Genomic DNA, 57,671 nt, shown 5'->3' on the forward strand with positions numbered 1-57,671 from the left:
GCGCGCCAATCGACCAGTCCATCCATTTTTCTGCTTGGGCGCGTTGGGCGGGTTCCTCAATCCAGAACTTATCCTCGCCGTACTGGGCCGCTAGGTAACGGATGATGGTGTTGGATTCCCACAGCAGGCTGTCGGTGGCATCGTCACGAAATAACGGCACTAGCCCATTTGGGTTCATGGCTAGGTATTCCGGTGTGTTATTTACCCCGTGATGCAGCCCGGCCTGTATCTGCTCGTAGGGCAATGCCAGCTCATCCAGCACCCAGCGGACTTTCTTGACGTTGGTGGAAGTATCGCGCCCCCAGAGTGTGATCATGGCCGTTCCTTTAAGCGTTAGTCTCGTTGTCCTGATAAAACCGCATCAAGCTTGAAAAGTCGAGTTTGCCGTTACCGCCTGCTTTATGGAAGGTAAATAGCGAACGAGCGGCGGACCCCATGGGCACGGGCGAGGCGCTTAGCTGGCTGACATCCATGGCAAGCCCCAAATCTTTGATCATCAAATCGACCTGGAAACCGCCTTGATAGTCTTTCGACGCAGGCGCATTTTCCATTACCCCTGGGTAGGGGTTATACACATTCAGCGCCCAGTTGCCGCCGGAGCTTTGTTTCATAATTTCTGACAGCACCGCCGGGTCTAGGCCGTTCTTGACACCCATGTTGATGGCTTCACAGGTGCCCGCCATCAGTATCGACAGCAGCATGTTGTTGCACACCTTGGCGATTTGCCCGGCGCCGTGGTCGCCGGCGTGGAAGATGTTTTTGCCCATAGCGTCCAGTACCGGTTTGGCCTGTTCGAACTGGGCTTCACTGCCGCCGACGATAAACGTCAGTGTACCTGCCTGGGCGCCACCTACGCCGCCAGATACCGGCGCATCGACAAAGCCGATGCCCTTTTCCGCCCCGATGGCGGCTACGCTTCGGGCCGTATCGGCATCGATGGTGGAGCAGTCGATTACGATGGCGCTTGATTTAATAACGTCAAACAGCGGTGCGTCGCCTTCGGCGTAAAGGCCCATCACATGCTTGCCTGCAGGCAGCATGGAGATCACAACGTCGGCATCTGCCACGGCGTCCTGGGCGGAGTTTGCCACTTCGCAGCCCTGGGATTTTGCGGTGGCAAGCGCGCTGGCTGAAAGGTCAAAAGCACGTACCTTAAAGCCTCCCTTGACCAGGTTAGCGGCCATCGGGCCACCCATATTGCCTAGACCGATAAATGCGACAGTTTTCATGGCGATTGTCCTTGTTATAAGTAAGCTAAAGGTCAGTAAAAATTAGTGAAGATCGTCGAGCGGGTTATTCGCCCACGGCGGTGTTAGCAGTTCATCAATGAAAGATGCCTCCACCATGGCCACATCGGGGTAGGTCCAGTTCGGCTTGCCATCTTTATCCACCAGCAGGGCACGCACGCCTTCGGGGAATTCTCGGTGGCGACAACACTGCACCGAAAGTGCCAGCTCAGCCTGGAACACTTCGGCCAATGACATGTACTTAGCGCGCTTGAGCTGTTCGTCAATCAGCTTGATGGACACCGGGCTACCGTGGGCCAGTGTTTTTTGCGCTTTGCCAAACCACTTGTCGTCGCTTTTAACACCGGCTATGGCGGCAACAATTTGCTCGACGGTGTCGTGGTCCATCAGCTCGCGGATCAGCGGCGAGAATTTATACACCGGCGCTTCCAACTCTTCGAAAACAGGTCGTGAGGCGTGCTCAAGCTCGCGCAGAATACGATTAACCACCCCATGGGTATCGGTCTGCTCACCTTCGCCCCAAGCGGCGTCGGTTAACTTTTGCGCCAGCGCATCGCGCTGGTGGCTGGCAATGGCTCGGTCAGCAAGGCCCAGATGAACAGCATCCGGTGCGTTGATTTGGCTGCCGGTCATGGCAAGAAACCGGCCGGTGCCGTTGGGCAAACGGTTCAGAAACCAGCTGGCGCCCACATCCGGGTAAAGCCCAATGGTGACCTCGGGCATCGCCAGGCGCGAGGTTTCGGTCACCACCCGGTGGCTGCTTGCGCTAAGCAGGCCCATGCCGCCGCCCATGACAATACCGTTACCCCAGCAAATCACCGGCTTTGGGTAGGTGTGCAGGGCGTAATCCAAACGGTACTCGTGGTTAAAAAAACGCTCCGGAAAGTCGGGGTCGCCCTCACCTTTTATGGCTTTATATAGGTTGACCACATCGCCACCGGCGCAAAAGGCTTTTTCCCCTACGCTATCGAGCAGCACGGCAACCACGCGCTCATCGTCCTGCCAGTCAGCTAAGCGGGGCAGCATTTCGTCGATCATTTCCAGGGTCAGGGCATTCAGCGAACGCTCAGCATTGAGGGTTATTTCTGCAATGACGTGACCGTCCTGGGTGGGGTGTTCGGTAAACAGTACGCTACTCATCTAACCATCCTTATTTCGGGCAATCACCATAACGATAAGATCCACACGGCAGCGCTACAGCTCGGCAGCCCCCTCCGCCAGCACTCGGCGTGAAATGATCAGGCGCATGATCTCATTGGTGCCTTCAAGAATACGATGCACGCGGGTATCGCGTACAAAGCGTTCCATCGGGTATTCCTTGATATAGCCGTTACCGCCATATAACTGTAGCGCTTCGTCGCACACCTTAAAGCCTACATCGGTGGCGAAACGCTTGGCCATGGCGCAATAGGTGATCGCATCGGCATCGCCCGCATCCAGCTTAGTGGCCGCTAAGCGCACTAGCTGACGCGCAGCGACCAGCTCGGTGACCATATCGGCCAGGCGGAACTGGAGCGCCTGAAAGTCCGCCAGGCGCTTGCCAAACTGCTTGCGCTCCAACATATAGGCCCGCGCCTCGTTGATGGCCTGCTGAGCCGTACCAATCGAGCAGGTGGCAATGTTGATTCGTCCACCGTCCAGGCCTTTCATAGCGATTTTAAAACCATCGCCTTCCTTACCCAGCAGTTGGCTCGCTGGCACGCGTACGTCTTCGAAGGTGATCATGCGGGTTGGTTGGCTATTCCAGCCCATTTTGGCTTCTTTGCGCCCGTAACTTATGCCGTCAGCATTGGCCTCCACCACAAAGGCGGAAACGCCACCTGCACCCTCTCCCCCGGTGCGCGCCATTACGATCAACACATCGGTGCTGCCCGCGCCGGAAATGAACATTTTGCTGCCGGTCAGCAGGTAGTCATTTCCATCGCGCTTGGCGGTGGTTTTTAACGAAGCCGCGTCGGAGCCAGAGTTGGGCTCGGTGAGGCAGTAAGAGCCAAGCAGCTCGCCGCTGGCGAGCTTTTCACCCCACTGCCCAACGGCGTCAGGCGTGCCAAAGTCTGCAAGCATCCAAGTGACCATATTATGGATGGTTAGGTACGCAGTGGTTGAGGTGCAGCCCATGGAGAGCTGCTCGAAGATGATGCTGGCATCCAACCTGGAAAGGCCAAGCCCGCCGACGCTTTCCGGCGCGTAAAGCGAGCAAAAGCCTAACTCGCCCGCTTTGCGTATCACATCAACGGGGAAAATAGCCTCCTGGTCCCACTCGGCGGCATGGGGGGCCAACTCGTTTTGGGCAAAGGCGCGCGCCATATCGGCAAACGCAACCTGGTCTTCACTTAACTCAAAATTCATAGCGTGTCTCCGCTGAAAGCCGCCCACTTAATCCCAATCGTTTTAAGCGCGCGCTTTCGTTGTTGTGATTGTGTGCTCGAAGCGTGTTGGCCGGTGAAGCCAAAGGGGTTAATTGACGTTTACGTTAACTTATATTTTAAGCCTATCGCAAGCAACTATCTTGCTTCCTCGACCTTTGGCGTAGGCAGATGCTTGGCATAAAAAAAGGGTGCCAAACGGCACCCAACAATGGACAGACTCGGTACGGCTGTATCGATAACACAGCAGAATTTACTTAAAGTTTTTGCGGTACATTTTGCCAAGCTCTCCCACAATACCGCTGCGAAAACTCAGTACGCAGACTACGAAAATAATCCCCAGGATGACGCTCACCCAGTTGCCCAACGGCGACTGAGCAAGGAGATGCTGGAGACTAACTACCAGGCTTGCCCCCATTACCGGGCCTAGCAAGGTACCAACACCGCCCAGCAGCGTCATCAGAATCACTTCGCCCGACATATGCCAATGGGCATCCGTTAGCGAGGCTAGCTGGAACACGACGGTTTTAGTAGAGCCTGCCAATCCCGCAAGCGCCGCCGAGATAACGAAGGCCACCAACTTGTAAGCGTCCACGTTATAGCCAAGCGATACCGCACGCGGCTCGTTTTCGCGAATGGCCTTGAGCACCTGCCCGAAGGGCGAATGCACCGTGCGCTGAATCAACGCAAAGCCAAACACAAAGATCGCCAGCACGAAATAATACATCGCCACGTTATTACGCAGACTAATAAAGCCAAATAGCTCTCCGCGCGGTACGCCGTGAAGGCCATCTTCGCCCCCAGTAAAGGGTGCCTGAACGTAAACAAAGAACATCAGTTGCGCCAGCGCTAACGTCACCATGGCAAAGTAGATACCCTGACGGCGAATCGATAGCACGCCAAACACCAGCCCCAACAGGGTTGCCATTAACGTTCCGGCGAGAATACCCAACTCCGGCGTAAGGCCGGGGTAACTGGCCAGCAAATAGCCGGTCACGTAACCGCCACTGGCTAGAAAGGCCGCATGGCCAAACGATAGCAAGCCCGCATAGCCCAGCAATAAGTTGAACGCGCAGGCAAACAGCGCAAAGCAGAGAATTTTCATCAAAAAGACAGGGTAGGCCACAAAGGGGGCTACCAGCGCTATCGCCACCAGCGCGACAAGGAACAGCGTACGCCGCTGCTTGGCCCGCCGCTGCCGCTCGATGATGACCGAAGGGGCCGTTGCGTGTTGAGATTGCGTCATGGTTTACGCCTCCTTACCGAACAGCCCTGAGGGGCGTAACAGCAGCACTAAGATCATCACCAGGAAGATCACCGTATTGGCCGCCTCGGGGTAATATACTTTGGTTAACCCCTCAATAATGCCCATCGACAACCCCGTAATGATGGCCCCTAAAATCGACCCCATACCGCCAATGACGACGACGGCAAACACCACAATCAAAAGGCTTGAGCCCATGGTGGGCGAAACCGGATAAAGCGGCGCCGCCAAGACGCCAGCAAAAGCCGCCAAGCCGACCCCAAAACCATAGGTCAGCGTAATTAGCAGCGGCACATTAACGCCGAAGGCCTGCATTAACTGGGAGTTTTCAGTCCCGGCCCGCAGGTACGCACCCAATCGAGTGCGCTCGATCATGAACCAGGTGAACAGGCACATAGCCAACGCGGCGACCAGCACCCAGCCGCGATAAACGGGTAAAAACATAAAGCCTAGATTCACCCCGCCTTGTAGCGACTCAGGCATCACATAGCGCGCGCCAGAGACGCCGAAAATATTGACCAGCGTGCCCTCGAATATAAGCGCCAGACCAAAGGTCAACAGCAAACCGTAGAGGTGATCCAGATGGGCAATGCGACGAAGCAGAAAGCGCTCCATCAGCATACCGAAAGCCCCTACCACCAGCGGCACCAAGATAAGTGCCAGCCAATAATTAATACCCAAATAGCGAAAGCCCAGCAGCGCGGCAAACGCACCCAGCATGTATTGCGCTCCGTGGGCAAAGTTGACGATCTTCAATAGGCCGAAGATGACCGCCAGGCCCAGGCTGAGCAGCGCATAGAAGGCCCCATTCACCAGGCCCAGCGTCAACTGCCCCATGAACACGGCCATTGGCACACCGAATATCATCGTCATGGTACGACTCTCCCCGCCATCAACCGGGTAGCAGCCGGTGGCCGCTACCCGAGGGTGGTTGCTTAGTTATTGCGAAGCTTGGCTTTAGTTCTGCACCAGCTTGCACTGGCTCTCAGACAGCGGACGGTAAGCTTCTTCGGCGGGAATGGTGCTGAGGATTTCGTAAAGATCCCACTCACCGGTGGATTCCTCGGGCGTTTTCACCTGAGCGAGGTACATATCGTGAATCATGCGGCCGTCTTCACGAATTTGACCGTTGCGAGCGAAGAAGTCGTTGATCGGTTCCTCGGCCATTTTGGCGCGAATAGTTTCAGGGTCATCAGTCCCTGCCGCTTCAACGGCTTTGAGGTAGTGCATGGTGCTTGAGTAGATACCTGCCTGCACCATGGTCGGCATGCGCTCTTCTTCTTCATAGTAACGCTCTGCCCACTCGCGGGACTCTTCGTCCATATCCCAGTACCAACCGGTGGTCAGTAGCAGGTTTTGGGTGGCTTCAAGCCCCAGTGCATGAACATCGTTGAGGAAGATCAGCAGCCCGGCAAGCTGTTGGCCCGAATCGGTCAAGCCAAACTCGCTAGCGGTGGTAATCGCGTTGACGGTGTCGGAACCGGCATTCGCCAGTCCCACAATCTTGGCACCAGAGCCCTGGGCCTGGAGGATGTAAGAAGAGAAATCATTGGTGGGGAACGGATGGCGCACGCTATCAACAATTTCGCCGCCGCTTTCTTCGACCACCTTGGTAACATCGGCTTCCAGGGCATGGCCAAAGGCGTAGTCCGCGGTTAGCATAAACCAGCTATCGCCGCCCTGCTCGACCACCGCTTTCGCCGTGCCGTTAGCCAGCGGGTAAGTATCGTACACCCAGTGAATATGGTTAGGAGTGCAATGCTCGTTGGTGATGCTGGAAGCGGCAGACCCCGAGACAATACCCAGGCCGTCGTTTTCCTCCAGTACTTTGGTGACGGCAATGGATACCGACGAGGCTACCAGCCCGGCAACCATATCGACGTTATCCTCGTCAACCCACTCACGCACTGCGTTGGCCCCAACGTCGGCACTATTGCGGTCGTCGGCACTAAATATTTCAATGGGGGTACCATTAACACTGCCACCGAAGTCTTCAACCGCCATTTCCAGCGCGGTTAAGCCACCCGGCCCGGCTAGGTCGCGGTAGGTACCCGACATATCAGCCAAGTAGCCAATGCGAATTTCGTCATCGCTCATTTCTGCCTGAGCAGCGGAAGCCATTAGGCTCAAGGCTGCCGCAGCGGCAATACAGGTAGCTAGCGTTTTTTTGTTAAAGGTCATGCTGTTCTCCTGGCTCTTGGGAGCCTTTGTTGTTGTGGTGCAGGCGAAGCATTAAATGCGCTTGGTCAAGCGTTAGCTTGGGCATTAGAGCAAAAAGGTCGTGTCGGTGAGTTATACCCCCAGCATTGAATTTAAATGGTCGCGGCGTGACGGCAGCTCGGCTGCGCTAATTTCCTCTACGATTTGCCCGTGCTCCATAACGAAGTGGCGATCCGCCAGCGGGGCGGCAAAGCGAAAATTTTGCTCCACCAGCACAATGGTCATGCCGCGCGACTTAAGCTGCTTCAATACTTCACCAAGCTTTTGCACTATCACCGGTGCCAAACCTTCGGTAATTTCATCCAGTAACAGCATGCGCGCCCCGGTACGAAGAATGCGCGCCATCGCCAGCATCTGCTGCTCGCCGCCCGACAGTCGCGTGCCTTGGCTTTTGCGACGCTCGTACAAATTGGGGAACATGGCGTAAATGTCATCCAGGCTCATCCCGCCTGAACGCACGGTGGGCGGCAGCAGTAGGTTTTCGTGTACATCAAGGCTGGCAAAGATGCCCCGCTCTTCAGGGCAATAGCCAATACCTAAACGCGGAATATGGTGCGGTTTCATGTGCAGGGTTTCGTTGCCATTGATCACGATGGACCCGGTACGCCGCCCCACCATGTTCATAATTGCTTTTAGCGTCGTGCTACGCCCTGCCCCATTGCGGCCAAGCAAGGTCACCAACTCACCGCGCTTTACGTCAAAATTAACCCCGTGAAGGATGTGCGACTCGCCGTAGAAAGCGTGCATGTCTTGAACACGCAACATTTCCAGAGATTGAGCATCCGGCGAGGCAGTATCGGTATGTGGTGCTTGGGTTTCGGCAGTGTTCATACGGCGACGCCCTCTTTTCCAGGACCCTCTTCTTCTGCGGCATCGCTGCCCATATAGGCTTCGCGGACCAACGGATTGCGGGACACATTATCGTAGTCGCCTTCAGCCAGCACCGCGCCTCGCGCCAGAACGGTAATACGGTCACACAAACGGCTCACCACGCTTAGATTATGCTCGACCATCAATACGGTTCGCCCTTTTGAGACGCGTTTAATCAGCGCCACAATGCGGTCAACATCTTCTGCGCCCATGCCCTGTGTAGGTTCATCCAGCAGCATCATAGTGGGATCAAGCGCCAACGTGGTGGCAATCTCTAGTGCTCGCTTGCGGCCGTAAGGCATCTCTACCGTTAACGTATCGGCATACTCAACAAGCCCGACTTCATCCAACAGCGCCAGCGCCCTTTCATTTAAATGGTCAAGTGATTTGCCCGACTTCCAAAAATGAAAGGACGTGCCCAGCGGCCGCTGAAGCGCTACCCGCACATTCTCAAGCGCTGTCATATGGGCGAACACAGCGGAAATTTGAAACGAGCGCACGAGCCCCAGGCGAGCTATTTCATTGGATTTCATCGAGGTAATCGATTTACCACGGTAGAGAATTTCACCCCGCGTGGGCGGCAAAAATTTGGTCAGCAGGTTGAACACCGTGGTTTTTCCGGCGCCATTAGGGCCAATCAAGGCATGAATGTGCCCCTCTTGTACCTGCAGATTGACATCATCCACCGCCGTAAAACCACGAAACTCCTTGGTCAGCCCTCGTGTTTCGAGGACATGTGCTTTTTGAACATCGTCTGCACACATGAAGTGGTAAGCCTCTTGTTGTTCTTGTGCTGACTCAGAAGGCCCTGACTTACGTTAACGCCGTATTGATCAGTAGCCTCCATACACCAGCCTCTACACTCGGGAGTGGAAATCGTTAGCTGGCAACGCATCCTTACCTGAACGTAAGGTGTAAGTGCAAACTAGCAACCTCTTGCAGGTGATTACAATTACAACTTTGGTCTACGAAAATATACAAAGCTGACAGAAACCTCCAATAATTACTTCAAATTCAGTTAATTACACAAAGTTAATAGCAAACATCGCATTGCAATAATTGCTTTACGTTAACGTAAACTTGTTTTAGCCTCATGGTCAGTGTTCCATAGGGGCATATACTTATTTAAGAGAAAGTCATCATGAGCAAAACCTACTCGATCAGTGAACTAGCCAACGAGTTTGATTTAACCACCCGCAGCATCCGCTTCTATGAAGATCAAGAGTTATTGCACCCGACACGACGCGGACAAACCCGCGTGTACAGCAGTAAAGACCGGGTGCGCCTTAAATTGACCATTCGCGGTAAGCGTCTTGGGTTTTCACTCGCCGAAATCCGCGAGCTATTCGAGCTATGGGATGAAACACGCAGCGGCAGTAAAAAACAGCTGCATTTAATGCTCAGCAAAATAGCCGAACGTCGAGCGGCGCTCGATCAGCAAATGAAAGACATCACCATGGTGCAGCTTGAGCTTGAAAGTGCCGAGATTCGCTGCCGCCAAGCGCTCGAAGAGCTACATCAGAAACAGAGAGAAGAAGAGCAGACGGAATCGTCTGATCAAGCATCGCCCTCTTCGTCCGCGACCACGCACTGACTCAGCCCCATACCGCCAGCACTCTTATCAACACAATGAACAACAGGTGATTGACCATGTTTTCACACTACTCAGAACTGAACTTCGGTCTTGATGACGAACTGAATATGCTGCGCGAGCAGGTCAACGCCTTTGCCTCCAGCGAAATTGCCCCGCGTGCCGCTGAGATCGATCAGTCCAATGAGTTTCCTAATGATTTATGGAAGAAGTTTGGCGATATGGGACTGTTGGGAATTACCGTATCTGAAGAAGACGGCGGCAGCGGCATGGGCTATCTCGCCCACTGTATAGCCATGGAAGAAATTTCCCGGGCCAGCGCATCGGTGGCGCTATCTTATGGCGCGCACTCCAACCTGTGCGTCAACCAAATCAAAATTAACGCTTCTGCCGAGCAAAAAGCCAAATACCTGCCCAAGTTAATCAGTGGCGACCACGTGGGGGCACTTGCCATGTCCGAACCCGGTGCAGGCTCGGATGTGGTCTCTATGCAGCTGCGCGCCAAGCGAGATGGCGATCATTACATTCTCAACGGCAACAAGATGTGGATCACCAACGGCCCGGATGCGGACGTACTGGTGGTGTATGCCAAAACCGATCCAGACGCCGGCTCCAAGGGCATCACTGCCTTTATTATCGAAAAAGGCATGCCCGGCTTCTCTACCGCCCAGAAGCTCGACAAACTCGGCATGCGCGGCTCCAATACCTGCGAGTTGGTGTTCCAGGACTGCGCCGTTCCCGCTGAAAACATACTCGGCGATGAAGGCAAGGGCGTTCGGGTATTGATGAGCGGATTGGATTTTGAGCGCACCGTGCTGGCCGCTGGCCCCATCGGCATTATGCAGGCCGCCATGGACGTGGTGTTGCCCTATATCCATGAGCGCAAACAATTCAATCAGTCGATAGGTGAGTTCCAACTGGTACAGGGCAAAGTGGCCGATATGTACACCACTCTGAACGCCTGCCGCGCCTATTTATACGCGGTCGCGGGCGCCTGTGATCGGGGCCAGACCTCCCGTAAAGACGCAGCCGGCGTAATCCTCTACTGCGCTGAAAAAGCCACCCAGGTGGCACTGGACTCCATTCAGCTACTCGGCGGCAACGGCTATATCAACGAATACCCCACCGGACGCCTGCTGCGCGATGCCAAGCTATATGAAATTGGCGCGGGCACCAGCGAGATTCGGCGCATGCTGATTGGCCGCGAACTGTTTACTGAAAGCAAATAAAGGTCGCGCCATGAGCACTGTGAATAGCCAAGTCAATCCGCGTAGCGATGTGTTTCAAGCCAACGAAGCCTCTATGCTGGGTGAAGTCAACAAACTACGTGCGCTGACCGCCGCCGTCGCCCAGGGCGGCGGTGCCAAAGCCCGCGAGCGTCACGAAAGCCGGGGTAAGCTGTTTGTGCGTGACCGAATCGATCACTTGATCGATGAAGGCTCGCCGTTTCTCGAATTTTCAGCGCTTGCCGCCCACCACGTTTATGAAAGCGAGATACCGGCGGCAGGTGTGGTGACCGGCATTGGCCGCGTTTCCGGCGTCGAGTGCGTGATTGTCGCCAACGATGCCACGGTGAAAGGCGGCACCTACTTCCCACTCACGGTGAAAAAACATATTCGCGCCCAGGAGATCGCCCGTAAACATCGCCTGCCGTGTATCTATTTAGTCGACTCCGGCGGCGCTTTTCTGCCCCGCCAGGATGAAGTCTTCCCCGACCGCGACCACTTCGGGCGCATCTTCTACAACCAGGCGACCATGTCCGCCGAAGGCATTCCGCAAATTGCCGTGGTGATGGGCTCCTGTACCGCGGGCGGCGCTTATGTACCCGCCATGGCGGATGAGTCGATCATCGTTAAGGAGCAGGGCACGATTTTCCTCGGCGGCCCACCCTTGGTAAAAGCCGCCACCGGCGAGAGCATCAGCGCTGAAGACCTGGGGGGCGCCGATGTCCACGCCAAGGTCAGCGGCGTGGCCGACCACTATGCAGAAAACGACGCCCATGCACTTCAACTTGCCCGCGCCTGTGTATCACGGCTGAACTGGCAAAAGCGCGGCAAGCTTGCCATGCAGGCGCCCAAGCCGCCCAAACTCGACCCGTCTGAACTGTATGGCATTGTCGGCACCGACCTTAAAAAGCCTTTTGATGTACGCGAAGTGATTGGCCGCATCGTCGATGACTCCGACTTTGACGAGTTCAAGCGCTACTACGGCGAAACCCTGGTCACCGGCTTTGCCCATATTCACGGCTACCCGGTGGGCATTGTGGCCAACAACGGCGTGCTGTTTTCCGAAAGCGCCGTGAAAGGTGCGCACTTTATCGAGCTATGCGCCCAGCGCAAGATTCCGCTGGTGTTCCTGCAGAACATCACCGGTTTTATGGTCGGTTCCAAGTACGAGCACGAAGGCATTGCCAAGCACGGCGCCAAACTGGTGACTGCCGTGGCCTGCGCCAAGGTGCCCAAATACACCGTGCTAATTGGTGGCAGCTTTGGCGCCGGCAACTACGGCATGTGTGGTCGCGCCTATGACCCCAACCTGCTGTTTATGTGGCCTAACGCGCGCATTTCAGTGATGGGTGGCGAGCAGGCAGCAGGCGTACTTGCGCAGGTAAAACGCGAACAGTACGAGCGCGATGGCAACGAGTGGACGAAAGCCGATGAAGAAGCCTTTAAGCAACCCACCCGCGACCAGTACGAGCACCAGGGCCACCCCTACTACGCCAGCGCCCGACTATGGGACGACGGCGTCATCGACCCGCTGCAAACCCGCGATGTGCTGGGGCTTTCACTAGCCGCCGCGATGAACGCAGACATCGAAGACACACGTTTCGGCGTGTTCCGCATGTAGAGGTTGGACATCATGGCTTATTCAACACTAAGTATCGAAGACAACGTGGCGCGCCTTACGTTAAACCGCCCCGAGGTGCATAACGCCTTTGACGATAGTTTGATCGCTGAGCTAAACGCGCACCTTGACCAGTTGCATACGTTGGCCGAAGCAGGCGATGTGCGCGCGGTAGTGCTGGGGTCAGAAGGCAAAAGCTTCTCAGCGGGTGCCGACCTGAACTGGATGAAGCGCATGGTCGATTACGGCCTGGAAGATAACCTCGCCGACTCCCGCAAGCTTGCCGCCCTCATGCACGGGCTCGATACACTGCCCTGCCCCACGGTTTGCCGCGTTCAAGGGGCTGCCTTTGGCGGCGCGGTGGGCTTGGCTGCCTGCTGCGATATCGTGATCGCCTCAGGAAAAGCCAAATTCTGCCTATCGGAAGTCAACATCGGCCTATCGCCTGCGGTCATCAGCCCCTATGTGCAGCGAGCCCTGGGCGAACGACAGATGCGCCGCTATGCGTTAACCGCCGAAGTCATGGACGCCGAAATAGCCCTCGCGCTGGGCTTAGTCCATATGGTGGTGGAGCACGATAAGCTAGACGACGAAGTGGACATCATGCTGGCAACACTACTAAAAGGCTCCCCTCAGGCCCAGCGCGCCACCAAAGCCTTAATGGCCACGGTGGCTCAAGCGCCTGACAGTGACGACACCCGCGAGCATACCTGCCAGGTGATCGCCAAGCTGCGGGTAAGCCAGGAAGGTCAAGAAGGCTTATCCAGCTTTCTTGAAAAGCGCCGCCCCGCCTGGACAGCGCCGTCCAGTCCTCAACAACATAACAACGCTGCGGAGCCACGCTTATGACGTCTAATCCCACGAAATTCGATACGCTGCTAGTGGCCAACCGAGGCGAAATCGCCTGCCGTGTAATGCGTACCGCGCGCCGCATGGGCTTAAAAACCGTGGCTGTTTACTCTGACGCCGATGCCAGTGCTCGTCACGTGCGCGAAGCCGACGAAGCGATACGCTTAGGCCCCGCCGCCGCGCGGGAAAGCTATCTGAATATCGAGGCGGTCATCGACGCCGCTAAACGTACCGGTAGCGGCGCGATACACCCCGGCTACGGCTTTCTTTCCGAGAATGGCAGCTTTGTAAAGGCGCTTGAACAAGCAGGTATTACCTTTGTGGGCCCGCCCATGGCGGCAATTGCCGCCATGGGCGATAAATCTGCCGCCAAGGTGCGCATGGCCAATGCTGGTGTCCCGCTGGTGCCTGGCTACCACGGTGATGACCAAGGCGACGCTCTGCTTCGTGATGAAGCCGACAAGATCGGCTACCCGGTAATGCTCAAAGCCAGCGCAGGCGGTGGCGGCAAAGGCATGCGCGTGGTCGAATCCACTGACGCCTTCCAAGCCGCGCTAGACGGCTGCCGACGCGAGTCCAAGGCCGCCTTCGGCGACGATCGCATGCTGATAGAGAAGTACCTTGTGCAGCCGCGCCACGTGGAAGTGCAGGTATTCTGCGACCATCAAGGCAACGGCGTCTACTTGTTCGAGCGCGACTGCAGCGTTCAGCGCCGCCATCAAAAAGTCATCGAAGAAGCACCCGCACCGGGTATGACAGCGGACCTGCGCCGCGCCATGGGTGATGCCGCAGTGCGCGCTGCCCAAGAGATCGGCTATGTAGGCGCGGGCACCGTCGAATTTTTGCTAGACGCGGATGGGTCTTTCTACTTTATGGAGATGAACACCCGCCTTCAGGTTGAGCACCCGGTCACCGAGATGATCACCGGGCAGGATCTTGTCGAGTGGCAGCTGCGCGTGGCGATGGGCGAACCGCTACCCTGCACCCAAGACGAACTGACCATTACCGGGCACAGCTTTGAAGCACGTATTTATGCCGAAGACCCGGATCAGGACTTTCTGCCCGCCACTGGACTGCTGACGCGCTTCGCGCTGGATCTAGAGGGTGCCGATTTAAACGCCGATCAGGTTCGATTGGATAGCGGCGTGGAAAGCGGTGATGCCGTGTCGATGCACTACGACCCTATGCTCGCCAAACTGATCGTTCACGGCGTTGACCGCGACGCGGCGCTCGCAACGCTTAATCGTGCCCTGGCGGCGCTGGACGTCCAAGGCGTGGTCACCAACCGCGCCTTCTTAATGCGTTTAGCAACGCATCCCAGCTTTAAAAATGTGGAGTTGGATACGCGCTTTATTGAACGCAATGAAGCCACGCTGTTCGCGCCGAAAACCTATAGCCGGGAAGCCTACGCCAGCGCCGCGCTGATTGGCCTGAACCAACTAGCGCAAGAATGCGAGAGCGACTCGCCCTGGGACCGCCATGATGGCTTCCGCCTGAATGCACCCCACACTATTCGCATTGCACTCTGCGATCCGGCAAGTGCTCAGGCACCGGATAACGACGAGGCCGTGGTGATTGTTGAGGGCAAGCGCAGCAGTGGCGAGTCGCTGTGGAATCTCACCATCGGCGATGAAACGCTTACCGCCAGCCTGCAGCCGCTCACAGGCGATGCCGTCGCGGTCACGCTGAACGGCCACCGCCATCGCCTTCAAGCACGCCGTGATGGTCATATTGTGGTAATGGCCGACCCCAGCGGCGAAACCCGCCTGTTCTGGCGGCGTATCGACGCCATCGATCACGGCCACCACGAAGCAGAATCCACGCTGACGGCACCCATGAACGGCACCGTCGTTGCACTACTCGTTGAGCCCAGCGTGGCCGTTGAGAAAGGCATGCCGCTGATGGTCATGGAAGCCATGAAAATGGAACACACCATGACCGCTCCGGCCGATGGCAGCGTGGCGTCGTTCCACTTCCGGGCCGGTGATACGGTCAGCCAGGGCGATGTCCTGCTCGACTTTGCCCCCAGCGAATAGGAGCTCACCATGGCGCTGCCTACGTCCGTCAAACTGTTTGAAATGGCCCCTCGCGACGGCTTGCAAAATGAGCCGGGTGACCCAGTGCCCACCGCTATTAAAATCGAATTGATTGAGCGGCTTGCCAAGACGGGTATAGCGCACATCGAAGCCGCCAGTTTTGTCTCCCCCAAGTGGGTGCCGCAAATGGGCGATGCCGCTGAGGTAATGGCCGGCATTCAGCGCCATCCAGGAGTGGTTTACTCCGCGCTGACACCTAATATGAAAGGGCTGGAAAACGCTTTAGCGGTTGGTGTTGAAGAAGTCGCGGTGTTCGGCGCGGCCTCCGAAGCGTTTTCGCAGAAGAACATCAACTGCTCCATTGCCGAATCCCTAGCGCGCTTTGCACCAGTACTTGAACGCGCCAAGTCGGCGGGCGTGCCGGTGCGCGGCTATGTGTCTTGCGTGCTGGGCTGCCCCTACGAAGGCGATATTGTGCCGCGCAAGGTGGCCGAGGTGGCCAAAGCACTTTATGACATGGGTTGTTACGAAATCTCGCTGGGCGACACCATTGGCGTTGGCACCCCGCTCGCCGCCAAGCGCATGATCGAGGCGACCCGCCAGCATGTGCCTGTTGAGCATCTCGCTGCCCACTTTCACGACACCTATGGCATGGCGCTGGCAAACCTCTACGCCGTGTTGGAAGAAGGCGTCAGCGTGATTGATGCGGCTACCGCCGGGCTCGGCGGCTGCCCGTACGCCAAGGGCGCGTCAGGCAATGTGGCCACCGAAGACGTGCTCTATCTATTAGCAGGACTCGGCATCGATACCGGCACTGACCTGCAAGCAGTGATTGATACCGGCTATTGGATTACCGGCGAACTGGGGCGCAAACCCAGCTCTAAAGTCGCCCTGGCAAAAGGCCGCGCCAGCTTATAACACACAACAAATAGTCGCTGCCTATCCGCTCGGACAAGACAATAATATTTGGAGAGATACCATGGCATCACCTGCACTTACCCTCCCAAGCTACACCAGCAGCACCGCCGATAGGCCACTGCTGGGCATGACTATTGGCGATAAATTTGATCAGGTCGCTGCGCAGTATCCCGACAACGACGCGTTAATTTCGCTACACCAGAACATCCACTGGAGCTACCGGAAACTTCAGGAAGAGGTTAACCGCTGCGCCCGCGCGCTACTCGCCATCGGCGTTAAAAAAGGCGACCGGGTAGGTATTTGGGCACCCAACTGTAGCGAGTGGACGATCACCCAATTCGCCACCGCTAAAATTGGCGCGATTCTGGTCAATATTAATCCCTCGTACCGTACCCATGAGCTTGAATACGCGCTCAACCAGTCCGGCGCGCGCTTTCTGATAACGGCCGATAGCTTCAAAACGTCGGACTACCGCGGCATGCTGTATGAGCTGGCCCCCGAACTAACAGCCAGCGCCGAGGGCAAGCTTAAGTCACAAAAACTACCCGACCTTGAGTGCGTGATTAACCTAAGCGCCGACAAGCACAACGGCATGTGGCGCTGGGCCGACCTGATGGACGAGGCACACCACGTCAGCCAAACCGACGTTAACGATCTGCAGGCCACGCTGCAGTTTGATGATCCGATCAACATTCAGTACACCTCGGGCACCACGGGCTTTCCCAAGGGCGCCACGCTGTCCCACCACAACATTCTCAATAACGGCTTTTTTGTCGCCGAAAGCATGGGCTTTACCAGCGACGACCGCCTGGTGATTCCCGTACCGCTCTACCACTGCTTCGGCATGGTGATGGGCAACCTGGGCTGTATGACCCATGGCGCAGCGATGATCTACCCAGACGAAGGCTTTGATCCTGGCAAAGTACTTAAGGCGGTACACGAACAAAAAGCCACGGCGCTTTATGGCGTGCCGACCATGTTTATCGCCGAGCTGGATCATCCGGACTTCCCCGGCACTGATCTCTCTTCGCTACGCACCGGTATTATGGCGGGGTCGATCTGCCCGGCGGAAATCATGAAGCAGGTCATCAATAAGATGAACATGAAAGGCGTACAGATCGCCTACGGCATGACGGAAACCAGCCCTGTATCTACCCAAACCGGCGCCGACGACAGCATAGAAAAGCGTGTGTCGACTGTCGGCCGTACCCAGCCGCACCTGGAAACCAAAATTGTCGACCCAGGCAACGGTGGGGTTCTGCCCCGCGGTGAAATTGGCGAATTGTGCACCCGCGGCTACAGCGTGATGCTCAAATACTGGAACAACGATCAAGCCACCGCCGAGGCCATTGACGAGGCGGGCTGGATGCATACTGGTGACTTGGCCACCATGGATGAAGAAGGCTACGTTCAGATCGTCGGGCGTATCAAGGACATGGTGATTCGCGGCGGTGAAAACGTTTACCCCAAAGAGATCGAGGAGTTTCTCTACGCTCACCCGGCCATTTCAGAGGTGCAGGTCACTGGCGTGCCGGACAAAAAATACGGTGAAGAGTTAATTGCCTGGGTCAAACTCAACGCTACTGCCGACGACATCACAGGCGAAGAACTGCGCGAATACTGCAAAGGCAAGATCACCCACTTCAAGATTCCGCGCTACTTCAAATTCGTCGATGAATTCCCAATGACCGTCACTGGCAAAATCCAGAAATTTAAAATGCGTGAAATTTCCATTCAGGAGCTGGGGCTGGACGACTAGCCACAAGAGCACCCAGCACGCTGGCCCCGTCGGCGTGCTTGGGCTAGCGGAGGAGCATCAACCATGGCTTTCCACTCGCCCCTCGTGGCGCATTATCAGCAGGCGCTGCGTGATCGCGAGGTGTTGGACCAAATCCGTGCTCACTATCCTGACGGCCCAACGCTGCGCCAGCTTGCTCCCCTCGACCAGTTGCATATTGGCGGTATGGCGGCTTCCGCCAAACTGCTCAACCTGATCGACCCCAGTGAGCCGACCCGTGTGCTGGATATAGGCGCGGGGCTAGGCGGGTTAATGCGCCAGGGTGCGGCCCTTGGCTATCACATGGTGGGTCTTGATCTTACCCATCGTTTTAACGTCCTCAACCAATCGCTGAGCGCCCTGGTAGAAAACCCAGACACCCCGCCACTTGCTTGGATCACCGCTGACGCCTGCGCGCTCCCCTTTACAGCGGGGTGTTTCGATGCCGTGGTGTTTCAACACAGCTTGCTCAACATGCCCGACGCGGCCAGGGTGATTGGCGAGTGTCACCGCGTGCTAAGCTCTCAAGGCCAATTAGTGATGCATGAAGTGGTTAGTGGTCCTAACGTGGCGGATCTTATCTACCCCGTGCCATGGGCAACCTCGGCCGCGCATTCTCATCTACTTACCCAAGAGACATTAGTCCAACTGCTCACGTCGAAAGGCTTTCACATTCAACACCTCGACGACTGGAGCGATACCGCCCTTGAGTGGCGCCAGCGCCAGCGCCAAAAAGAGCAGACCCCACGCCAGGCAGTGCTTTCCCCTCAGTGGGTCTTTGGCGAGCGTTTCATGGCAATGGGCCAGCATCTGGTCGAGAATCTGGTCAGCGGCGCAATTAAATTGGTAGAAATCAAGGCCAGTTGCTATTCTCAATAGATCTGCCTTTACTGGACGCCTCCAGGTATACAAAAATGCCAATAAAACGCTTGGCAAGCACCCTACTCTGTTGCGTCGTGCCCTACGCTAGCGCCTATGCTGACGAATATTCGGCTGCGTTGGCGTACACGTCACCGCAAAGCGAGCTGATGCAACTTGATAACGGCGTTATCCTCGAAGGCAGCGACCTCACCAGTATCGATAGTTATACCAGCGGTTTTCGCTTAACGGCGGGATTTAGTCCTTGGCAGCTCCCCCAGGTCGATATTGGCGCTGAACTGGCCTACCGCGAGAGTGAAGAAGTCTCCATTTCATCCAGTATTAGCCCATTGATTATGGATACCCTCAGTTTGGGCGGCGCCGTGGTAGCCGGTTTGCGCATGGGGGCATTCAGCGTGTACGCCAAATCAGGGCTAACTGAGTGGCGTGGCGAAAGTTACCGTCCATTGCAAGATATCGATGAGAGTGGCACCGCGCTCTTACAGGGGTTTGGTGCCACCGTCACCATTGATCGTCTTGTCAGCCGTCTTGAATACGAACGCATCGACGCCCCCACCCTCGACCACCTCAGCATGCTCAGCGCTTCGCTACATCTGCCGTTTTAACGACTCTCACTACAGCCTACTTCACGTTCTCGTGATTACCAATTGCTCTGTAAGCGATCTCTTACGCGTGTAAGAGATCGCTGTGACTTGCCCTAAATGGGTTGTGCTTCGCTTCTGGCTCGCTATTCTGACCGTTTCTCATTAGCAGTTGACGATCCAGGGAGCGGCATTATGTCTGACAGGATGGGGGCGGATAAGACAGGCCTGCAATTCACCCTGACGCTACCTGGCGTTGACGACATCGCGGTGATCGACTTCACCCACCGCGAAGCGCTCTCCCAACCTTTCGAGCTGGCGCTTAACCTGGCCAGCCGCGACGGCAGCTTGGACGCGGCTGAGCTGCTGGATCGTGAATCGTCATTAACCATCTGGCAGGACGGCGAACCGCTGCGCCGGGTACACGGCATTGTTAGCGAGTTTGGCCGCGGCGACCGCGGCCACCGGCGTACCTTCTACTCATTGGTGTTACGCCCGGCACTGTGGCGGCTTTCCCTGCGCCACAACTCTCGCATCTTCCAGAAGGTCGACCCGCTCACCATCATCAACACCCTCTGCGATGAGCGCGGCATCCGCGACGTGGCCTTTGCGATCACCCGCGAGCTTGCCGAGCGCGAATACTGCGTGCAGTACCGCGAGACGGATCTCGCCTTTATCGAGCGCCTGGCCGCCGAAGAGGGGCTGTTTTATTTTCATGAGTTCGAGGATAGTGACGGCGGCGCCCATCGGCTGATCTTCGCCGACGACCCGCAGCTACTCACTAGCCTAGGCGAGCTCAGCTATCACAGCCGTGCCGGTGGCACCGCTCCCATGCGCCATGTGCGCAAACTCAGCCATACCGCCCGGGTGGCGAGTTCGTCCGCCACGCTCAAGGATTACAGCTTCAAGAACCCCGCCTATGCGCAACTCCACGACCACCTGGGCCGCGACGTTGAGCAGCACGGCCAGCAAGTGGACTACGAACACTACGACTACCCCGGCCGCTACAAGCAGGACGCCTCCGGCGAGCCCTTTACCCGCATCCGCCTGGAACAACTGCGCCGCGAGGCGATTACTGCCAGCGCGGAAAGCGACCTGCCAGAACTGGCCCCCGGCCTGCGCTTTAGCCTGACCGACCACGACACCGACAGCCTCAACCGCGATTGGCAGGCGATTGAAGTACGTCATGTCGGCGAGCAGCCCCAGGCGCTGGAAGAAGACGGCATCACTCAAAGTGATTCTGCCGGGATGACCCGCTACCACAATCAGGTCACGCTGATCCCCGGTGATGCCCCCTGGCGAGCAACGCCTAATCCCAAACCCCGCGTCGATGGCCCCCAGGTTGCCTTTGTGGTTGGCCCGGAAGGCGAAGAGATTCACTGCGACGAGCACGGCCGGGTCAAGGTCCAGTTCCCCTGGGATCGCTACGCAGAGCCAAATGACACGGCTAGCTGCTGGGTGCGGGTTGCCCAGGGCTGGGCGGGCGGCGGCTATGGCAGCATCGCCATTCCGCGCATTGGCCACGAAGTGATTGTCTCGTTTCTGGAGGGTGACCCAGATCAGCCGCTGGTTACCGGGCGTACCTATCACGCCGTCAACACCGCGCCTTACCCGCTGCCCGAGCACAAAACCCGCACGGTACTACGCACCCAAAGCCACAAGGCCGAAGGCTTCAACGAACTGCGCTTTGAAGACGAAGCGGGCGAAGAACAGATCTGGCTCCACGCCCAGAAAGACCTGGAGCTACTGACGCTTAACGACCGCACCGAAGAGATCCAGCACGACAGCCACCTCAAGGTGCATAACGACCGCATCAGCGAAATCGATAACGACGATCACCACACAGTGCATCACAATCGCCACACGAAGGTAGATGGCGACGACCACCTGATGATCGACGGCACCCGTCATGAAAAAATCGGCCAGGCTCAGCTGCTGGAAGCCGGGCAAGAAATTCATCACAAAGCGGGCATGAAGGTGGTGATCGAAGCAGGCGCGGAAATCACCCTAAAAGCAGGTGGCAGCTTCCTGAAAATCGACCCCAGTGGCGTCACCATTGTTGGCCCGCAGGTCAAGATCAACTCCGGCGGCAGCCCAGCCTCGGGCAGCGGGCAAGCGGCGCAGGCGCCGCAGTTGCCGGAGGAGGTGGAGGCTGAGAGCCATCAAGTCGTTGCACCCATCAACCGCCCTGCTCAGCTTAAAAGCTTACTCAAAGCGCCCGCTAGCTGTGAGATTTGTGAAGATCAGCATCAAGGAACCCGATAAATGGAACATGTTCGGGAGGCGACGCACGCGCTAATAGATGGCGTGCGTTATCCAGAGGCTTTTAAGCGTCTCTATAGCCGAGACGACCTTGATGAGATTGAGCCGGTGTATTTAACGACACGCTGGGCTTCACTGGCCGAGCAGGGGCCCATACTGGTGCGGTTAAGGGGCACTAGTCTTGCCAATGAAGCCAGCGTCTGTGGCGAAGAAGCGCTTTACCGCTCGCTCTCGCTGTTGAGTAGTTCGGCGAGTACGGCATCGCTAGGCGAGCATCTACGCCAATGCGTCACATTTAAAGGTGAAGGTGGTCAGGAGAAACTACTGCGCTTCGCTGACCCACTTGTTACCCGCCACTGGTTAGCGAGTTATGAAAAGGCCCCGTTGAGGGCACTAATGGGCCCCATTGATCGCTGGTGGGTAGCGGACTGGGCGCCTAATTGGGAAGCATCACGCCCGCTAAAATGGCAATCGTTTAGAGCGGATGCCAGCCTTGAAGTGCCTGAGGCAGAGCAAACGCCCGACTTGCCTCCTTTTGGGCGCCATCAGTTTACCGCCCTGGATGCCGTGGTCCGCTGGCAGCTCAAGGAACGACTGACGAATTACCTTAGCGAGCATGCGATCACAGCGTGGGAACATCTTCCTATCAACGAGCGTGGTCAATGGCTTGACGACCGCTTAGACGATGCCATCGCGTGGGGAGTCAGCACGGAACGCCAGGTCGCCATCTGGGTGGAGCTCAGCTTGAACTGGGGCGAAGACTATATGACCGCGAGCGATGGCTTGTATGCCGATTGGGCACGGCATTCGCCTAACGACGCTCGCCTCTCCCGGCAAGATCAGCTTTATGCATTGGATGCTTGGAGCCGCACCCCGGCCGCTAACGCCCCTCAAAGCGCGCAGAGTCACGCATCACTTTCCCAAGAACCACTATTTATAGACGAGGAAGCCGATGGCTAACACGGATGCTCAAGCGCAGGCACGCGATGCCGCCTTTGATGAAACGCCCCTTGGTGGCGGTGTCTGCCCACTGTTTATCGACATCGATATTTTCCCCGTGCGTTACGCCATTGACGAGGCGCCCACCGAGGCAGATGCGCCAGCGCCACACCCGATTGACGATGATTGGCAGGGGCCAGATTACCCTTCACTCGAAACCCGCGACTACACGCTTCGACAACTGCGAGACGGCTGGCTCTATGTCTGGGTGGAGGAAGAGGGAGAGCAACGACTTGACGAATACCGCGTGGAAGGCGCTACGTTCAGCGGTGCCTCCCACCTCACTTACTCGACGTGCACGTCGCTGGCGTTGGCTTACTCATCGGTACAGTGGACCGAGCGTATTCGCGAGCACATGCTGGAAAATGCAGAAGTACGTCAGCGTTTGATGCGCCCCCTTGACCCGATGGCAGCATTGAACGCCACCGCAGACGGAACGTCATTCACTGCCCACGTAGGCCCTTTAACCCAACTCGCCAAGCACGTGGCGGATATCACGCCTAATGGGGCGGCCGATGGTTTTACCACCACCACGGTCTCGACCATTGAGCGGGATAATGATGCCGAAAACAGCTTAGTCGAAGATGACAGCCTCTACGAGCTGCTCAAGGTCAAACCTGAAATCACCCAGGACAGCGTGCTAGCAGACGTTGAGAAACACGACGAAGCACTCTTTATAGCCCTTGATGACGATTTAGGGATCGTTAACGATCTACACATGGCACTGGCCGGGCGCGAAATGGAGCTTGAGGCTTTTCTGGATGAACATGGACATCGATTAGAGATGGCCTCGGTCACGCAACTGTTATGCGGCCCTGACGATAGCGAATTACCCGAAGACGTACGCGATGATCCAGAACGGCATCGGCAGGCCCAGGAACTGCTTCAGCAGCGGTTGGAAGCCCTAGAGGCCCAGGAACTGTCTAGCGCCGTTAACCGCGGCTCTCCCTTTGGGCAGCAGGGCTCCACCCTAGAGCGCCATCATGAAGAACGGCTTGATACGATCGATTCCAATTTAGCCGCCCTGGGGATCGAGCCGCCAAGCCGAGAGGACCTGGAGGCTTGGAGAAGCAAACGTCCATGGCGTGATGATGTATATCATGACGAGGCTGTCGATTTTCTTACCACTTACGAACCCAAGCGAGAACGGTTACGTGGCCATGTGCATGCCAGCCTCAACGATATTATCGTCTGGCTTGAACGGTTACCGGCTCAAGCGGAAGAACTCTTTTATGACAACTGTGATGAGGCGCAAAGCCAGTGTCTGCTGGAGTTAGTCGCTTTGATCGCCGAAGTCATCGGAGCCAGTGAAACGGGCCGTGAATGGCTAACCCGCACCTTGCGTGAGCGCGCTACGCTGGTGGGCACCGGCCCCTACAACTTTTCACCAGTGTTGGCACAAGCTCTGGATCAAGTGGCGGCCCAGTGGCTGGCAGCCGGTGACCCAGATGATCAGGCAATCGCCATCGAACTGAGTGATGCGCTGAACCTTGGTAATGTGGCCGTTAACCTTGACACTGTCCTGGGCTACGAACATGTTCAACAGTCGGCCGTTTTTCAAGCGTTGGCGACGCCTGTCAAAGAGGCTTTCTCTGTACTCAAGCAAGTCGCCGCCGGAGCGGGCAAGGCGAGTTGGCAATCCATTGCTTATCATGCGCTTCCTACCGCTGGGGCGGGTGCCCAAGTCGCCTCGCAGCAGTTAGTCAGAAACCTCTCGATCACCATGGTGGTGGCCTTCGTCCATCCTGATAATGACGGCCTTTATTTAGAACAACACGACGCCGCACGCGCACAGCACCGCCGCTGGCGACGTGACATGCAGCGCTTATCGCAGTCCAAGGCACTTCTCAAGGGCAGGTTAAGCTTGCCTATGTCACCTAGGGGGCGTGCCAATATCCATCGAGAAATCACTCACCTTGAACAGGAGCAGCGTTTGCTAGCGCTAAACGAACCCAAGCGCTTCACCGCAGGGGGTGGTAGCCAAGCAAGCGCAGGCGTGCTGGCTGACCTTGGGTTTGGTGAACTGCGCGAACAACACCAGCAGCGGTTTGGCAGGGCCACGGCGAACGCAGCCGCCGCGCGGCAGCGCATGCAGCGCTGGATAAATGCCCGTGGCATCGGTGGGCTACCGTTATTGATAGCGGCGATTAACCTAGCCAATGTGACCAATACCCTGCTTGATGCGGAAAAAGATGGCGTCGACCGCGAAGAGATGACCACCCTGGCTAGTCAGGCAAGTTACGCCACCTCTGCTGTGATGTCGCTTTGGGTCATGCCCTATTGGCAGCGGCATGCTAATCAAACGGCGTTTTTATCCGAGAGCACAAGAAAGTTGACTAGTGTTGGCATTAAGCGCTGGAAGAATGTGGGTAACACGGGGGCGCAAAAAATTGCTGCGAAACTTGCAAGTCGTGTTGCCGGTTTAGCCGCTTTTGCGGCGATTGGGGCAGGAGTGGAGACTTGGCAGATAGCTCAACAGTATGGCAACGCTTCGGGTGATGATGAGCGAGTAGCCCTTATCGCGAAGGGCTTAACAACTACGGGAATGACTATTGTTGGGGGAGTTCAACTATTTGGTGCAGCCGCTAGCCGCTGGTTTGCCTTTGGCTGGATAATGGCACCCTGGGCAGGGTGGGCGATGCTGATACTCAGCGTCGGCTACTTGGTGTTCTCTGGATTGGCAGAGCATTACCGTCGTGAGGGAGTGCGTCTCTGGCTCTATCAAAGCACCTGGGGTAAAGCCAATAAGTGGACAGGAAGTGATGATGATAACAGTGCAGAACTGCGCGCCTTGAATGAGGCGCTGCTTGAACCTTCACTCAAGTTAACACCCGTTACTACCCTGGGAGCAGAGTTTGACACCTCCCGCACGTCCTCACCGTATTCTCCTGGTAAACGCGTTCCCATCATACAAGGCTACTGGGTGCAGTTGGCCCTGCCTACCAGCCTAGCGGGCGAAACCGTTACTATCTCGGAGCGATTGGTCGCAGGCTCTTGGGCCCCCTCGGATAGCTATCAAACGACACCACCATCGGAAGTGCCCCTGCATCTTCAAGAGTCTGTTTCTTATAACCCAGACGATCCGCTACGGATATGGCAGGCCTGGTTATCGGCGGATCAACTTCCCAAAGGCCAGCCATTCCTGATGGAAGTCATCTATGACAAAGCGATCTACAGCGATAGCCAGGGGGCGTTGCGCTTTCCCTTCTATGAAAAAGAGCTCAGCCATAAGAGTGATGTTGTAGAGATCGATAAGCGTTATCAATACACAGATAGCTCAGCGACCCTACCTTTAACACTACCGACTACCTGATTGATAAAAGAGAGCATTCACCATGTGGTTTATTCAACCTAAGCGGGACTATGTAGCAGAAATGCCCTGGAGACATGCTGATGAACCAGCGGTGATGGCGTGGCAGATACGTACTCGGGACTACTATACGTTTCCAGCCAATATTATTCTGTTAATAATGTCCTGCATCTCTTTGATGCTGGGGCTTTGGTTTGCATTTGGGTGGGGGGTTGAATCTATTGTTAGTAAAATGCTTTTGTGCGGGGGGGTTTTCTCATTTGGTGTACTTATTACTATGAGCATGACCCACCAAACGGCGATCATTGTTTATCGTTTAACCGATAAGCGCATCGAGGTATTTTCCTGGAAACCACAGATCGACTCGGTTAAGCCGGTAATGAAATGGACGGCCATTATTTCCGGGGTGGTGGTGCTGTTTCTGGTATTAGTGAGCCCTAACTTGATAATTGCGGCGATTGGCCCTGTTAGTATTGTCATTATGGCTGCGTTGATGGGGAACTCTAAAGACTATCAGTCGATGGCTAGAAATGAACTTCACTATGAGTTTGATTGGGGGAGTACAAAAAAATTATACTTTTACAAAAAGCGTAATATCATTGGGCTCAATATTCATTGGCATAATCCTGATGTGGATAAATTGGTCACTGAAGATATACGGCCAGTATTCTGCAATAAGGAAAACCTAGAAGACTGCCTAGCATATTTTACCAAACGGCTACCAGATGTGCCTGTTTTAGAAGAGTCCTTTGATGTGCATCACTAATAAATACTATTGAAGCGAGTATGCTGTCTGGCTTGGAAAGCCAGTTGTGATCAATGCCTAATTAATTATCGGTAGCGGGCATTTTGGGCCCCTACGGGTAGTGCTCAAACGTCGTAGTCATCGGAAGTGCCCCTGCAGCTACAAGAGTCTGTTTCTTATGCTGCAGATGACCCGCTACGAGTATGGCAGGCCTGGTTATCGGCGGAACAACTTCCCAAAGGTCAGCCGTTCTTAATGGAAGTCATCTATGACGAAGCGATCTATAGCGATAGCCAAGGGGCGTTGCGCTTTCCCTTCTTCGAAAAAGAGCCCAGCCATAAGAGTGATGTTGTAGAGATCGATAAGCGTTATCAATACTCAGATAGCTCAGCGACCCTATCTCTGACACTACCGACTACCTGATTGATCAAAGAGAGCATTCACCATGTGGTTTATTCAACCCAAGCGGGATTACGTTGCCGAAATGCCCTGGAAGCATGACGATGAACCAGCGGTGATGACGTGGCAGATTCGTGCACGTGATTACAATACGTTTATTGCCAATATTTTATTTTGTATAAATTTTATTATTTCACTCGCAGTAGGGTTTGCAATTTTCTCTTTTAATGAACCTGGTATATCCTCATTTTTATTAGGAGCTGGGGGAGGGGGATTTGTCTTGCTAATTAGCATGAGCATGACCCACCAAACGGCGATCATTGTTTATCGTTTAACCGATAAGCGCATCGAGGTATTTTCCTGGAAACCGCAGATCGATTCGGTCAAACCGGTGATGAAATGGACGGCCATTATTTCCGGTTTGGGGGTGTTGTGTTTGGTGTTTATTAATCCTGATTTCATTATTGCCGCGATTGGCCCTATTGGCATTGGCGTGATGGCGGCGTTGATGGGGAATTCTAAAGACTACCAGTCGATGGTGCGCAATGAAGAATACCATGAGATAGATTGGCCAAATGCAGAAGATATTGCTGTTTGGAGAAAGCGCTGTCTGATTGGCCTGCGTTTTACTTGGTATAATGAAGATGGTTCACATTACTCTGTTTACAGCAAAGTTTATTGTCATAAAAAAGATTTTGAGAAGTGTCTAGATATATTTAAGCAGCGTCTCCCGAATACGCCCTATCGTGAAGGAAAGCTTGTTGTGCATTCGCATTTTGCGACGCTGCCGGAATAAGCACTGATGACGTGGTGAGTTCACCTAAGACCAGAAAGTAAAATAGGACTTGCTATGTCGCTCATGCTTTCACCTTTCCTTTCTATCAGTCAACTCCCAGCCAAGGGTAGATCGAGATCGATAAACGCTACCGTCACACGGACAACTCAGCAAGCTTGCCTCTGACGTTACCGACTGCCTGATTGATAAAAGAGAGTATTCACCATGTGGTTTATTCAACCCAAGCGAGACTATGTAGCAGAAATGCCCTGGAAACATGCCGATGAACCAGCGGTGATGGCGTGGCAGATTCGTGCACGTGATTACAATACGTTCATTGCCAATATCCTTTTTTTTATTATGTTTTTTATAACTTCAGGTGTTGGCTTACTTTTGTTTTTTGTAGAAGCTACACTACTCGCTTCGGTCCTAGGTGGGGGTGGGATATTTATTTTTGGTGTGCTCATTACCATGAGCATGACCCACCAAACGGCCATTATCGTGTATCGTTTAACCGATAAGCGCATCGAGGTATTTTCCTGGAAACCACAGATCGACTCAGTCAAGCCGGTAATGAAATGGACGGCTATTATTTCCGGTGTGGGGGTGTTGTTTTTGGTATTTATTAATCCTGATTTTATTATTGCAGCGATTGGCCCTATTGGCATTGGCGTGATGGCGGCGTTGATGGGGAATTCTAAAGACTACCAGTCGATGGTGCGCAATGAAGAATACCATGAGATAGATTGGCCAAATGCAGAAGATATTGCTGTTTGGAGAAAGCGCTGTCTGATTGGCCTGCGTTTTACTTGGTATAATGAAGATGGTTCACATTACTCTGTTTACAGCAAAGTTTATTGTCATAAAAAAGATTTCGAGAAGTGCCTAGATATATTTAAGCAGCGCCTTCCGAATACGCCCTATCGTGAAGGAAAGCTTGTTGTGCATTCGCATTTTGCGACGCTGCCGGAATAAGCACTGATGGCGTGGTGAGTTCACCTAAGACCAGAAATAAAATAGGACTTGCTATGTCGCTCATGCTTTCACCTTTCCTTTCTGTCAGTCAACTCCCAGCCAAGGAAATATCGAGATCGATAAACGCTACCGTCATACAGAAAACTCAGCAAACTTACCCCTGACGTTACCGACTGCCTGATTGATAAAAGAGAGCATTCACCATGTGGTTTATTCAACCTAAGCGGGACTATGTAGCAGAGATGCCCTGGAAGTATGCCGATGAACCAGCAGTGATGGCATGGCAGATACGTACTCGGGACTACTATACGTTTCCAGCCAATATCATTCTGTTAATAATGTCCTGCATCTCTATGATGTTGGGGCTTTGGTTTGCATTTGGGTGGGGGATTGAATCTACTGTTAGTAAAATGCTTTTGTGCGGAGGAGTTTTCTCATTTGGTGTACTTATCACTATGAGCATGACCCACCAAACGGCGATCATTGTTTACCGTTTAACCGAAAAACACATCGAAGTTTTTTCCTGGAAACCACAGATCGATTCGGTCAAACCGGTAATGAAATGGACGGCCATTATTTCCGGGGTGGGGGTGCTGTTTCTGGTATTAGTGAACCCTAACTTGATAATTGCGGCGATTGGCCCTGTTAGTATTGGCGTGATGGCGGCGCTGATGGGTAATTCTAAAGGCTATCACTCGATGGCTCGCAATCAGATGGAAGATAATGTTGCTTGGCGGGATGCGCAGAATATCTATGCTTACCCAAAGAGAAGTATCATTGGTTTGAACTTATACTGGCAGCATCCTGAGACTGGGAAAGAGATGAAAAATTTCGTTAAAGCCATATTCATCCCTAAAGAAAAATATGGCGATGTTTTGAGCTTTTTTCAAAAAGAGCTTCCCCACACCCCCGTTATCGAAGGAAAATTTGATGTGTACCATGTTTGAACACGAGACACTTGCTTGGCAGAACATGGAGTACCGACAACTAACCCAGACCCAACGATATCAGATTCAAGCTTGTATAAGAGCACATCGTCGACCCCACCCTTGATCATCTCGATATGCTCAGCGCCTCATTGCATTTACCGTTTTAACGACTTTTCGAGCTATCTGGCGGGGTCCAGATCGGTACATCTTCGCGCTTGGGTTCGGGCCAGTCTTGCTGCATGGCGCTGTTCAACGCTTCTTCCAGCTTCATGAACAGCTCCCCATAGCGAGGGCTGAAGTTGATGCCTTCTTCGATCTCTTTCCAGGCGTCAAACAGTTCGTCCTCGTGGGCGTCCTCGTTCTGCACGAACGTCCAGGTCATCTGCTTCGCGCGCATAGGGTGAACTCCCATGGCCGTCAGCGCATGCCCGCCCAGCTCCAGTGCGGAGTGGTAGGTTTCACTGACGACATCATCGGCCCCAGCCTCACGAAGCTGATAGCCGTGGCCGCGATCATATCCCCGTGCTAACACCCATACGTTGGGATAGTACTGCTTTACATGCTTCACCATATGCACGGCGCGATCACGATCATCAATCGCAACAACCAATAGGCGGGCGCTTTTAATACCTGCCATTTCGAGTAGGTCAGAGCGGCTGGCGTCGCCAAAATAGCTTTTAATGCCAATTTTTCGCAGGATCTCGATTTGCTCGATTTCGTGGTCAAGCGCGACGATGGGGATATTATTGGCCCGCAGCAGACGGCAAATAATTTGTCCAAACCGCCCTACTCCAGCCACGATAACCGGCGCCTGCTCTTCGATAGCATCGGCGTCACGTTCATCGTTTTTAACACTGCTATAACGCGGCAGTACTAACCGGTCGTAGGCAATAAATAGCAGCGGCGTTAAGAACATCGATAACGCCACGACAAGCGAGAGGATCTGAGCAATATCAGTGGGAATAACGCTGTTTTGTACGCTGTAGGTGAGTAGTACAAAACCAAACTCACCGGCCTGGGCAAGGCTTAGCGTAAATAGCCAACCATTGCTGCCACGCACCCGAAACAGCAACGCCAAGCCGAGCAGAATGGCCGCCTTGACGGCAATCACCAGAGCGCCAAGGGCCAGCACCGTGCCCCACTGCGAGGCCAGTACCCGAAAGTCGATCCCCGCACCGACGGTGATAAAGAACAGGCCCAGCAGAAGCCCCTTGAACGGCTCGATATTGGCTTCGATTTCATGCTTGAACTCGCTGTTGGCCAGCACGATACCGGCCAGAAACGCGCCCAGCGCCGGGGAAAGATTTACCAGGCTCATGAGGGCGGCAATGCCGATGACCAGCATCAGCGCCGTGGCCGTAAACACCTCACGCAGGCCTGAGCCCAGCACATAGCGAAACAGTTTCGGGCCGAGGTAGTAACCGCCGGCAATCACGCTGCCGATCGCCGCGACCACCACCAGGGCATGCGCCCAGCCGGGCAAGTGCGCCACCAGGCTTATGCTCGCGTGACTCGCTTGATCGCCACCGCCCCCCACCAACTCGGGTAGCGCCAGCAGGGGAATCAACGCCAGCATGGGAATGACCGCGATATCCTGGAACAGCAACACGGAGAAGGCGCTCCGGCCGCCCTCGGTTTTTTCTAGGCCTTTTTCACTCAGGGTTTGCAGCACAATCGCCGTCGAGGACAGCGCGAACAGCAAGCCGATAGCCAGCGACGTTTGCCAGGTAAGCCCCAGCCACCAGGCAATGGCGGTCCCCGCGGCGGTGGTCAGCGTCACCTGTAGCCCGCCCAGGCCGACCAGCCGCACGCGCATCGCCCAGAGGCCTTTCGGGTCGAGCTCCAAACCCACCAGAAACAGCATCATCACCACGCCAAATTCGGCAAAGTGCTGGATCGTGGTGGTTTCCTGGCCCACCAGGCCGAGTATCGGGCCAATGACCACGCCGGCCATCAGGTAGCCGAGCACCGAGCCAAGCCCGTAGCGTTTTGCCAGAGGGACGGCAATCACCGCCGCCACAAGATAAATAAACGCCTGGATAAAGTACGCGGTCATCTGGGTTCCTTATATTTTTTCGAATAGCTTGACTTCACTGAGCAATCAGGTAGCGTACTAGTACGCTAGTACGACATATATCACTTGGTGTCACACGATGTATTCAAAATATGCGCTCAAATGATGATTACCAGGCCGAACTGATTGGGTATTTGCTCGCCATTGATTCCCCCGATGCAATGGACAAGGCGCTCGCCAGCCTGTTAACGCCTGCAGAATATCAAGAAATCAGTAAACGCCTGCAGATTTTTAGGTTGCTACGCGAGGGTGTGCCCCACCGCAAAATCGCCGAGACCCTAGGCGTGGGGATCGCCACGGTGTCGCGTGGCTCACGCGCCTTAACCACGTTGCCTTCTTTACGACCCTCTTCACGGAATGATCAGCTATGACGACTGCCGATACGCAAGACGCAAAAGGCCCAAAGCCCTTTACGCTGCCGCGCAAGCCTCACTACGTTACCCTGGCGGCAGACTGCGACTTTTTTGCCTTGTTTCAAAAAATCGAGCGGCAATTCGATACCTGCTACATGCTGGAGTCGCTTGGCGAGGACAGCCACATGGCGCGCCACTCGATTATCGGTTTTGACCCCGAATACACGCTTTACGCCAACGGCCACACGCTGACGATCGAAGACCGCGATGGAAATGCCAGCCACTACCCAAGCGATAACCCTTATGAGTTGCTGCGCAGCCTGATACCCCAGAATATTATTTCGCGTAAGTATGCGGGCGGTTTGAGCGGCTATCTGGGCTACGATGCGATGCAGTATTTCGAGCCTTCGCTAACGCTAAAGGCCAGCAACGACTTCGATACGTTCCGGTTTGGGCTCTATAAAGATGGCCTGATTCTCGACAAGATGACCGGAGAGGTCATCTATTTCTACTATGACAATAGCCGCTATGCGTTTCTGCAAACACTGATCGACGCTGACGACACGCCGCCTGGCCCGCTGCACATCACCGCCCTGGGCGATACCATGAGCCAGGATGAGCACGCCGAGGCTGTGGCCAAGGTGAAACAGGACATCATCGACGGCAAAGTATTTCAGTGCGAAGTCGGCTTTAAAAAACGCTTCCACATCAAGGGCGACACCCTCGCGCTGTACGACCAGCTACGTACCATCAACCCTTCACCGCAGATGTACTGCGTCAAGTTTGGCGATCAGAAGCTGATTGGCGCAAGCCCAGAGTTGCTGTTTCGCCTGCGCCAGGGCGAAATGGAAACCTTTCCGCTAGCGGGCACCACCACCCGGGGTCAAACACCGCAGGAAGACACTCAGTTAGCCCGCGCGCTGCTCAATGACCCTAAAGAGATCGCCGAGCACAATATGATCGTCGACCTGCACCGCAATGATATTGGTCGCGTGGCGCAATTTGGCACGGTCAAAGTACGCAGCCTGATGGATATCAAGCGTTTTAGCCATGTGCAGCATATCTCCAGCGAGATCGTCGGCATTATTGCTGAAGGCGAGGATATGTTCAGCGCCCTGGCCAGCAACTTCCCGGCGGGCACCCTCACCGGCGCGCCGAAAATCGAGGCGATGAAAATTATCGACGATCTGGAAAATGACGGGCGTGGCCCCTACGGCGGCGCGGTAGGCCAGTTCTCGTTCAACGGCGACTGCACCTTTGCCATCCCCATTCGCACGGTGTTTGTGAATGGTGAGAATGCCTATGTGCAAACCTGTGGCGGCAACGTGTTTGATAGTAACGCCGCCGATGAATACGAAGAAATCCGCCGCAAATTTGCCGGCACCCGCAAAGCCCTTGCTCCTTTTATGAGTACGCATATGGACACGGAGAGCCCCGCATGAAGGTGCTGATTATTGATAACTACGACTCCTTCACCTATAACCTTTACCAGTTTATCGGTGAGATTCTGGCCACGGAGAAGAATCTCGGCAGGGTGCCTCACTTTGAGATACTCGTTAAACGCAATAACCAGATCGATTTCAAAGCAATAGAGGCCATGGCGCCGGATCGCATTATTATCTCCCCCGGCCCCGGCTCGCCGGATGATCCGCGCTACTTTGGCGTGTGTGCCGAGGTAATTGAAAAGCTTGGCAAGACCATTCCGCTACTGGGGGTTTGCCTGGGCATGCAGGGCATTGTGCACGTGTTCGGCGGCAAGGTAATCAAAGCGCCGCTACCCATGCACGGTAAGATCAGCCCAATTAACCACAACAACCATTCGGTATTTAACGGCGTACCGGACCAGCTTGAAGTGATGCGCTATCACTCGCTGATTGCCGATGCAGCGACTCTGCCCGAGTGTCTGGAAGTAACCGCCACCGTGGGCGCTCTGGCGGCTGACAACTTTGAACAGCGCAGCCGCTGGCAAGCGCTCGGCGAGTTTGAGCTGATGGGCGTGAAGCACCGCGACTACCCGATTCACGGTATTCAGTTTCACCCGGAGTCGTTTGCCACCGAAGGCGGCAAGGAGCTGATCGCTAATTTTCTGTTTGCCTATGACGTCTAACGTCCGAACGACTACTTTCGGCGCGCAGAGGCCTTCCCTTTCATAGGCTTGTTTCTGCCAGCAACGCCCTTGCCAGGCTTGCCTCGCCCCGCGGCTTTCTTGCCAGAAGGCATACCACTCGACTTGCCCTTAAGCGCTGGTTTACCGCCAGCGCTTTTGGGTTTGGCCCGCCCCGAACCGGTGGCACTGCGTTTCGCTGCGCCTTTACCTAACGCTTTTTCACCGGGTTTACCGCCCTTTCCTGGCCTAGCAGCGGCACTTTTTCGCGTTTTTTTCTGGCCGCTAGAACGCTTTGCAGTAGGTGGCGGCGCGGGCTTAGCCTCTGAACTTGCTGTTAACGCCTCAATCGTTGCGATCTCTTTCGGCGTTAAGTCTCGCCAGTCGCCTAACGCCAATCCCTGCAGCGATACATTCATGATGCGCGTGCGGATAAGCTGGGTAACGTCATAGCCGAAGTAATCGCACATGCGGCGAATCTGGCGGTTCAGGCCCTGCACCAGCGTAATGGTGAACTCGAACGTGGATACCTTCTCCACATGGCACTTTTTAGTAACCTGACCAAGAATCGGTACCCCGCTTTGCATCCCTTGAATAAAGTCATCAGTGATCGGTTTGTTGACCGTTACCCGATATTCTTTTTCGTGCTGATTATTGGCACGCAGGATTTTATTCACCAAGTCGCCGTTATTGGTGAGCAATATCAGCCCCTGGGAGTCTTTATCCAGCCGACCAATGGGAAAAATACGCGTGCCGTGTTTTACAAAATCGACAATGTTGTCTTTCTCGCTCGACTCGGTGGTGCTGACAATGCCCACCGGTTTATTGAGCGCAATGAGGACCAAATCCTCCTCTTCCTGCGGCTCGATATCCTGGCCGTTCACTTTGACCCGATCGCCCGCCACCACCTGATCACCCGTGGTCGCCCGGCGGCCGTTAATCCAGACGTTGCCCTGTTCCACAAAGCGGTCGGCCTCCCGCCGCGAGCACAGGCCGCTCTCACTAATGTATTTATTGATGCGGGTAGATTTTCGTAACGACATAGAACGCCATGTGGCTAAAAGGGATAAATGCAGCGTTAAAAACTTAGAAAGACGAACCGGGCTGCTTCAGGAACGCCAGTTCCTCATCGGTAGACGTTCGCCCCAGTAGCGCATTGCGGTGCGGGTAACGGCCAAAACGGTCGATAATGGCTTTGTGACGCACTTCATAATCTAGGTTGTTCTCCAACCCCGGCTGGTTATAAAGCGCCATTGCCCGCTCGTGAATCACCGCCGACTCGCTATGCATATAGGGCATATACAGAAACACCCGTTGATTGCTGGAAAGCTCTGCGTCGGCGCCAGCGGCCACCGCTTCCTGAGCAAGCGCCAGCGCCAACGCATCGGTGGCAAAGGCGCGGGCATCGTCGCGGTAGATATTACGCGAGAACTGATCCAGCACAATGATCTCCGCGAGCCGCCCTTGGGGCGTTTGCCGCCAAGCGTAGCACTCGCAGGCGGCCGCTTGAGCATGCAGAGCGCCGAACCGCTCGAGGATCGCCTGATCCATCATAGGGTCTTTTTTAAACCACTGAACAGGCGTTAATTCCTCAAACCAGAAATCAAGTACCGCTTGAGCATCCGACTTCATTGACGCCTCCTTGTCGTAATAAACGCTGTGGAAATAAAAAACTTAACCTGTATTGCGCAAACCGGCGGCAATGCCCGCCATGGTGACCATCAGTGCTCGTGAGAGATCGGCACTGATCGCCCCATCGGCATCGCGATTACGCTGCAGTAGCTCTGCCTGAAGACCATGGAGCGGGTCGATGTAGGGATTGCGAACATCAATCGCCTGGCGAATTAGCGGGGTATTTTCCAGCAGCTCTTGCTGCTGCAATATATCCAGCACGGCTTCCTCCAGCCGTGCAAAGCGTTCGCGTAGCTGTTTACCTAACGCTTTGAGGGAGGGCTCGTCCACCAGACGGTGCTCGTAGTAGGCCGAAATCGCCACGTCGGCCTTGGCCAGCAGCATCTCCAGCATGTCCAGGTAGGTACCAAAGAACGGCCATTCATTGCGCATTTCCTGCAGCACCTCGCGACCGCCAGGCTGTTCTAAGCGACGCGAGAACGCTTCGCCACTGCCCAGCCACGCCGGCAGCATTAGGCGAATTTGCGTCCAGGCGAAAATCCATGGGATCGCACGCAGCGTTTCCACCCCGCCGTCCTGGCGGCGTTTGGTGGGCCGCGACCCAAGCGGCAGCCTGCCCAGCGCGCCTTCCGGCGTGACCGCCCGGAAGTACGGCACAAAGTCAGGGTCTTCGCGCACCACCCCTACATAAGCGGCGTGGGCGACCTTGGAAAGCTGGTCCATCTCCTCGCGCCACTGAGGCTCGGGCGCTCTCGGCGGCAGCAGCGTTGCTTCCAGCACGGCGCAGGCATAAATCTCCATTGAGCGTAGGGCAATATCCGGCTGGCCAAACTTGAAACGAATCATCTCGCCCTGCTCGGTCACCCTGAGGCTGCCGTTTACCGAGCCCGGCGGCTGGGAGAGAATCGCCGCATGCGCGGGGCCGCCGCCACGCCCGACGGTACCGCCACGGCCATGAAATAGCGTTAAATCAACCCCATGGCGTTCACATACATTGACCAACGACTCCTGGGCCCGGTACTGCGCCCAGGCCGCCGCCAACTGGCCGGCGTCCTTGGCCGAGTCCGAATAACCAATCATCACTTCCTGGCCGTTGCGCATCAGCTTGCGATAGCCCGGCAGCGCCAGCAGCTGGTCGATCACATCGCCCGCGTGGTCAAGGTCGTTAAGGGTTTCAAACAGTGGCGCAATCGGCAACGTCACGTTGCCGCTGGCTTCTTTCATTAACAGCGCCACGGTGAGCACGTCAGACGGTTCAGCGGCCATGGAGATGATATAGGTGCCCAACGCTTCGGCATGTTCCTGTGCGATCACCTTGAAGGTATCAAGCACCTCGCGGGATTCCGCCGAACACTCCCAACGGCGGGGAATCAGCGGGCGCCGCGAGGCAAACTCGGCAAGCAAAAACTCCTGACGTTGGGTTTCATCCCACTCGCGATAGCGGCCAAGGTTCAGCGCATCCGTTAGTTCTTCCATTACCTGGGCATGGCGACTGGCTTCCTGGCGCAGGTCGAGCTTGGTCAGCGTGACGCCAAAAACCGCGACCCGGCGTAGTGTATCCAGCAGCGCACCGTTGGCGATGGTATCCAGGCCCACATCGCACAGCGAGCGGTAGCAGGCCAGCAAGGGCGCATATAGCTGGTCACGAGTCTCGATGATCGCGCCGCCGTCATAGTTTCGACCTTCAAGCTCGGCCTTGGCCCAGTCGCGGGTGGACTCCATCTTTGCCAGCAAGCGCTTCAGCACTTCGCGATAGGGCTCGGCCACATCGCCTGCCTCAGCCTTGAGGGCGCTATTGGCTTTCCACATGGAGAGCTCGGTCTTGAGCTGTTCAAGGTCGCGCAGGTAAAGGTCCGCCGCCATCCAACGACCTAACAAAAGCACTTCTTTGGTGACCTTTGCCGTGACGTTCGGGTTGCCATCCCGGTCGCCGCCCATCCAGGACGCATAGCGAATGGGCGCGGCATCCAGCGGCAAGCGCTCGCCTGCGGTATCCAGCAGCAGGTTGTCCAGATCCCGGTGAAAATCGGGGACCGCTTGCCACAGTGAGTTTTCGATAACCGCAAACCCCCACTTGGCCTCATCCACGGGTGTCGGGCGCTCGTGGCGAATTTCGTCGGTATGCCACGCCTGGCTGATCAACTCCTCAAGCCGCCCTTGGGCACGGGTGCCGCGCTCGGGGTAGTCTTCAGAGCCTTCAATGGCCGTCAGGCAGTCGTCGATGGCATCGTACTTTTGAATCAGCGTACGGCGAATGACTTCAGTCGGGTGCGCGGTGAGCACCAGCTCAACGCGCATATTGGCCAGTGTTTCGACCAACTTGCGCGGCGAGTTACCCGCCAGCTCGGCGCGTTTGAGCAGCTCGCCAAGCACCGGCTGCGAGCCCGGCTTATAGTCTTCAACGCGGCGAAAGCGTGCCCGATAGTGCTGCTCGGCGATATTGGCGAGATTTAGAAACTGGTTAAAGGCGCGGGTGACGGGCAGTAAATCCTGCTCGGGCAGTTGGCGCAAATATTCGATCAAATTGCGTTGCTGTAGCGAATCACCCTGCCGACCCTGCTTAGCGTGGGCACGAATGGTTTCAATTTTATCGACAAAGGATTGGCCTAGATCATCGGCAATGGTTCGCCCCAGGCTGTCGCCCAGGATACGCACGTTATCGCGTAGCGATTCGTGTAAGTCATGGCTCATAGCGTGGCCTCCTTGCAGGGGTCGCGGAAACGATTAATCAATGGGTTTCTTCGGCTTTGGCCGCCAACCAGTGAATTTCCATCTCGTCTAGAGAGGCATCCGCTAATGGCTGCCCAGCCGCTGCCAGCTCACGCTCGACAAAACGGAAGCGACGTTCAAATTTGGCATTGGTGTTGCGCAGGCACTGCTCGGGGTTGGCCCCAAGTGTGCGGGCTAAATTAGTGACGGCAAACAATAGGTCGCCGACTTCTTCCTGGGCGTGAACGTTATCGCCAGCGGCGAGGGCTTCTTCAACTTCATCAAGCTCCTCACGGATTTTGGCCAGCACGCCCTGCGAATCAGGCCAATCAAACCCGACCCGAGCCGCGCGCTTGGAAAGCTTGGCCGCACGGCTAAGCGCAGGCAAGGTGCGCGGCACGTCATCAAGCACCGAGGGCACTTGATGGTTGGATCGCTCGGCGCGCTCATCAGCCTTTAATGCCTCCCAGCGGCGATTGACCTGCTGGGTTTGCACGTCGTCGGCGCTGACGCCCGGCGGGCGGCGCGATTCCAGAGTGCCGTCGGGGAACACATGCGGGTGACGGCGGAGCATTTTCGCGGTCAACGTATCGACGATATCGTGAAAGTCGAAACGCTGCTCTTCCGCTGCAAACTGGGCGTAATAAACCACCTGAAACAGCAGGTCGCCCAGTTCGCCGGGCAGCTCGTCAAAGGCGCGCCGTTCGATGGCGTCGGCCACTTCGTAGGCTTCTTCAAGGGTATGGGGGACGATACTGTCCCAGTCTTGCTTGATATCCCAAGGGCAACCTTGCTCGCGGTCACGCAGCACGTGCATCAGGGTAAGCAAATCATCCAGCGAGTAACGCATTAGGCCCCTCCCCTACGCGTGGTTTTCTCGGGGTCGGTGTCGCGCAGGCGACGGACTTCGGTCACATTGGGCAGTTGTTGAATACGCGAGAAAAGACGCCCCAGCGCTTCCAAGCCATCGACTTCCAGGGTGATGCGCAGCCGCGCAATACCTTCGTCAGTGTCGGTCAGCGTATTCACCGCCAGCACGTTGACTTTTTCATTGCCCAGCAGGCCCGTGACATCGCGCAGCAGGCCCGAGCGGTCCCAGGCCTGGATCTCAATGGTCACAGGGTAGCGCGTCTCGGCGCGTTCGCCCCATTCCACCTCAATAATGCGTTGGGGTTCATCGAGACGCAACTGCAGGATATTGCTGCAGTCCTGGCGGTGCACGGTGACGCCACGCCCTTGGGTAATAAAGCCGACGATGGGCTCGCCGGGCACCGGCCGACAGCAGTTGGCCATGCTGGTTTTCAGGTTGCCGACGCCGAGCACGGTAATATCGCTTTTAGTCGCCTTGCTGGACTGACGCTTGGGCTTGGCCAACAGTCGGTCGAGCTGCTCCTGATCATCGGTTTCCCCAAATAGCTGCTGGGCCTGGTGAAGCACTTGCCCAATGCGCAAGTCGCCCGCCCCCAGCGCGGCGTACATATCATCCGCCGTCTGGTAGTTAACCGATTTAGCCAGTTTGGGCAGGTCGAGTCCATCGACATCCAAGCGGCGCATTTCGCGTTCAAACAGCGCACGCCCCTCGTCAAGATTCTGATCGCGGGCCTGGTACTTGAACCAGGCTTGGATCTTCGCCCGAGCGCGGGAGGTGCGTACATAGCCCAGGCTGGGGTTCAGCCAGTCACGACTTGGCCCGCCTTTTGTCGCGGTCAGAATCTCAACCTGCTGGCCGGTTTTTAGCTTATAGGTGAGTGGCACGATACGGCCGTTGATTTTGGCTCCCCGGCAACGGTGGCCGATCTCGGTATGCACGCGGTAAGCAAAATCAATCGGCGTGGCGATCCGGGGTAAATCGATGACGTGGCCGTCGGGCGTAAACACATAGATGCGGTCCGGAGCGACGTCGCTGGACAGCCCTTCGCGCAGGTCACCAAAGCCGCCAACCTCGTCCTGCCACTCCAGCACTTGGCGCAGCCAGGCAATTTTTTCCTCGTAGCTACGACTCTTGGCGTTGGTGTCGTGGCCTTTGTAGCGCCAGTGGGCACAGACACCCAGCTCGGCTTCGTCGTGCATCGCAAAAGTACGAATCTGGATTTCCAGGACTTTATTTTCCGGCCCCATGACGGCGGTATGCAGTGACTGGTAGCCGTTTTTCTTGGGGTTGGCGATGTAGTCGTCAAACTCGTTGGGCACGTGGTGCCATCGGGAATGGACAATCCCCAAGACGGTGTAGCAGTCGGCCACTTCAGGCACCAGAATGCGCACGGCGCGCACGTCATGAACCTGGGAGAAATCAATCCGCTTGCGCTTCATTTTGCGCCAGATCGAATAGATGTGCTTGGCGCGCCCGTCTACATCGTAATGGTGGATATTCTGAGCTTCCATCAAGCCTTTGATGGTTTCCACCACATCGTGGATATAGCGATCACGGTCCAGGCGTTTTTCGGCCAGCAGCTTGGCAATCGCTTTGTATTCGTCTTCATGAAGGTAGCGGAACGATAGGTCTTCAAGCTCCCACTTGATTTGCCCAATACCCAGACGGTGCGCCAGCGGCGCGTATATATCGGCCACTTCCCGGGCGACCTGGAGGCATTTCTCCCGCGGCGCATCCTTGACCTGGCGCAGCGCACAGGTGCGCTCGGCAATTTTAATCAGCGCAACGCGTACGTCCCCCACCATGTTGACCAGCATTTTGCGCAGGTTTTCCTGCTGGTTGTGCTGGCCCATGCCGTGGTTGGGGGCCAACGGATAGCTAATTGCCGCCATCTGCAGGACGCCATCGATCAAGTTGGCGACTTCGCCACCAAACCGTTTGGTAACGGTCTCCAGGCTCAACAGACCTTCACGCACCGCACGGTAGAGGACCGCCGCCTCCAACGTCGACTGGTCAAGCTTGAGCTCACCTAAAATGTCGGCCATCTCCAGGCCCATGCGAAAGCTGGAACCCGGCGTCAGCCAAACGCGATGCGACCTTGGTGCGTCTAGCTCCAGGGTTTGGGCAAGCTCGCAGGCCTGTTGTAAACGTTCAGGTTCGGGAAGACGCACATCTTCTTGCAGGCGCGTTAACCATTGTTTTAGGTCCACCGTTCCGCTGTTGGTTAGCGGCTGGTCTTCACGCACTTTTACCATGACGATATCTCATCCATTCGAGGCAACGGTTTTCTAAACCGCTGCCGAGGCTAACTGCGTTTACGCACACCCCGTGTGTTCAAACAGCATCAGCGTTTCCATATGAGCAGTGTGCATGAACATATCCGCCACTGCGACTTGCTTAATGCGGTAACCTGCATGCACAAGGTGTGCCGCATCGCGGGCAAGCGTTGCAGGATCACAGGAAATATAGACCACCTTGGGGACCGGGTAGCGTGCCAATCCCTGACAAATGACTTCCGCGCCGCTTCGCGGTGGGTCGACCACGAGAGCATCGAGATCAGCCTGCGCCTGGAGCAATGAGGCGACGGTATCCGGATCACTTAAATCGGCCTGCTGGCCCGTCACATTCAGTCGATTTCTGTGCGCGTTATCGGCAAGTCGTTCGATCATGGCAGGGCTGCCTTCCACGGCATGCACCAAAGCTCCAGACGCCGCTAACGGAAGGCTGAAGTTACCAATACCGGCAAACAAATCCATTAGCCGCTGGCCTGGTGAGGGCATTAGCCAGCGCATGACGGTCGTGACCATTTGCTGGTTAACCGCGGCGTTGACCTGCAAAAAATCGCCCGGCTCGAAATTTATTGTTAACGGCCTATTATCAGGCGTTTTGAGCGTCTCTTCGAACACCGGTGGCGCACCATGCCAGTGCAATACCGGCGACTCACGCCCTAGCCAAGTGCCTAGTACGACCTGATATTGATCGGCAAATACCTGCCATCGCTCAGCATCAGCCGCATTGGCTTTCAATTGACGAACCAGCACGACCTGCTGTGTGGCCGTTGACAGCAGTTCGATATGCCCGACCTGGCGCGGTGCTTCAAGTGTTGCCAACAGCGTACGTAAGGGCGCTATGAGGGTTTGTAGCGCATCCACCAGCACTACGCAGCGTTCAATATCGATCAGCCGGTGGGAATGTGCGGCACGAAAGCCTAACCGCGGTTGGCCGTCACTATCGACCTTGACCCCCAAACGAGCGCGCCGACGATACCCTTGCACATCGCTGTACAACGCCTCAATCGCGCCGATGGCGATGCCTTGGCGGGCCAACAAATCGCGCACGGCTTCGGCTTTATGGGCACGTTGCGACACTATGTCCAGATGCTGTAAATCGCAGCCGCCACATTGGCCAAAATGCGGGCATGGTGGCGTAACGCGTTGGGCTGATGGGCTCAGCAGTTTTTTGACGTGGGCTTCGTCGTAACGCTTGCGAGTCAGGTGAACGGCCACTTCAACATGCTCACCGGGCAGCGCTTGGTCGATAAACACCGTTTTGCCCGCACTGTTATGGGCAACCCCTCGTCCATCGTGGGCTAAGCGCTCCACCACCAGCTCAGTTGCGTCGTGCAGCGTTTGATTGGGCGTCTTGCTCGTTTGTTGGCGTGCCAATCCTGAATGCCCTGAGGCAGGACGCGGTGGCCGCCGTTTACCCAACATGGCCATCTATACCTCCGGGGCAAATAAGCCCGTGGAGAGGTAGCGGTCTCCGCGGTCGCAGACAATAAACACGATGACCGCATTCTCGGCTTGTTCGGCGATACGCAGCGCTCCCGCCAGACTCCCCCCGGATGAGACGCCCGCAAAGACACCCTCTTCACGCGCCAGACGCCGCATGTGCTCTTCGGCTTCGTGCTGCGCAATATCCAGCGTGACATCTACGCGCGGCGCTTCAAAAATGGCCGGCAAATATTCCTGCGGCCAGCGCCGAATACCCGGAATGCTCGCCCCATCAGCGGGTTGCAGGCCGACGATCTGAATCGCTGGGTTTTGCTCTTTCAGATAGCGCGACACCCCCATGATTGTGCCCGTCGTTCCCATGGAACTGACAAAGTGGGTCATTTCACCGCCCGTTTGTCGCCACACTTCTGGCCCGGTTGTGCGGTAGTGAGCCAGCGGGTTATCCGGATTGGCAAACTGGTTGAGCGGCTTACCCTCACCCCGCGCAATCATGCCATCGGCAATATCCCGCGCCTCTTCCATGCCGCCTTCTTTACTCGCCGACACCAGCTTAGCCCCGAATGCCGCCATTGCCTGCTTGCGTTCTTCGGAAGCACTTTCAGGCATCACCAACACCATCCTATAGCCTTTGATGGCGGCAGCCATGGCCAGGGCAATGCCGGTATTGCCCGACGTGGCTTCGATCAGCGTATCGCCGGGAGCGATGTCACCCCGCGCTTCTGCTTCACTGAGCATCGACAACGCTGGCCGGTCTTTCACCGACCCCGCTGGGTTGTTGCCTTCGAGTTTCGCCAGGAGGGTATTGTTGCGCCCCGCGCTAATACGTTTCAGACGTACCAGCGGCGTATTGCCAATTACCTCTTCTAACGTGGGATAATCCATCGCATCGATTCCTTATCGTGACCGTTACCCTGCATTATATCGGTGCTACCGTACACTGGACAGGTTACCCTCTTGAATCTCAGCAGGCTGCTTTCATGTCTTTGAACACACGACTTCTTTTTGCGCTGCTTGGCCTACCGCTCGTGGTTTATGCCTGCATGGCGGTGCTGCTCGTCGTGCAAAACGACCATAAATCCCGGGCGCTTTTGGAAGAACGGATTGTCAGCGCCAGCGAATACATTGCCCCAAGCATGGCAGAGGCGCTGGCGGACACCGACATTGACCAGCTAGAGACCCACGCCTCACAGTTCCTCGAACAGGAAGGCGTTAACGCCGTTAGCGTGTTTGATGATCAAAATAGCCGCCTGCTGGTACGTGGACGCACCACCGACGCATCGCCAACCTCGTCACCACCTGACACCACGCGGCTCTCAACTACCGATGACGTGTGGCGCTTGCAAGTGCCCCTTGAGATCGCCGCAATGGATAATGCAGCCGCCCCACGGGTGGGTTGGCTGGAAGCCACGATAGATACTCAGTCGCTTAACCTTGCCCGCTATCAATTGATTGCCAGTTTAAGCCTGGGGGGAATGCTCCTCGGGCTTTGCCTGTTTTTGATTGCCTTTGCCATTAGCCGCTATGTCACACGTCCCATTGAAGAAGCTAGTCATGCTCTATATCGCCTGTCGCGGAGCGATTATGAGCAAACGGCTACGCCCCATAACGCCATTGAACTCGACCAACTAGCCAAACAAATCAATGCACTGGCCAGCCATCTACAGCGTGCCCAACACGATATGCAAGCGCAAATCGAACAGGCGACCAGCGAACTTCAAGAATCAATGGAAACCATCGAAGAACAGAATATCAAGCTCGACCTTGCTCACCGCAGCGCGGTGCGCGCCAATACGGTCAAGTCCGAATTTCTGGCCAATATGAGTCATGAAATCCGTACTCCGCTTAATGGTATCATCGGCTTTTGTCGACTGCTCGGCCGCTCGTCCCTCGATGAACGCCAACGCGATTGGCTGCAACACGTGCACCGTGCCTGCGATAACCTGCTGATGCTGGTCAATGATGTCCTGGATTTCTCCAAGCTGGAAGCTAACCGCTTAACTCTGGAAGAAGCCGATATCGACATCGTCACGTTAGTGGACGAAATTCTTGGCCTTCACGCCCCCGAGGCCCAGCGCAAGCACCTTCATCTGGTCGCTATGGTTTACGATGATGTGCCGACACCGCTATGCGGCGACCCACTCAGACTCCACCAAGTGCTCAATAACCTGATCAGTAATGCCCTAAAGTTCACCCACCAGGGCGATGTCGTGGTGAGGGTCATGCTGGAACACTACGCGGGTAAGCATGTCGTGCTGAATATAAGCGTGAGCGATACGGGCATCGGCCTGAGCGAAGACCACCAGCAACAGCTGTTCAGCGCCTTTTCCCAAGCCGAGCCCAGTCACCCTCGCCAGTTTGGCGGCAGCGGACTCGGTTTAACCATATGCCGTCAGCTCATTCAACGCATGGGCGGGGAAATTAGCGTTGAGAGCGAGCTAGACAAAGGCGCGACATTCTCATTCACCCTTCCCCTCCAGGCGCCAAACGCTGACGAACGCCGCCCGGAGTTACACCTTGACGGCCCAATCATTCGCGTGCACGAGCCACACACCACGACGCGTCATGTGCTTGAGCATTTACTGGAACGCTGGGGAGCGATTCCCGTTGCGCTTTCAAGCGACGCGACCAGTGACTTATTGCTGATCAGTCTTGATCAGGATGATTTACAAAACACTGCCCTTGCTCAGTGGCAGGCGCTTATCAGCGCTGCGGGGTGCCCTGCACTGGTCCTGGTGAACGGTTCCAGCTTTGACCTACCCCAGCTCGACTTCCCCTTCAAAGGTGAATTGCTCTGTAAGCCATTCACCCGCGCGCAATTGGTTGCCTCGCTGACCCATTTATTGGTGCCGGTCGGCGAGGCACGGCCTCAACCCAGCGCGCCCCTTCCGGCATTACCCGCCGCCGATGAGGGGTATCGGTTATTAGTCGTCGATGACAACACCTCAAACCGGCAACTGCTCAGTGCTTTATTGGAAGCACCTGGGCGGCATATCAGCCTGGCGGAAAGTGGTCAAAAAGCGCTTGAGATAGGCCGTGACCACACCTTTGACATGGTGTTTATGGATATACGCATGCCGGGAATGGATGGGCTACAAACGACCCAAGCGCTACGACGCATTAATGCCGCCTGGAGTCGTTGCCCAATTGTCGCGGTAACCGCCCACGCCCTGAACAGCGAGCGACAACGCTGGTTAGCAGAAGGGCTGGACGACGTGATTATCAAACCGATTGACGAGCATGAATTGGGGCAGTTGCTAAGCCGCTTTCTGGGCATCCCCCCCCCGGAAGGGTCTTCCCCGCAGCCAAAGAAGGTATCGCCTAGCGCTGCAGCCGCTACGCTACCGGTGATCGACCTTACGCTGGGCGCCCGCTTAGCGGGAGGCAAAGAGGATTTAGCGCGAGCCCAATTAAGGCGGCTGATCGATAACCTGCCCGCCACCCGAGCTGAAATGGACGCCGCTTTTCAACAACGCGATCTGGAAGCCCTGCTGGACAGCGTTCACGGCTTGAATGGTGCAAGCCGCTACTGCGGCGCGCCCGAGTTGGCGCTGATAGTCGAGACGTTGGAAACCCGATTGCGTACCAGCGGGCTAGACCATGTAGATACGTTAATTGATGATCTTTACCACGCCATGGACAAACTCATCGCCCAGCGCAGTTCGTTAGGGTAAGCGGGGACTTAGCGTTCTAAAACCACAAAAGCGATGGCATAGTCGTCTTCATCACTGAGGGTAATATGCATGGTAGTCACTCCGGCGACCGCCGCCTTTTCAGCGGCAGTCCCGTGAAGCTCAAGAAACGGCTTGCCCAACTCGTCGTTGTGCACTTGAATATCGCGCCACTGCAGCCCGTGGCGCAACCCCAAACCTAGCGCTTTCACAAACGCCTCTTTAGCCGCAAACCGCTTGGCAAGAAACGCAGTGGGCTGCGATTTTTGCTGCCAAACGGCGTGTTCGTCGGGCCCTAATATACGCAGCGCAAAGCGCGGCCCGTGGCGCTGTAACGCCCGAGCAAAGCGCTCAACCCGCGCAATATCAGAGCCAATACCGACAATCACGCGCTAGTGTCCGCAGCAGCCGCTATGGGAAGCGTCATGCCGATGATCGTGGTCGTGGTCGTGGTCGTGGTCGTGTGCATCCAACGCCGCCATAAGTCCGGCTTCCTGGCCCGCTATAATCAGCCGCTTCATCTCTTGAACGGCTTCTTTTAGGCCAACAAAAAGCGCACGGGCGATAATCGCGTGGCCAATATTCAATTCATTAACCCCAGGCAACGCCGCAATGGCTTCCACATTATGGTAATGCAAACCATGACCGGCATTGACCACTAACCCTAGTGAAACCGCGTGTGTTGCGGCCGCCGTCAACCGCTGGTACTCCGCCATTGCCATCTCGCTACCGGGGCGCGCTTCAGCATAAGCCCCGGTGTGTAATTCGATGACGGGGGCTCCAGCACGCTGGGCGGCATCAATTTGCTCATCGTCGGGGTCGATAAATAACGACACCTCGCAACCGGCGGCGGCAAGGCGTTGGCAGGCGCTGGCAATGGCGTCAAAGCCGCCGACCACATCCAGACCACCTTCGGTGGTCAGCTCTTCGCGTTTTTCGGGAACAAGGCACACGTGGGCAGGCTGAATCTCTTCGGCTAGCGTCAGCATCTCTTCGGTGACGGCCATTTCAAGATTCATACGCGTATTGAGCACTTCAGCAAGCAGCTTTACATCGCGCAGTTGAATATGACGGCGGTCTTCGCGCAAATGCACAGTGATGCCGTCGGCCCCGGCCTCCTCAGTTATCAGCGCCGCCTGAACCGGATCCGGATAGCGCGTACCACGCGCTTGGCGAAGAGTGGCGATATGGTCGATGTTGACCCCGAGCAGTATCCGAGGTGGATGCATAATGGCCTCCGGTGATAAAAAAGTGACAGCCTAGCGTTGACGACGTTTGGCGAGGTCGTGCATTAATTCGCGGGAGCGTAACGCCGTCGTACCAAGATGTGGCGCCAGTGCAGCGCGCATAATGGCTTTTAAGGCGTTGGCTAAAGCGGGTTCCTGCCAGTCATGGTGGTCAATATAGCGCAGAGTACGACCATCCAGCCCCTTGGCTGCCGGAATAAACGCGCGGCTCGATGCATCAAAGCGATACAGTGCTTGAGGGTCGAGTGCGCCACCATCGGGCGTACAGAAGCGCGGTGTAGCGTCCAAAACCTCCAGCAGCGACCACTCGTAACGCCGCAGAGCGAGCGCGCGGGCAGCGGGCACCGGCAGCGCTTCAAGCAAGGCCGTATAAAAAGCAAAGACGTCCCCAGCAGGAAGTTCCAACGGCAGCAGGCGCGTGGCGATTTCATTGGCATAAAACCCACACAACAGGCCCTCGCCAGCCAGCAGCGCCGTCTGCCCACGGGACTCCATCAGCGTCAGGCGTTTGAGTTCACGTTCGCCTCGCCACGTCACCAACAGCGGTGTAAACGGCTGCAGACGCTGACGCGACTTTGACGATGGTCGCTGACCGCCTTGAGCCACCGCGCGAATCCGACCATGATGCAGCGTAAGAAGATCCACCAGCGCACTGGTTTCTCGGTAGGGCCTGCGGTGCAGCAAGAAGGCCGGCTCCGCTGACATTGCCCTGCTCAATCGAGATCGTAGCCCAGGCTTTTAAGCGCGCGCTCATCGTCCGACCAGCCCCGTTTCACCTTCACCCACAGGTTAAGCATAATTTTGGTGCCCAACGCCCGCTCCATATCCAAGCGTGCCTCACGACCGATGCTTTTGATTCGCTCGCCGTTCTCGCCGATCAGAATGACTTTTTGCCCCTGACGCTCGACTAGAATCAGCGCGCTGATATGTGTAACGCGTTCAGTTTCGCGAAACTCTTCGATTTCCACGGTCATCTGGTAGGGCAACTCGTCGCCCAACTGGCGCATGACTTTTTCGCGCACCAGCTCTGCTGCCATAAACCGCAGACTTTTATCGGTAATTTGGTCTTCAGGGAAATAGTGAACGCTCTCGGGCAGATGCTTGGCGACTTCTTCTTCCAGCGTTTCTACCTGAGTCCCATGTTTAGCAGAAATAGGCACGATGGCGGCAAACTCGCGACGGGCTCCCACGTCGGCCAGCCAAGGCAGCAAATCGCCTTTGTCATTTAGCCGATCCACCTTATTAACCGCTAATACCACCGGTGCCTTAACGTGCTCAAGCCTTTTGAGCACCGCTTGGTCCTCATCTGTCCAGCGGGTGCGGTCAATAATAAACACCACGCAGTCTACGTCACGCAATGCCTGGGTCGCTGCCTGGTTCATAAACCGATTGATCGCTTTATTGCGATCTTTCGACATGATGTGCATGCCAGGCGTATCGACATAAATAAACTGGGCGTCCGCCTCCGTTTTAATTCCCATCACCTGATGGCGCGTGGTCTGAGGCCGCCGGGAGGTAATTGAAATCTTTTGCCCCAAGATACGGTTCATCAACGTGGACTTGCCGACATTGGGGCGACCGACAATCGCAACGAATCCACAGGTTTGGCTCATGCATTGTCTCCAGGACGTTTTTCAAGGTAGGCAAGCGCTTCTTCGGCCGCCTGCTGCTCTGCGTGGCGGCGGCTCGGACCTTTACCCGTAGTGTGTTCAGTTAACAAATCGATATAGCACTCTACGGTAAACATCTGCGCATGCGCTTCTCCCTTAACGCTCACTACTTCATAACGCGGCAGCGCAGCTTGTCGGGACTGGAGAAATTCTTGCAGCCGCGTTTTCGGGTCTTTTTGAGTATCTTGCAGCGAGATGTTCGCTAGCCGTTCGGCGTACCATGCCAGAACGCGCTCACGAACCGCGTCCATGCCCGCATCTAAATAGATAGCACCAATCACCGCTTCAACCGCATCCGCTAAAATCGATTCCCGGCGATGACCGCCGCTTTTCATTTCGCCTGAGCCTAACCGTAAGCACTCACCAAATGTCATTTCTCTAGCCAGTTCAGCAAGCGTTTGCCCTTTCACCAGACGCGCCCGCAGTCGGGAAAGCTGCCCTTCTCGCGCCTGGGGAAAACGCTGGTAAAGCGCTTCAGCAATCACGAAGTTGACGATTGAGTCACCTAAAAATTCCAGGCGTTCATTGTTACGACCGCCATAGCTGCGGTGGGTCATGGCCAGTTCTATCAGCGTGGCATCGCCGAACGTATGGCCGATGCGTCGGCAAAAAGCGGTTAACGAAGTACTCACAGGGCCCCTACGTCGTTGACGTTGACTAAAAAATAATGACTATACATAACGGTTGGCCTTATCACTCAATGCGGCGCACGTCGGTAAAGCTTGGCAGCCCACCGTCCCAGTGCATCCATACGGCAAAGGCGCGCCCGACAATATTTTCCTCAGGCACAAACCCCCAGTAGCGGCTGTCGTTGGAGTGATCACGGTTGTCACCCATGGTGAAGTAGTGGCCTTCAGGCACTTCAACTTCACGCATTTGCGGCCCAGAATCCCGGGGATTGTTATAAATATAGTGTTCAATTTCACCTAAACGCTCTTCAAGCAATAGCTGCTGAGAAACATCTTCTTCCATCAGCTCTTTGGGCACCGCTTCGCCGTTGACATAAAGCTGCTTGTCTTCATAACGAATACGGTCGCCGGGCAGCCCGACTACGCGCTTAATGAAGTTAACCGAAGGCTCTTCGGGAAAACGAAACACCATTACATCGCCACGTTCAGGGTCATCGACCTCAAGAAAGCGTGTATTGATGACCGGCAAACGTAGCCCGTAGGCAAATTTGTTGACCAGTATGAAATCACCCACTTCAAGCGTTGGCCGCATTGAGCCAGAGGGAATTTGAAACGGCTCGACGACAAAGCTACGCACCACCAGCACTACCAGCAATACCGGAAAGAAAGAGCGTGAGTAATCGACGGGCCACGGCTCTTTAAGCAGCTTGTCACGCGTCGCCTGATCGAGTCCCTCTACGGTATTCGCATCGGCGTGGGCAACCCGCTCACGCCGTTTGGGGCGTAACCAGACCACATCGAGCAAATAGATAACGCCAGAAAGCGCGACGGCAAGTACCAGCAGTAATGCAAAATCCATGGGTGGAAGTCGTCCCTAATCGTTAACCTTGAGTACAGCAAGGAAGGCATCCTGGGGGATTTCCACCCGACCGACCTGCTTCATACGTTTCTTACCAGCTTTCTGTTTCTCTAGCAGTTTTTTCTTACGGCTGACATCACCGCCATAACATTTAGCGGTCACGTTCTTGCGCAGCGCCTTGACGGTGGAGCGAGCCACTACCTGGCCACCAATAGCCGCCTGGATCGCGACATCAAACATTTGCCGGGGGATTAACTCTTTCATTTTCTCCACCAGCAGGCGGCCACGCGTGTGAGCGTGATCACGGTGAATAATCACTGCTAGGGCATCTACTTTATCACCGTTAATCAACACGTCCAGGCGAACTAACTGGGCTGCCTCAAAGCGTTCAAAATTATATTCAAGCGAGGCATAGCCACGTGAAATAGACTTCAGTCGATCAAAGAAGTCCATCACGACTTCAGACATGGGTAATTCGTAAGTCAACTGGATCTGATTGCCGAGAAACTGCATATCCAACTGAGTGCCACGGCGTTGTTCACACTCGGCAATTACATTGCCGACGAATTCCTGGGGCACGAGGATGCTGGCTCGCACCACTGGCTCGCGCATGTGCTCGACATCTGCCATATCAGGCAGTTTGGAGGGGTTCGAGACGTAGTTGAGATCGCCATTTTTCATGGCCAGCTCATAGACCACGGTCGGCGCGGTGGTCAGCAAGTCTAGGTCGTATTCGCGCTCCAGGCGTTCTTGAATGATCTCCATGTGAAGCGTGCCCAGAAAGCCCACGCGAAAACCAAAGCCCAGCGCATCTGAGTTTTCGGGCTCGTATTCAAGCGACGCATCGTTAAGCGCCAGCTTCTCGAGCGCATCGCGGAATTCTTCGTAGTCATCGGCACTGACCGGGAACATACCCGCATATACTTGAGGTTTGACCTTCTGAAAGCCTGGCAGTCGCGGCACATCGGGCGTTTTAGTGTGGGTAATCGTATCCCCCACCGGCGCACCGTGGATGTCTTTAATACCCGCCACAATGAAACCAACTTCTCCCGCGCGTAAGATATTGGTCTGTTTGCGCAGCGGCGTAAAAATCCCGACTTCTGTGGAGTTCCAGTCCCGCCCGGTGGAATTGATGCGGATCTTATCGCCTTTGCGCAGCGTACCGTCGAACAGGCGGACTAAAGAGACGACACCCAAGTAGTTATCGAACCAAGAATCGATAATAAGCGCTTGCAAAGGGGCGTCAGGGTCACCTTTCGGGGGAGGGATATCACGCACTAAGCGCTCTAACAGCGCGTCGATGCCAATCCCGCTTTTCGCTGAGACTTGGCAGGCATCGGTGGCATCAATGCCAATAATCTCTTCGATTTCCTGAGCTACCCGGTCGGGATCCGCTTGGGGCAAATCGATTTTATTGAGCACCGGTAATACTTCCAGGCCCTGCTCGACGGCGGTATAACAGTTGGCCACTGACTGTGCTTCAACGCCCTGGGCAGCGTCCACAACCAATAGGGCGCCTTCGCAGGCATATAGCGAGCGCGACACTTCATAAGAAAAATCCACGTGCCCAGGCGTGTCGATGAAGTTGAGTTGATATACCTGGCCGTCAGGGGCGGTATAGTCCAACGTCACCGATTGCGCTTTAATGGTAATGCCACGCTCGCGCTCGATATCCATGGAATCAAGCACTTGTTCTTTCAATTCACGCTCAGTTAAACCACCGCAGGTTTGAATTAACCGGTCTGAAAGCGTGGACTTGCCGTGATCGATATGGGCAATGATCGAGAAGTTACGTATATGTGTTAGCTTGCTTGGGTTTTCGCTGGTCATTGGCCGTTTTTAATCCGCTTGGAGTACGCACTCAGGCAAGACAAACCATCAGTCCTTGCGGTGCGCATCAAAATTTGTAGCCATTGTACCGTTACGACGGTCTTGGTGCTATGTACAAAAATCAGGGCAAAAAAACGGCAGCCCACCGATGTTGACGGCGGACTGCCTGACGGAGAAACGCTAATTCAATTATTCAAAACGCAGCGCTACGAAAAGCGAGCGGCCATCGCGATAGAGACGCAAGGGTATCGCTCGATCAGTGGGCAACTCTTCAACGATGCGGCGCAACTCTTCGGGTGACGATAAGCTGCGATGATCCAAACTAACCAGCACATCGCCTGCGCGAAGACCAGCGCGAGCCGCCACGCTGTCGGGCTCAACTTCACGCACTATTACGCCACCTTGCAGATCAAGCTGCTCTTGGGTTTCCTGGTCTATTTCAGCAACCGAAACACCAAGGCGCACTTGGCTATCGCTAGATGATGAAGCGGGCGCCCCTTCGGCATCAGGCCAACTACCTAGCTCTACGGCTTCACTACGTTCTTCACCATCACGCATTAGCCGTAGATCCACTTCATCTCCCGGCGCCACCCGGCCAATCAGACGCGGTAGGCTGCTCGAGCGATCCACGGTTTCACCGTTAACTTCCAGGATGACATCACCAGCTTTAAGACCGCCTTTTGCTGCGGGGCCATCAGGATCCAAATCGGCGATCAACGCGCCTTCAGCCTCTTCCATGCCAAATGATTCAGCCAAATCACGCGACACCGGCTGAATCATGACTCCCAACCAGCCACGGTTAACGTGTCCATCTTCGCGAAGCTGATCGGCCACATCCAACGCAACGTTAATCGGGATGGCGAATGAAACTCCCATAAACCCACCGCTACGCGTAAAAATCTGCGAGTTAATACCGATGACCTCGCCATCGAGGTTAAACAATGGACCACCTGAATTACCCGGATTGATCGCCACATCGGTTTGGATGAACGGCACATAGGCATCGCGCGGGAGCGTTCTATTAATCGCGCTGACAATACCCGCCGTCACCGAATGATCAAAGCCAAATGGCGAGCCTATGGCGGCGACCCATTCACCTACACGAAGCTCATCCGAATCTCCCAGATTCAAGGTGGGTAGAGCATCCGCATCGACCTTAAGCAGTGCTACATCGGTTTGTGGGTCACTGCCGATTAGCTCAGCGGTTAACTCGCGCCGATCGTTCAAACGAACGAGAATTTCATCGGCGTCCTGCACCACGTGCGCGTTGGTCATCACGTAGCCATCTTCGCTAATAATGAAACCAGAGCCCAGTGATTGACGCTCTTCGCTGCGCCCCTGCCCCCCTCCTGGCGGCGCGGGGAAGCTATCGCCAAAGAAGTGACGAAAAATCTCCGGCATTTCCTGACCACCGAAGTTATCAAAGGAGGGCCCGCCGCGCTGCACCGTTCGGCTGGTAGAAATATTCACCACCCCGGGAGCGGCGTCCTCAACGAGGTCGGTAAAATCCGGCAGGTTTTGTGCTTGGGCGCTTTGCGCCACAAAGAGCAGCAATACAAAACACATCCACAACGCAGAGGGAAAGTTTAAGCGCTTCATGCAAGAGCTCCTACTGAAAACACCATCAAGCCAATCAATGCAGCTCACCGTGAGCCACCGATCAAGATGCATCAGCCAACCGCGGACGGAAGTGCTCCGCACGCCGACCTAACGCGTATTTAAGGCCTATCATGCCACTAATCAAGACGCTGAAGAAAAGACTCGGTGCAAGCCACATCTCATCGCTGAGCGTGCCAAATAACCCAGCGATAGCCAAGGCCATTAAGAGCGGCAATCCGTAGACCAGCCACGCTAAACGTGTCATGGAAGCCTTAAGCATCACCAACGTTACCTCGCTATTCAGTGCCAGCTCGTCATCATTGTCGCGCGGCAGCCGCGTATCTACCGACACCTGCCAGGCAGGTCGGCGTTCAAGCAGCCCTGCCCCACAGCCTTGACCTTTAGCACATTGCATGCAGCCAGGCGAGGCCGCGACTTCGACGATAACTCCATGCGCGTGGTAGCCCACGACTCGTCCTTGGCGCTTAATAAATGCTTCATTTGATGCTACCGACACAACATTGACTCCCACACTGCTTCTTAAGAGCGCTGATTAAGTGGTTAACAACCGTTGTATTGTTTACGACCATAAAAAATGGACGTTGAAATAGAGGGCACCTCTTTCCAACGTCCATTTGTATAATTGTCCTATCGCTAACTAGCCGGGCTGATCAGCGTTGCCCCAAAGGCTCTGTAGCACCGGATGAATGCATCAAAGGTGACCATTGATCGTTTTGGCCCCCTGCCGAACCTTGAGTCTGCTGCTCAAGATAAGACTGCAGCATGCGAAGTTGCTCAACATCGATATTAGTACCCTGCTGAGCCGATACGCTTTGCTGCTGACCTGAACCGGAGAAGCCGCCTTCACTAACGTTCATCAGGCCATTTCCCGATCCTTGCCCACTCATCCTAAAAGGGGTTTGCTCGAACATGGGCATTTCGCCCTGCTGAGTGCCTGCTGATTGGCTATTGGTAACAGACGGTGTGGACGCGAGGTTTACCGGCTGCACCTGATTAGATGTCGTCGATTCGGAGCTTGAAGCCACTCCACCCCCCTGCTGCGACTGTGACGTTCCACTGCTATTGCCGAAGAACTGCACGCCGGTGAGCACCATCAGCGATACCGCCGCTGCAACGCCTGCCCCGCGCACAAATGACACATTACCCGTACGGCTATGTGCAGTCGCATCGTCCAGCGCTGGAGCGGGCTCATCTTGCAAACGAGCCATGACACCAGCAGAGAGGTCAACGCTGACATCCACATCACGTTCACGACGCATCATGCTACGAGCCAAATGATAGCGTCGCCACGTTTCAGCGGCATCGTCATCGTTCGGTAGTGCCTTCAACACTCGGCGCAACTCTAGCTCATCACTTTCACTATCCATCAATATCGAAAGTGATTCCCGTGTGTTTTGACTCATACTTCACACCCTCACACTGTTGAGAAGAAGCGCTAATGGCCATCGTACGTATTGCGTCTACGCTGGCATTCACCGGCAACTTCACTATAGCTTCCCATTGGGAATGTAATGGCTTTGACGGTGATGCCACCAAACAGTTCACGGTCATCCGTAGTTTTTCGCCATCACGCTTTTAACGTACCCCCATTGACCATTAATCTTCTCGACTGTTCCGTGCCGTGGTCACTAAAGGTCGAATATGTTCGTCAACGGCTTCGCGCGCCCTGAAAATACGTGAACGCACCGTGCCCACGGGACACTGCATAACCTGCGCAATATCTTCGTATGCCAGCCCGTCCAACTCGCGCAGCGTAATTGCAGTGCGTAAATCATCCGGTAACTTTTCGATTGCCTCATACACAGCGGCCTCCAACTGATCCCGCGCAATAGCGGCCTCAGGCGACTCGGAATCGGCCAAGCGACCGCTTTGATCGATAATTTCGGCATCGACAATATCCAGGTCGCTACCTGGCGGGCGACGCCCGCGCGACACAAGATGATTTTTTGCGGTATTGATCGCGATTCGATACATCCAGGTGTAAAAAGCACTTTCAGCGCGAAACTTTCCCAGTGCCCGATAGGCTTTTATGAAGGCCTCCTGAGCAACATCGTGGACCTCGGCGTGGTCATGCACGTAGCGCCCAATCAAGCCAATAATTTTGTGCTGATATTTTTTTACCAGCAGATCAAATGCGCGGGTGTCGCCTTTTTGAGCACGCTCAACGAGCTGTTGATCTGTTTCACGAGTGCTCATTCACGCGCCCCCTCTCACTCGGGCAGTGATCACCGAGCACTACTCTTCCTTTTAACCCGATACACTGGGCATTAACAGCAAGCAACATAGCGTTCCTTGGGCATTGGTTAATTATACGGATGACATAAAACGGTACTGTAACGTGATCGCCGATTATTGGCTAAGTGTTACGCGTTCTACACGGCGCATCAAGCGTTTACCCCCTTGCTCAAAACCCAGCGGCTGACTTCATTTATCATTGTTAAGTTCCACAACAATTGATTTTTACTGCGTCGACAAGCGATAGTAGGCGTCTTTAGTCGCCCATTACGCATGCACAGGTAGCACAATGTCAGATCAGCAGGTCAACAACCTTAACGTCCTTGCCCAGGACGTGCTCACTACCCCTGAAGCCCTTAAGCAAGATGTGCCGCTTACCGAAGCTGCCGAGCGCACCGTCATTGAGGGCCGCCACACCATTCAGCGTATCCTGGACGGTAGCGACCCACGCTTATTGATGGTGGTTGGCCCTTGCTCTATTCATGATGTCGACGCCGCCCTGGATTATGCCAGGCGTCTGCGCACCCTCGCCGACCAAGTCAGCGACAGCCTTTACATCGTGATGCGAGTGTATTTCGAAAAACCCCGCACTACGGTGGG

At 55.5% G+C, this 57,671-nt stretch carries 51 protein-coding genes (2 of these 51 cut by a window edge); 23 read left to right on the forward strand and 28 right to left on the reverse strand.

Annotation, left to right across the window (positions count from 1 at the left end; genetic code table 11):
- The 9 genes from GA0071314_RS10630 to GA0071314_RS10670 all read right to left on the reverse strand — a co-directional run.
- A protein-coding gene (locus GA0071314_RS10630; protein ID WP_074396612.1) for a glutathione S-transferase family protein crosses the window boundary here: on the reverse strand, window positions 1–316 show its 5' portion. The gene continues 311 nt to the left of window position 1, outside the view; 316 of the gene's 627 nt are visible here — the first part of the coding sequence; its start codon is at window positions 314–316; its stop codon lies off the left edge, out of view.
- 10 nt (window positions 317–326) lie between these two features.
- Window positions 327–1,229, reverse strand: coding sequence for a 3-hydroxyisobutyrate dehydrogenase (gene mmsB / locus GA0071314_RS10635; RefSeq protein ID WP_074396613.1), 903 nt, complete (start codon window positions 1,227–1,229; stop codon window positions 327–329).
- Window positions 1,230–1,271: 42 nt separating this feature from the next.
- Window positions 1,272–2,387: an enoyl-CoA hydratase/isomerase family protein gene (locus GA0071314_RS10640; protein WP_074396614.1), complete on the reverse strand. Its 1,116-nt coding sequence runs from the start codon at window positions 2,385–2,387 to the stop codon at window positions 1,272–1,274.
- Between the two features lie 54 nt (window positions 2,388–2,441).
- Entirely contained in the window at window positions 2,442–3,596 is a 1,155-nt protein-coding gene (locus GA0071314_RS10645; RefSeq protein ID WP_074396615.1) for an acyl-CoA dehydrogenase family protein, read from the reverse strand.
- Between the two features lie 270 nt (window positions 3,597–3,866).
- Entirely contained in the window at window positions 3,867–4,859 is a 993-nt protein-coding gene (locus GA0071314_RS10650) for a branched-chain amino acid ABC transporter permease (RefSeq protein WP_074396616.1), read from the reverse strand.
- A gap of 3 nt (window positions 4,860–4,862) precedes the next feature.
- On the reverse strand, window positions 4,863–5,750 hold the full coding sequence (locus GA0071314_RS10655; protein WP_074396617.1) for a branched-chain amino acid ABC transporter permease: 888 nt from the start codon (window positions 5,748–5,750) through the stop codon (window positions 4,863–4,865).
- 84 nt (window positions 5,751–5,834) lie between these two features.
- On the reverse strand, window positions 5,835–7,058 hold the full coding sequence (locus GA0071314_RS10660) for an ABC transporter substrate-binding protein (RefSeq protein WP_074396618.1): 1,224 nt from the start codon (window positions 7,056–7,058) through the stop codon (window positions 5,835–5,837).
- A 111-nt stretch (window positions 7,059–7,169) separates the two neighbouring features.
- Window positions 7,170–7,928, reverse strand: coding sequence for an ABC transporter ATP-binding protein (locus GA0071314_RS10665; RefSeq protein ID WP_074396619.1), 759 nt, complete (start codon window positions 7,926–7,928; stop codon window positions 7,170–7,172).
- Complete coding sequence (locus GA0071314_RS10670) at window positions 7,925–8,731, reverse strand: ABC transporter ATP-binding protein (RefSeq protein ID WP_074396620.1); 807 nt, start codon at window positions 8,729–8,731, stop codon at window positions 7,925–7,927. Before GA0071314_RS10670 ends, GA0071314_RS10665 begins: the two co-directional genes overlap by 4 nt.
- Before the next feature lie 377 nt (window positions 8,732–9,108).
- Here GA0071314_RS10670 and GA0071314_RS10675 point away from each other — a divergent pair, with 377 nt between their 5' ends.
- The 17 genes from GA0071314_RS10675 (at window position 9,109) to GA0071314_RS10750 (ending at window position 29,854) form a co-directional block, all read left to right on the forward strand.
- Window positions 9,109–9,561, forward strand: a complete 453-nt coding sequence (locus GA0071314_RS10675) for a MerR family transcriptional regulator (protein WP_074396621.1) — start codon at window positions 9,109–9,111, stop codon at window positions 9,559–9,561.
- 56 nt (window positions 9,562–9,617) lie between these two features.
- On the forward strand, window positions 9,618–10,787 hold the full coding sequence (locus tag GA0071314_RS10680; protein ID WP_074396622.1) for an isovaleryl-CoA dehydrogenase: 1,170 nt from the start codon (window positions 9,618–9,620) through the stop codon (window positions 10,785–10,787).
- 10 nt (window positions 10,788–10,797) lie between these two features.
- Complete coding sequence (locus GA0071314_RS10685; protein ID WP_074396623.1) at window positions 10,798–12,405, forward strand: carboxyl transferase domain-containing protein; 1,608 nt, start codon at window positions 10,798–10,800, stop codon at window positions 12,403–12,405.
- Between the two features lie 12 nt (window positions 12,406–12,417).
- Window positions 12,418–13,251, forward strand: coding sequence for an enoyl-CoA hydratase/isomerase family protein (locus GA0071314_RS10690; protein WP_074396624.1), 834 nt, complete (start codon window positions 12,418–12,420; stop codon window positions 13,249–13,251).
- The gene (locus GA0071314_RS10695; protein ID WP_074396625.1) at window positions 13,248–15,287 is read left to right on the forward strand and encodes an acetyl/propionyl/methylcrotonyl-CoA carboxylase subunit alpha; all 2,040 of its coding nucleotides are present in this window, start codon (window positions 13,248–13,250) and stop codon (window positions 15,285–15,287) included. The genes GA0071314_RS10690 and GA0071314_RS10695 overlap by 4 nt, the downstream gene beginning before the upstream one ends.
- Before the next feature lie 9 nt (window positions 15,288–15,296).
- Window positions 15,297–16,205 (forward strand): hydroxymethylglutaryl-CoA lyase, encoded by a 909-nt coding sequence (locus GA0071314_RS10700; protein WP_074396626.1) that lies wholly within the window; start codon window positions 15,297–15,299, stop codon window positions 16,203–16,205.
- Between the two features lie 61 nt (window positions 16,206–16,266).
- Entirely contained in the window at window positions 16,267–17,964 is a 1,698-nt protein-coding gene (locus GA0071314_RS10705) for an AMP-binding protein (RefSeq protein WP_074396627.1), read from the forward strand.
- Window positions 17,965–18,027: 63 nt separating this feature from the next.
- Window positions 18,028–18,861, forward strand: a complete 834-nt coding sequence (locus GA0071314_RS10710; protein ID WP_074396628.1) for a class I SAM-dependent methyltransferase — start codon at window positions 18,028–18,030, stop codon at window positions 18,859–18,861.
- Window positions 18,862–18,896: 35 nt separating this feature from the next.
- Window positions 18,897–19,466, forward strand: a complete 570-nt coding sequence (locus GA0071314_RS10715; protein ID WP_074396629.1) for a hypothetical protein — start codon at window positions 18,897–18,899, stop codon at window positions 19,464–19,466.
- A 171-nt stretch (window positions 19,467–19,637) separates the two neighbouring features.
- Window positions 19,638–21,707, forward strand: a complete 2,070-nt coding sequence (locus tag GA0071314_RS10720; RefSeq protein WP_231896444.1) for a type VI secretion system Vgr family protein — start codon at window positions 19,638–19,640, stop codon at window positions 21,705–21,707.
- On the forward strand, window positions 21,708–22,664 hold the full coding sequence (locus GA0071314_RS10725) for a DUF4123 domain-containing protein (RefSeq protein WP_074396630.1): 957 nt from the start codon (window positions 21,708–21,710) through the stop codon (window positions 22,662–22,664).
- Window positions 22,657–26,016 (forward strand): T6SS effector BTH_I2691 family protein, encoded by a 3,360-nt coding sequence (locus GA0071314_RS10730; RefSeq protein ID WP_074396631.1) that lies wholly within the window; start codon window positions 22,657–22,659, stop codon window positions 26,014–26,016. The genes GA0071314_RS10725 and GA0071314_RS10730 overlap by 8 nt, the downstream gene beginning before the upstream one ends.
- 22 nt (window positions 26,017–26,038) lie before the next feature.
- Window positions 26,039–26,779: a hypothetical protein gene (locus GA0071314_RS10735; RefSeq protein ID WP_074396632.1), complete on the forward strand. Its 741-nt coding sequence runs from the start codon at window positions 26,039–26,041 to the stop codon at window positions 26,777–26,779.
- Window positions 26,780–26,905: 126 nt separating this feature from the next.
- Window positions 26,906–27,181, forward strand: coding sequence for a hypothetical protein (locus tag GA0071314_RS19495; RefSeq protein ID WP_156524110.1), 276 nt, complete (start codon window positions 26,906–26,908; stop codon window positions 27,179–27,181).
- Window positions 27,182–27,203: 22 nt separating this feature from the next.
- Entirely contained in the window at window positions 27,204–27,953 is a 750-nt protein-coding gene (locus GA0071314_RS10740; protein WP_074396633.1) for a hypothetical protein, read from the forward strand.
- Between the two features lie 204 nt (window positions 27,954–28,157).
- On the forward strand, window positions 28,158–28,907 hold the full coding sequence (locus tag GA0071314_RS10745) for a hypothetical protein (protein WP_074396634.1): 750 nt from the start codon (window positions 28,158–28,160) through the stop codon (window positions 28,905–28,907).
- Between the two features lie 203 nt (window positions 28,908–29,110).
- The gene (locus GA0071314_RS10750) at window positions 29,111–29,854 is read left to right on the forward strand and encodes a hypothetical protein (RefSeq protein ID WP_074396635.1); all 744 of its coding nucleotides are present in this window, start codon (window positions 29,111–29,113) and stop codon (window positions 29,852–29,854) included.
- A gap of 145 nt (window positions 29,855–29,999) precedes the next feature.
- On the opposite strand, the gene GA0071314_RS10755 is transcribed toward GA0071314_RS10750, so the two are convergent.
- Entirely contained in the window at window positions 30,000–31,892 is a 1,893-nt protein-coding gene (locus tag GA0071314_RS10755; protein WP_074396636.1) for a monovalent cation:proton antiporter-2 (CPA2) family protein, read from the reverse strand.
- A gap of 110 nt (window positions 31,893–32,002) precedes the next feature.
- On the opposite strand from GA0071314_RS10755, the gene GA0071314_RS10760 reads away from it, so the two are divergent.
- From GA0071314_RS10760 to GA0071314_RS10770, 3 genes are read left to right on the forward strand one after another with little or no spacing between them, the layout of a single operon-like run.
- A complete protein-coding gene (locus GA0071314_RS10760) occupies window positions 32,003–32,281 on the forward strand; it encodes a Trp family transcriptional regulator (RefSeq protein ID WP_074396637.1) in 279 nt (92 codons plus the stop codon).
- On the forward strand, window positions 32,278–33,705 hold the full coding sequence (locus tag GA0071314_RS10765; protein WP_074396638.1) for an anthranilate synthase component I family protein: 1,428 nt from the start codon (window positions 32,278–32,280) through the stop codon (window positions 33,703–33,705). The genes GA0071314_RS10760 and GA0071314_RS10765 overlap by 4 nt, the downstream gene beginning before the upstream one ends.
- Window positions 33,702–34,370: an anthranilate synthase component II gene (locus GA0071314_RS10770; RefSeq protein ID WP_074396639.1), complete on the forward strand. Its 669-nt coding sequence runs from the start codon at window positions 33,702–33,704 to the stop codon at window positions 34,368–34,370. The genes GA0071314_RS10765 and GA0071314_RS10770 overlap by 4 nt, the downstream gene beginning before the upstream one ends.
- An 11-nt stretch (window positions 34,371–34,381) precedes the next feature.
- Here GA0071314_RS10770 and rluF read toward each other — a convergent pair whose 3' ends face one another.
- The 7 genes from rluF to cysM are packed head-to-tail and all read right to left on the reverse strand — an operon-like array spanning window position 34,382 to window position 44,195.
- Window positions 34,382–35,410: a 23S rRNA pseudouridine(2604) synthase RluF gene (gene rluF / locus GA0071314_RS10775; protein ID WP_074396640.1), complete on the reverse strand. Its 1,029-nt coding sequence runs from the start codon at window positions 35,408–35,410 to the stop codon at window positions 34,382–34,384.
- Between the two features lie 43 nt (window positions 35,411–35,453).
- A complete protein-coding gene (locus tag GA0071314_RS10780) occupies window positions 35,454–35,999 on the reverse strand; it encodes a DUF924 family protein (protein ID WP_074396641.1) in 546 nt (181 codons plus the stop codon).
- A 42-nt stretch (window positions 36,000–36,041) separates the two neighbouring features.
- The gene (gene ppc, locus GA0071314_RS10785; RefSeq protein ID WP_074396642.1) at window positions 36,042–38,690 is read right to left on the reverse strand and encodes a phosphoenolpyruvate carboxylase; all 2,649 of its coding nucleotides are present in this window, start codon (window positions 38,688–38,690) and stop codon (window positions 36,042–36,044) included.
- A 37-nt stretch (window positions 38,691–38,727) separates the two neighbouring features.
- Window positions 38,728–39,558 carry a nucleoside triphosphate pyrophosphohydrolase gene (gene mazG / locus GA0071314_RS10790; RefSeq protein ID WP_074396643.1) on the reverse strand — a complete coding sequence of 277 codons (831 nt, stop codon included), beginning with the start codon at window positions 39,556–39,558 and terminating at the stop codon, window positions 38,728–38,730.
- Window positions 39,558–41,834, reverse strand: a complete 2,277-nt coding sequence (gene relA, locus GA0071314_RS10795) for a GTP diphosphokinase (RefSeq protein ID WP_074396644.1) — start codon at window positions 41,832–41,834, stop codon at window positions 39,558–39,560. The genes mazG and relA overlap by 1 nt, the downstream gene beginning before the upstream one ends.
- A 60-nt stretch (window positions 41,835–41,894) precedes the next feature.
- Window positions 41,895–43,298 (reverse strand): TRAM domain-containing protein, encoded by a 1,404-nt coding sequence (locus GA0071314_RS10800; protein ID WP_074396645.1) that lies wholly within the window; start codon window positions 43,296–43,298, stop codon window positions 41,895–41,897.
- Window positions 43,299–44,195: a cysteine synthase CysM gene (gene cysM / locus GA0071314_RS10805; RefSeq protein WP_074396646.1), complete on the reverse strand. Its 897-nt coding sequence runs from the start codon at window positions 44,193–44,195 to the stop codon at window positions 43,299–43,301.
- A gap of 95 nt (window positions 44,196–44,290) precedes the next feature.
- On the opposite strand from cysM, the gene GA0071314_RS10810 reads away from it, so the two are divergent.
- Window positions 44,291–46,984 carry an ATP-binding protein gene (locus GA0071314_RS10810; protein ID WP_074396647.1) on the forward strand — a complete coding sequence of 898 codons (2,694 nt, stop codon included), beginning with the start codon at window positions 44,291–44,293 and terminating at the stop codon, window positions 46,982–46,984.
- Between the two features lie 8 nt (window positions 46,985–46,992).
- Here the strand turns inward: GA0071314_RS10810 and acpS are convergent, their stop codons facing one another.
- The 10 genes from acpS to GA0071314_RS10860 form a co-directional block, all read right to left on the reverse strand.
- Window positions 46,993–47,370 carry a holo-ACP synthase gene (gene acpS, locus GA0071314_RS10815; RefSeq protein ID WP_074396648.1) on the reverse strand — a complete coding sequence of 126 codons (378 nt, stop codon included), beginning with the start codon at window positions 47,368–47,370 and terminating at the stop codon, window positions 46,993–46,995.
- Window positions 47,371–47,373: 3 nt separating this feature from the next.
- Window positions 47,374–48,210 carry a pyridoxine 5'-phosphate synthase gene (pdxJ, locus tag GA0071314_RS10820; protein WP_074396649.1) on the reverse strand — a complete coding sequence of 279 codons (837 nt, stop codon included), beginning with the start codon at window positions 48,208–48,210 and terminating at the stop codon, window positions 47,374–47,376.
- Window positions 48,211–48,240: 30 nt separating this feature from the next.
- Window positions 48,241–48,933, reverse strand: coding sequence for a DNA repair protein RecO (gene recO, locus GA0071314_RS10825; protein ID WP_074396650.1), 693 nt, complete (start codon window positions 48,931–48,933; stop codon window positions 48,241–48,243).
- Window positions 48,934–48,941: 8 nt separating this feature from the next.
- Window positions 48,942–49,841 carry a GTPase Era gene (era, locus tag GA0071314_RS10830; protein ID WP_074396651.1) on the reverse strand — a complete coding sequence of 300 codons (900 nt, stop codon included), beginning with the start codon at window positions 49,839–49,841 and terminating at the stop codon, window positions 48,942–48,944.
- Complete coding sequence (gene rnc, locus GA0071314_RS10835) at window positions 49,838–50,530, reverse strand: ribonuclease III (protein WP_074396652.1); 693 nt, start codon at window positions 50,528–50,530, stop codon at window positions 49,838–49,840. Before rnc ends, era begins: the two co-directional genes overlap by 4 nt.
- A 61-nt stretch (window positions 50,531–50,591) precedes the next feature.
- Complete coding sequence (gene lepB, locus GA0071314_RS10840) at window positions 50,592–51,386, reverse strand: signal peptidase I (protein ID WP_074396653.1); 795 nt, start codon at window positions 51,384–51,386, stop codon at window positions 50,592–50,594.
- Window positions 51,387–51,401: 15 nt separating this feature from the next.
- Window positions 51,402–53,216: a translation elongation factor 4 gene (lepA, locus tag GA0071314_RS10845; RefSeq protein WP_074396654.1), complete on the reverse strand. Its 1,815-nt coding sequence runs from the start codon at window positions 53,214–53,216 to the stop codon at window positions 51,402–51,404.
- Window positions 53,217–53,405: 189 nt separating this feature from the next.
- Window positions 53,406–54,815 (reverse strand): DegQ family serine endoprotease, encoded by a 1,410-nt coding sequence (locus GA0071314_RS10850; protein ID WP_074396655.1) that lies wholly within the window; start codon window positions 54,813–54,815, stop codon window positions 53,406–53,408.
- A 61-nt stretch (window positions 54,816–54,876) separates the two neighbouring features.
- Entirely contained in the window at window positions 54,877–55,332 is a 456-nt protein-coding gene (locus GA0071314_RS10855) for a SoxR reducing system RseC family protein (RefSeq protein WP_074396656.1), read from the reverse strand.
- A gap of 154 nt (window positions 55,333–55,486) precedes the next feature.
- Complete coding sequence (locus tag GA0071314_RS10860) at window positions 55,487–56,239, reverse strand: sigma-E factor negative regulatory protein (protein WP_074396657.1); 753 nt, start codon at window positions 56,237–56,239, stop codon at window positions 55,487–55,489.
- A 35-nt stretch (window positions 56,240–56,274) separates the two neighbouring features.
- Here GA0071314_RS10860 and GA0071314_RS19500 point away from each other — a divergent pair, with 35 nt between their 5' ends.
- Window positions 56,275–56,415 carry a hypothetical protein gene (locus GA0071314_RS19500; protein ID WP_156524111.1) on the forward strand — a complete coding sequence of 47 codons (141 nt, stop codon included), beginning with the start codon at window positions 56,275–56,277 and terminating at the stop codon, window positions 56,413–56,415.
- Window positions 56,416–56,432: 17 nt separating this feature from the next.
- On the opposite strand, the gene rpoE is transcribed toward GA0071314_RS19500, so the two are convergent.
- The gene (rpoE, locus tag GA0071314_RS10865; RefSeq protein WP_074396658.1) at window positions 56,433–57,032 is read right to left on the reverse strand and encodes an RNA polymerase sigma factor RpoE; all 600 of its coding nucleotides are present in this window, start codon (window positions 57,030–57,032) and stop codon (window positions 56,433–56,435) included.
- A 328-nt stretch (window positions 57,033–57,360) separates the two neighbouring features.
- Here rpoE and GA0071314_RS10870 point away from each other — a divergent pair, with 328 nt between their 5' ends.
- Window positions 57,361–57,671, forward strand: partial view of a 3-deoxy-7-phosphoheptulonate synthase gene (locus GA0071314_RS10870; RefSeq protein WP_074396659.1) — the beginning only. 766 nt of this gene lie beyond the right edge of the window; only the first 311 of its 1,077 coding nucleotides appear in the window; the start codon lies at window positions 57,361–57,363; its stop codon lies off the right edge, out of view.

It is taken from the genome of Halomonas sp. HL-93, from assembly GCF_900086985.1.
Lineage (GTDB): Bacteria > Pseudomonadota > Gammaproteobacteria > Pseudomonadales > Halomonadaceae > Vreelandella.

What these genes read in the sequence shown, in the direction of transcription:
- pdxJ (WP_074396649.1), bottom strand. Translation starts at nt 48,210, where the DNA reads ATGCATCCACCTCGGATACTGCTCGGGGTCAACATCGACCATATCGCC.
- GA0071314_RS10850 (WP_074396655.1), bottom strand. Translation starts at nt 54,815, where the DNA reads ATGAAGCGCTTAAACTTTCCCTCTGCGTTGTGGATGTGTTTTGTATTG.
- rluF (WP_074396640.1), bottom strand. Translation starts at nt 35,410, where the DNA reads ATGTCGTTACGAAAATCTACCCGCATCAATAAATACATTAGTGAGAGC.
- GA0071314_RS10860 (WP_074396657.1), bottom strand. Translation starts at nt 56,239, where the DNA reads ATGAGTCAAAACACACGGGAATCACTTTCGATATTGATGGATAGTGAA.
- GA0071314_RS10665 (WP_074396619.1), bottom strand. Translation starts at nt 7,928, where the DNA reads ATGAACACTGCCGAAACCCAAGCACCACATACCGATACTGCCTCGCCG.
- GA0071314_RS10655 (WP_074396617.1), bottom strand. Translation starts at nt 5,750, where the DNA reads ATGACGATGATATTCGGTGTGCCAATGGCCGTGTTCATGGGGCAGTTG.
- GA0071314_RS10725 (WP_074396630.1), top strand. Translation starts at nt 21,708, where the DNA reads ATGGAACATGTTCGGGAGGCGACGCACGCGCTAATAGATGGCGTGCGT.
- GA0071314_RS10690 (WP_074396624.1), top strand. Translation starts at nt 12,418, where the DNA reads ATGGCTTATTCAACACTAAGTATCGAAGACAACGTGGCGCGCCTTACG.
- lepA (WP_074396654.1), bottom strand. Translation starts at nt 53,216, where the DNA reads ATGACCAGCGAAAACCCAAGCAAGCTAACACATATACGTAACTTCTCG.
- GA0071314_RS10740 (WP_074396633.1), top strand. Translation starts at nt 27,204, where the DNA reads ATGTGGTTTATTCAACCCAAGCGGGATTACGTTGCCGAAATGCCCTGG.
- GA0071314_RS10760 (WP_074396637.1), top strand. Translation starts at nt 32,003, where the DNA reads ATGCGCTCAAATGATGATTACCAGGCCGAACTGATTGGGTATTTGCTC.
- GA0071314_RS10685 (WP_074396623.1), top strand. Translation starts at nt 10,798, where the DNA reads ATGAGCACTGTGAATAGCCAAGTCAATCCGCGTAGCGATGTGTTTCAA.
- GA0071314_RS10780 (WP_074396641.1), bottom strand. Translation starts at nt 35,999, where the DNA reads ATGAAGTCGGATGCTCAAGCGGTACTTGATTTCTGGTTTGAGGAATTA.
- GA0071314_RS10730 (WP_074396631.1), top strand. Translation starts at nt 22,657, where the DNA reads ATGGCTAACACGGATGCTCAAGCGCAGGCACGCGATGCCGCCTTTGAT.
- GA0071314_RS10810 (WP_074396647.1), top strand. Translation starts at nt 44,291, where the DNA reads ATGTCTTTGAACACACGACTTCTTTTTGCGCTGCTTGGCCTACCGCTC.
- GA0071314_RS10755 (WP_074396636.1), bottom strand. Translation starts at nt 31,892, where the DNA reads ATGACCGCGTACTTTATCCAGGCGTTTATTTATCTTGTGGCGGCGGTG.
- rpoE (WP_074396658.1), bottom strand. Translation starts at nt 57,032, where the DNA reads ATGAGCACTCGTGAAACAGATCAACAGCTCGTTGAGCGTGCTCAAAAA.
- GA0071314_RS10710 (WP_074396628.1), top strand. Translation starts at nt 18,028, where the DNA reads ATGGCTTTCCACTCGCCCCTCGTGGCGCATTATCAGCAGGCGCTGCGT.
- ppc (WP_074396642.1), bottom strand. Translation starts at nt 38,690, where the DNA reads ATGAGCCATGACTTACACGAATCGCTACGCGATAACGTGCGTATCCTG.
- GA0071314_RS10750 (WP_074396635.1), top strand. Translation starts at nt 29,111, where the DNA reads ATGTGGTTTATTCAACCTAAGCGGGACTATGTAGCAGAGATGCCCTGG.
- GA0071314_RS10640 (WP_074396614.1), bottom strand. Translation starts at nt 2,387, where the DNA reads ATGAGTAGCGTACTGTTTACCGAACACCCCACCCAGGACGGTCACGTC.
- GA0071314_RS10670 (WP_074396620.1), bottom strand. Translation starts at nt 8,731, where the DNA reads ATGTGTGCAGACGATGTTCAAAAAGCACATGTCCTCGAAACACGAGGG.
- GA0071314_RS10765 (WP_074396638.1), top strand. Translation starts at nt 32,278, where the DNA reads ATGACGACTGCCGATACGCAAGACGCAAAAGGCCCAAAGCCCTTTACG.
- mmsB (WP_074396613.1), bottom strand. Translation starts at nt 1,229, where the DNA reads ATGAAAACTGTCGCATTTATCGGTCTAGGCAATATGGGTGGCCCGATG.
- GA0071314_RS10680 (WP_074396622.1), top strand. Translation starts at nt 9,618, where the DNA reads ATGTTTTCACACTACTCAGAACTGAACTTCGGTCTTGATGACGAACTG.
- GA0071314_RS10800 (WP_074396645.1), bottom strand. Translation starts at nt 43,298, where the DNA reads ATGGCCATGTTGGGTAAACGGCGGCCACCGCGTCCTGCCTCAGGGCAT.
- GA0071314_RS10675 (WP_074396621.1), top strand. Translation starts at nt 9,109, where the DNA reads ATGAGCAAAACCTACTCGATCAGTGAACTAGCCAACGAGTTTGATTTA.
- GA0071314_RS10700 (WP_074396626.1), top strand. Translation starts at nt 15,297, where the DNA reads ATGGCGCTGCCTACGTCCGTCAAACTGTTTGAAATGGCCCCTCGCGAC.
- cysM (WP_074396646.1), bottom strand. Translation starts at nt 44,195, where the DNA reads ATGGATTATCCCACGTTAGAAGAGGTAATTGGCAATACGCCGCTGGTA.
- GA0071314_RS10660 (WP_074396618.1), bottom strand. Translation starts at nt 7,058, where the DNA reads ATGACCTTTAACAAAAAAACGCTAGCTACCTGTATTGCCGCTGCGGCA.
- GA0071314_RS10715 (WP_074396629.1), top strand. Translation starts at nt 18,897, where the DNA reads ATGCCAATAAAACGCTTGGCAAGCACCCTACTCTGTTGCGTCGTGCCC.
- GA0071314_RS19500 (WP_156524111.1), top strand. Translation starts at nt 56,275, where the DNA reads ATGGCCATCGTACGTATTGCGTCTACGCTGGCATTCACCGGCAACTTC.
- GA0071314_RS10645 (WP_074396615.1), bottom strand. Translation starts at nt 3,596, where the DNA reads ATGAATTTTGAGTTAAGTGAAGACCAGGTTGCGTTTGCCGATATGGCG.
- GA0071314_RS10720 (WP_231896444.1), top strand. Translation starts at nt 19,638, where the DNA reads ATGTCTGACAGGATGGGGGCGGATAAGACAGGCCTGCAATTCACCCTG.
- mazG (WP_074396643.1), bottom strand. Translation starts at nt 39,558, where the DNA reads ATGCGTTACTCGCTGGATGATTTGCTTACCCTGATGCACGTGCTGCGT.
- relA (WP_074396644.1), bottom strand. Translation starts at nt 41,834, where the DNA reads ATGGTAAAAGTGCGTGAAGACCAGCCGCTAACCAACAGCGGAACGGTG.
- GA0071314_RS10745 (WP_074396634.1), top strand. Translation starts at nt 28,158, where the DNA reads ATGTGGTTTATTCAACCCAAGCGAGACTATGTAGCAGAAATGCCCTGG.
- recO (WP_074396650.1), bottom strand. Translation starts at nt 48,933, where the DNA reads ATGTCAGCGGAGCCGGCCTTCTTGCTGCACCGCAGGCCCTACCGAGAA.
- GA0071314_RS10735 (WP_074396632.1), top strand. Translation starts at nt 26,039, where the DNA reads ATGTGGTTTATTCAACCTAAGCGGGACTATGTAGCAGAAATGCCCTGG.
- era (WP_074396651.1), bottom strand. Translation starts at nt 49,841, where the DNA reads ATGAGCCAAACCTGTGGATTCGTTGCGATTGTCGGTCGCCCCAATGTC.
- GA0071314_RS10705 (WP_074396627.1), top strand. Translation starts at nt 16,267, where the DNA reads ATGGCATCACCTGCACTTACCCTCCCAAGCTACACCAGCAGCACCGCC.
- GA0071314_RS10650 (WP_074396616.1), bottom strand. Translation starts at nt 4,859, where the DNA reads ATGACGCAATCTCAACACGCAACGGCCCCTTCGGTCATCATCGAGCGG.
- lepB (WP_074396653.1), bottom strand. Translation starts at nt 51,386, where the DNA reads ATGGATTTTGCATTACTGCTGGTACTTGCCGTCGCGCTTTCTGGCGTT.
- GA0071314_RS10695 (WP_074396625.1), top strand. Translation starts at nt 13,248, where the DNA reads ATGACGTCTAATCCCACGAAATTCGATACGCTGCTAGTGGCCAACCGA.
- GA0071314_RS10770 (WP_074396639.1), top strand. Translation starts at nt 33,702, where the DNA reads ATGAAGGTGCTGATTATTGATAACTACGACTCCTTCACCTATAACCTT.